The 57671-nt window shown below is 38.6% G+C and carries 55 protein-coding genes, 3 pseudogenes and 1 riboswitch (2 of these 59 running past the window's edge); of the genes and pseudogenes, 7 read left to right on the top strand and 51 right to left on the bottom strand.

Features of this window, described 5'->3' with window-relative positions; translation table 11 throughout:
- From meaB to AC6BKE_RS21720, 8 genes are all read right to left on the bottom strand, one after another.
- Positions 1-42, bottom strand: the start of a protein-coding gene (meaB, locus tag AC6BKE_RS21685) for a methylmalonyl Co-A mutase-associated GTPase MeaB (RefSeq protein WP_499858016.1). It extends 1056 nt beyond the left edge of the window; only the first 42 of its 1098 coding nucleotides appear in the window; the start codon lies at positions 40-42; its stop codon lies beyond the left edge, outside the window.
- On the bottom strand, positions 42-2195 hold the full coding sequence (gene scpA, locus AC6BKE_RS21690) for a methylmalonyl-CoA mutase (RefSeq protein WP_036122829.1): 2154 nt from the start codon (positions 2193-2195) through the stop codon (positions 42-44). Before scpA ends, meaB begins: the two co-directional genes overlap by 1 nt.
- A complete protein-coding gene (locus AC6BKE_RS21695) occupies positions 2192-3895 on the bottom strand; it encodes a methylmalonyl-CoA mutase family protein (protein WP_342503672.1) in 1704 nt (567 codons plus the stop codon). The genes scpA and AC6BKE_RS21695 overlap by 4 nt, the downstream gene beginning before the upstream one ends.
- A gap of 121 nt (positions 3896-4016) precedes the next feature.
- Positions 4017-5354 (bottom strand): dihydrolipoamide acetyltransferase family protein, encoded by a 1338-nt coding sequence (locus tag AC6BKE_RS21700; RefSeq protein ID WP_499858017.1) that lies wholly within the window; start codon positions 5352-5354, stop codon positions 4017-4019.
- Between the two features lie 170 nt (positions 5355-5524).
- Positions 5525-6508, bottom strand: coding sequence for an alpha-ketoacid dehydrogenase subunit beta (locus AC6BKE_RS21705; protein ID WP_008179931.1), 984 nt, complete (start codon positions 6506-6508; stop codon positions 5525-5527).
- On the bottom strand, positions 6508-7524 hold the full coding sequence (locus tag AC6BKE_RS21710) for a thiamine pyrophosphate-dependent dehydrogenase E1 component subunit alpha (RefSeq protein ID WP_036122822.1): 1017 nt from the start codon (positions 7522-7524) through the stop codon (positions 6508-6510). The genes AC6BKE_RS21705 and AC6BKE_RS21710 overlap by 1 nt, the downstream gene beginning before the upstream one ends.
- A gap of 86 nt (positions 7525-7610) precedes the next feature.
- A complete protein-coding gene (gene lpdA / locus AC6BKE_RS21715) occupies positions 7611-9038 on the bottom strand; it encodes a dihydrolipoyl dehydrogenase (RefSeq protein ID WP_036122819.1) in 1428 nt (475 codons plus the stop codon).
- 185 nt (positions 9039-9223) lie between these two features.
- Positions 9224-10318 (bottom strand): Leu/Phe/Val dehydrogenase, encoded by a 1095-nt coding sequence (locus AC6BKE_RS21720; protein WP_048392303.1) that lies wholly within the window; start codon positions 10316-10318, stop codon positions 9224-9226.
- A gap of 386 nt (positions 10319-10704) precedes the next feature.
- Here AC6BKE_RS21720 and AC6BKE_RS21725 point away from each other — a divergent pair, with 386 nt between their 5' ends.
- Complete coding sequence (locus AC6BKE_RS21725) at positions 10705-10941, top strand: DUF2627 domain-containing protein (protein WP_004231186.1); 237 nt, start codon at positions 10705-10707, stop codon at positions 10939-10941.
- A 46-nt stretch (positions 10942-10987) separates the two neighbouring features.
- Here the strand turns inward: AC6BKE_RS21725 and AC6BKE_RS21730 are convergent, their stop codons facing one another.
- The 15 genes from AC6BKE_RS21730 to nusB form a co-directional block, all read right to left on the bottom strand.
- A complete protein-coding gene (locus tag AC6BKE_RS21730; RefSeq protein ID WP_499858021.1) occupies positions 10988-11716 on the bottom strand; it encodes a glycerophosphodiester phosphodiesterase in 729 nt (242 codons plus the stop codon).
- Positions 11709-13280: a flagellar assembly protein A gene (locus AC6BKE_RS21735; RefSeq protein WP_036122803.1), complete on the bottom strand. Its 1572-nt coding sequence runs from the start codon at positions 13278-13280 to the stop codon at positions 11709-11711. The genes AC6BKE_RS21730 and AC6BKE_RS21735 overlap by 8 nt, the downstream gene beginning before the upstream one ends.
- A 314-nt stretch (positions 13281-13594) precedes the next feature.
- On the bottom strand, positions 13595-13795 hold the full coding sequence (locus AC6BKE_RS21740) for a hypothetical protein (protein WP_058844033.1): 201 nt from the start codon (positions 13793-13795) through the stop codon (positions 13595-13597).
- Between the two features lie 420 nt (positions 13796-14215).
- Positions 14216-15007, bottom strand: a complete 792-nt coding sequence (spo0A, locus tag AC6BKE_RS21745) for a sporulation transcription factor Spo0A (protein WP_036122798.1) — start codon at positions 15005-15007, stop codon at positions 14216-14218.
- Between the two features lie 370 nt (positions 15008-15377).
- The gene (locus AC6BKE_RS21750) at positions 15378-16325 is read right to left on the bottom strand and encodes a SpoIVB peptidase S55 domain-containing protein (protein ID WP_036122795.1); all 948 of its coding nucleotides are present in this window, start codon (positions 16323-16325) and stop codon (positions 15378-15380) included.
- A 123-nt stretch (positions 16326-16448) separates the two neighbouring features.
- Positions 16449-18140: a DNA repair protein RecN gene (recN, locus tag AC6BKE_RS21755; RefSeq protein WP_058844032.1), complete on the bottom strand. Its 1692-nt coding sequence runs from the start codon at positions 18138-18140 to the stop codon at positions 16449-16451.
- Between the two features lie 33 nt (positions 18141-18173).
- The gene (gene ahrC, locus AC6BKE_RS21760) at positions 18174-18623 is read right to left on the bottom strand and encodes a transcriptional regulator AhrC/ArgR (RefSeq protein WP_004231170.1); all 450 of its coding nucleotides are present in this window, start codon (positions 18621-18623) and stop codon (positions 18174-18176) included.
- Positions 18624-18723: 100 nt separating this feature from the next.
- On the bottom strand, positions 18724-19542 hold the full coding sequence (locus AC6BKE_RS21765; RefSeq protein WP_036122784.1) for a TlyA family RNA methyltransferase: 819 nt from the start codon (positions 19540-19542) through the stop codon (positions 18724-18726).
- Positions 19542-21443 carry a 1-deoxy-D-xylulose-5-phosphate synthase gene (gene dxs, locus AC6BKE_RS21770; protein ID WP_036122781.1) on the bottom strand — a complete coding sequence of 634 codons (1902 nt, stop codon included), beginning with the start codon at positions 21441-21443 and terminating at the stop codon, positions 19542-19544. The genes AC6BKE_RS21765 and dxs overlap by 1 nt, the downstream gene beginning before the upstream one ends.
- Positions 21444-21606: 163 nt before the next feature.
- Positions 21607-22488 carry a polyprenyl synthetase family protein gene (locus AC6BKE_RS21775; protein ID WP_499858023.1) on the bottom strand — a complete coding sequence of 294 codons (882 nt, stop codon included), beginning with the start codon at positions 22486-22488 and terminating at the stop codon, positions 21607-21609.
- A 3-nt stretch (positions 22489-22491) separates the two neighbouring features.
- Positions 22492-22725, bottom strand: a complete 234-nt coding sequence (gene xseB / locus AC6BKE_RS21780) for an exodeoxyribonuclease VII small subunit (protein ID WP_008179899.1) — start codon at positions 22723-22725, stop codon at positions 22492-22494.
- The gene (xseA, locus tag AC6BKE_RS21785; RefSeq protein ID WP_499858025.1) at positions 22722-24080 is read right to left on the bottom strand and encodes an exodeoxyribonuclease VII large subunit; all 1359 of its coding nucleotides are present in this window, start codon (positions 24078-24080) and stop codon (positions 22722-22724) included. Before xseA ends, xseB begins: the two co-directional genes overlap by 4 nt.
- A gap of 232 nt (positions 24081-24312) precedes the next feature.
- The gene (locus tag AC6BKE_RS21790) at positions 24313-25128 is read right to left on the bottom strand and encodes an undecaprenyl-diphosphate phosphatase (protein WP_058844030.1); all 816 of its coding nucleotides are present in this window, start codon (positions 25126-25128) and stop codon (positions 24313-24315) included.
- 133 nt (positions 25129-25261) lie between these two features.
- On the bottom strand, positions 25262-26116 hold the full coding sequence (gene folD / locus AC6BKE_RS21795; RefSeq protein WP_058844029.1) for a bifunctional methylenetetrahydrofolate dehydrogenase/methenyltetrahydrofolate cyclohydrolase FolD: 855 nt from the start codon (positions 26114-26116) through the stop codon (positions 25262-25264).
- A 31-nt stretch (positions 26117-26147) separates the two neighbouring features.
- Entirely contained in the window at positions 26148-26531 is a 384-nt protein-coding gene (gene nusB / locus AC6BKE_RS21800; RefSeq protein WP_036122758.1) for a transcription antitermination factor NusB, read from the bottom strand.
- A gap of 422 nt (positions 26532-26953) precedes the next feature.
- Here nusB and AC6BKE_RS21805 point away from each other — a divergent pair, with 422 nt between their 5' ends.
- Both AC6BKE_RS21805 and AC6BKE_RS21810 read left to right on the top strand, forming a co-directional pair.
- Positions 26954-27814 carry a MerR family transcriptional regulator gene (locus tag AC6BKE_RS21805; RefSeq protein WP_499858026.1) on the top strand — a complete coding sequence of 287 codons (861 nt, stop codon included), beginning with the start codon at positions 26954-26956 and terminating at the stop codon, positions 27812-27814.
- 167 nt (positions 27815-27981) lie between these two features.
- Positions 27982-29151: an MFS transporter gene (locus AC6BKE_RS21810; RefSeq protein WP_058844027.1), complete on the top strand. Its 1170-nt coding sequence runs from the start codon at positions 27982-27984 to the stop codon at positions 29149-29151.
- A 99-nt stretch (positions 29152-29250) separates the two neighbouring features.
- Here the strand turns inward: AC6BKE_RS21810 and AC6BKE_RS21815 are convergent, their stop codons facing one another.
- Together AC6BKE_RS21815 and AC6BKE_RS21820 are read right to left on the bottom strand one after the other, a co-directional pair.
- Positions 29251-29661: an Asp23/Gls24 family envelope stress response protein gene (locus AC6BKE_RS21815; RefSeq protein WP_036122753.1), complete on the bottom strand. Its 411-nt coding sequence runs from the start codon at positions 29659-29661 to the stop codon at positions 29251-29253.
- Positions 29662-29786: 125 nt separating this feature from the next.
- The gene (locus tag AC6BKE_RS21820) at positions 29787-30113 is read right to left on the bottom strand and encodes a nucleoside triphosphate pyrophosphohydrolase (RefSeq protein ID WP_036122750.1); all 327 of its coding nucleotides are present in this window, start codon (positions 30111-30113) and stop codon (positions 29787-29789) included.
- Positions 30114-30218: 105 nt separating this feature from the next.
- On the opposite strand from AC6BKE_RS21820, the gene AC6BKE_RS21825 reads away from it, so the two are divergent.
- Positions 30219-30626 carry a hypothetical protein gene (locus AC6BKE_RS21825; protein WP_338651440.1) on the top strand — a complete coding sequence of 136 codons (408 nt, stop codon included), beginning with the start codon at positions 30219-30221 and terminating at the stop codon, positions 30624-30626.
- Between the two features lie 133 nt (positions 30627-30759).
- On the opposite strand, the gene accC is transcribed toward AC6BKE_RS21825, so the two are convergent.
- The 12 genes from accC to AC6BKE_RS21885 all read right to left on the bottom strand — a co-directional run bounded on the left by accC (position 30760) and on the right by AC6BKE_RS21885 (position 39463).
- Positions 30760-32127 (bottom strand): acetyl-CoA carboxylase biotin carboxylase subunit, encoded by a 1368-nt coding sequence (gene accC / locus AC6BKE_RS21830; protein WP_089934541.1) that lies wholly within the window; start codon positions 32125-32127, stop codon positions 30760-30762.
- A 14-nt stretch (positions 32128-32141) separates the two neighbouring features.
- Complete coding sequence (accB, locus tag AC6BKE_RS21835) at positions 32142-32645, bottom strand: acetyl-CoA carboxylase biotin carboxyl carrier protein (RefSeq protein ID WP_036116828.1); 504 nt, start codon at positions 32643-32645, stop codon at positions 32142-32144.
- Positions 32646-32845: 200 nt separating this feature from the next.
- Positions 32846-33400, bottom strand: a complete 555-nt coding sequence (locus AC6BKE_RS21840) for a SpoIIIAH-like family protein (RefSeq protein ID WP_036116826.1) — start codon at positions 33398-33400, stop codon at positions 32846-32848.
- Positions 33401-33820, bottom strand: a complete 420-nt coding sequence (locus AC6BKE_RS21845) for a SpoIIIAG-related protein (RefSeq protein ID WP_036116824.1) — start codon at positions 33818-33820, stop codon at positions 33401-33403.
- A 207-nt stretch (positions 33821-34027) separates the two neighbouring features.
- A complete protein-coding gene (locus AC6BKE_RS21850) occupies positions 34028-34939 on the bottom strand; it encodes a stage III sporulation protein AE (protein WP_036116822.1) in 912 nt (303 codons plus the stop codon).
- 12 nt (positions 34940-34951) lie between these two features.
- On the bottom strand, positions 34952-35329 hold the full coding sequence (locus AC6BKE_RS21855; protein WP_036116820.1) for a hypothetical protein: 378 nt from the start codon (positions 35327-35329) through the stop codon (positions 34952-34954).
- Positions 35330-35334: 5 nt separating this feature from the next.
- A complete protein-coding gene (locus tag AC6BKE_RS21860; protein ID WP_012295089.1) occupies positions 35335-35544 on the bottom strand; it encodes a hypothetical protein in 210 nt (69 codons plus the stop codon).
- A gap of 89 nt (positions 35545-35633) precedes the next feature.
- A complete protein-coding gene (locus AC6BKE_RS21865; RefSeq protein ID WP_036116814.1) occupies positions 35634-36638 on the bottom strand; it encodes an NAD(P)H-dependent flavin oxidoreductase in 1005 nt (334 codons plus the stop codon).
- 203 nt (positions 36639-36841) lie between these two features.
- Positions 36842-37399: an elongation factor P gene (gene efp / locus AC6BKE_RS21870; RefSeq protein WP_036116812.1), complete on the bottom strand. Its 558-nt coding sequence runs from the start codon at positions 37397-37399 to the stop codon at positions 36842-36844.
- Positions 37400-37416: 17 nt separating this feature from the next.
- The gene (locus AC6BKE_RS21875; RefSeq protein WP_036116810.1) at positions 37417-38478 is read right to left on the bottom strand and encodes a M24 family metallopeptidase; all 1062 of its coding nucleotides are present in this window, start codon (positions 38476-38478) and stop codon (positions 37417-37419) included.
- A gap of 2 nt (positions 38479-38480) precedes the next feature.
- Positions 38481-38915 (bottom strand): type II 3-dehydroquinate dehydratase, encoded by a 435-nt coding sequence (gene aroQ / locus AC6BKE_RS21880; protein ID WP_036116808.1) that lies wholly within the window; start codon positions 38913-38915, stop codon positions 38481-38483.
- 122 nt (positions 38916-39037) lie between these two features.
- The gene (locus AC6BKE_RS21885) at positions 39038-39463 is read right to left on the bottom strand and encodes a hypothetical protein (RefSeq protein WP_036116806.1); all 426 of its coding nucleotides are present in this window, start codon (positions 39461-39463) and stop codon (positions 39038-39040) included.
- Positions 39464-39574: 111 nt separating this feature from the next.
- Between AC6BKE_RS21885 and AC6BKE_RS21890 the strand changes: the two genes are divergently transcribed.
- Positions 39575-40546, top strand: coding sequence for a DUF1385 domain-containing protein (locus AC6BKE_RS21890; protein WP_051891552.1), 972 nt, complete (start codon positions 39575-39577; stop codon positions 40544-40546).
- Positions 40547-40598: 52 nt separating this feature from the next.
- Here the strand turns inward: AC6BKE_RS21890 and AC6BKE_RS21895 are convergent, their stop codons facing one another.
- The 11 genes and pseudogenes from AC6BKE_RS21895 to AC6BKE_RS21945 form a co-directional block, all read right to left on the bottom strand.
- Positions 40599-41069 (bottom strand): hypothetical protein, encoded by a 471-nt coding sequence (locus AC6BKE_RS21895; protein WP_036116802.1) that lies wholly within the window; start codon positions 41067-41069, stop codon positions 40599-40601.
- The gene (locus AC6BKE_RS21900) at positions 41069-41275 is read right to left on the bottom strand and encodes a helix-turn-helix transcriptional regulator (RefSeq protein ID WP_036116800.1); all 207 of its coding nucleotides are present in this window, start codon (positions 41273-41275) and stop codon (positions 41069-41071) included. Before AC6BKE_RS21900 ends, AC6BKE_RS21895 begins: the two co-directional genes overlap by 1 nt.
- A gap of 361 nt (positions 41276-41636) precedes the next feature.
- Positions 41637-42575 (bottom strand): alpha/beta hydrolase fold domain-containing protein, encoded by a 939-nt coding sequence (locus tag AC6BKE_RS21905; protein WP_089934545.1) that lies wholly within the window; start codon positions 42573-42575, stop codon positions 41637-41639.
- 329 nt (positions 42576-42904) lie between these two features.
- On the bottom strand, positions 42905-44461 hold the full coding sequence (locus AC6BKE_RS21910) for an esterase/lipase family protein (RefSeq protein ID WP_244504885.1): 1557 nt from the start codon (positions 44459-44461) through the stop codon (positions 42905-42907).
- 664 nt (positions 44462-45125) lie between these two features.
- Positions 45126-46073, bottom strand: a complete 948-nt coding sequence (gene trhO / locus AC6BKE_RS21915; RefSeq protein WP_499858031.1) for an oxygen-dependent tRNA uridine(34) hydroxylase TrhO — start codon at positions 46071-46073, stop codon at positions 45126-45128.
- A gap of 303 nt (positions 46074-46376) precedes the next feature.
- Entirely contained in the window at positions 46377-46649 is a 273-nt protein-coding gene (locus AC6BKE_RS21920) for a hypothetical protein (RefSeq protein ID WP_089934549.1), read from the bottom strand.
- Between the two features lie 371 nt (positions 46650-47020).
- Positions 47021-48148 (bottom strand): annotated as a pseudogene (locus AC6BKE_RS21925) (ribonucleotide reductase barrel domain-containing protein); the annotation flags it as partial.
- A 359-nt stretch (positions 48149-48507) separates the two neighbouring features.
- Positions 48508-49182: pseudogene (locus tag AC6BKE_RS21930) on the bottom strand (ribonucleotide reductase barrel domain-containing protein); the annotation flags it as partial.
- Positions 49183-49389: 207 nt separating this feature from the next.
- Entirely contained in the window at positions 49390-50271 is an 882-nt protein-coding gene (locus AC6BKE_RS21935; RefSeq protein ID WP_058844019.1) for a DUF559 domain-containing protein, read from the bottom strand.
- 93 nt (positions 50272-50364) lie between these two features.
- A pseudogene (locus AC6BKE_RS21940) lies at positions 50365-51162 on the bottom strand (ribonucleotide reductase barrel domain-containing protein); the annotation flags it as partial.
- A gap of 198 nt (positions 51163-51360) precedes the next feature.
- Positions 51361-52191: a lipoate--protein ligase family protein gene (locus AC6BKE_RS21945; protein WP_271910270.1), complete on the bottom strand. Its 831-nt coding sequence runs from the start codon at positions 52189-52191 to the stop codon at positions 51361-51363.
- Between the two features lie 212 nt (positions 52192-52403).
- On the opposite strand from AC6BKE_RS21945, the gene AC6BKE_RS21950 reads away from it, so the two are divergent.
- Together AC6BKE_RS21950 and AC6BKE_RS21955 are read left to right on the top strand one after the other, a co-directional pair.
- Positions 52404-52790, top strand: coding sequence for a rhodanese-like domain-containing protein (locus AC6BKE_RS21950; RefSeq protein ID WP_036122960.1), 387 nt, complete (start codon positions 52404-52406; stop codon positions 52788-52790).
- A gap of 573 nt (positions 52791-53363) precedes the next feature.
- A riboswitch (glycine riboswitch) is annotated at positions 53364-53440 on the top strand.
- A 164-nt stretch (positions 53441-53604) separates the two neighbouring features.
- Positions 53605-54942: an amino acid permease gene (locus tag AC6BKE_RS21955; RefSeq protein WP_089934558.1), complete on the top strand. Its 1338-nt coding sequence runs from the start codon at positions 53605-53607 to the stop codon at positions 54940-54942.
- 33 nt (positions 54943-54975) lie between these two features.
- Here AC6BKE_RS21955 and AC6BKE_RS21960 read toward each other — a convergent pair whose 3' ends face one another.
- The 3 genes from AC6BKE_RS21960 to AC6BKE_RS21970 form a co-directional block, all read right to left on the bottom strand.
- Positions 54976-55941, bottom strand: a complete 966-nt coding sequence (locus tag AC6BKE_RS21960; RefSeq protein WP_058844017.1) for a glutaminase — start codon at positions 55939-55941, stop codon at positions 54976-54978.
- Positions 55942-56025: 84 nt separating this feature from the next.
- The gene (locus tag AC6BKE_RS21965; protein ID WP_249646102.1) at positions 56026-57441 is read right to left on the bottom strand and encodes a M20 family metallopeptidase; all 1416 of its coding nucleotides are present in this window, start codon (positions 57439-57441) and stop codon (positions 56026-56028) included.
- A 16-nt stretch (positions 57442-57457) separates the two neighbouring features.
- Positions 57458-57671: the final stretch of an MFS transporter gene (locus AC6BKE_RS21970; protein ID WP_089934563.1), read on the bottom strand. The gene runs 1007 nt beyond the window's last position; 214 of the gene's 1221 nt are visible here — the last part of the coding sequence; the start codon falls outside the window, past its right edge; the stop codon is at positions 57458-57460.

The raw sequence follows: 57671 nt of genomic DNA on the forward strand, positions 1-57671 counted from the left end.
GACAAATAGCGCACTGTCTTCCATTCCTTTGTTTTTGTCCATTATTCAGACACTTCCTCATAGCCTAAACGTTTGTAGATTTCTTCAATAATTTTTTGTGCAGATACAGGAATCACTGTACCTGGTCCAAAAATGGCTACTGCACCAGCATCGTAAAGGAAGTCATAATCTTGCGCTGGAATAACACCACCAACAATAATGATAATATCTTCACGACCTAGCTTTTCAAGCTCCGCAATTAATTCAGGCACTAATGTTTTATGACCTGCTGCTAGTGAAGATACACCAATGACATGGACATCATTTTCTACAGCCATCTGAGCAGCCTCAGCAGGTGTCATAAATAATGGTGAAATATCTACGTCAAAGCCTAAATCAGCATAACCTGTTGCAACCACCTTGGCACCGCGGTCATGTCCATCCTGTCCCATTTTTGCTACTAAAATACGTGGACGACGTCCTTCATTTTCAAGGAATTCTTCTGTCATTTGCTTCACTTCCGCAATTTGCTCCTCATCTGAGAAATTGGCAGAGTAAACACCTGAAATAGAACGAATCACAGCCTTATGACGACCAGAAATCGCCTCGATAGCATCAGAAATTTCACCTAAAGAGGCACGCGCACGTGCTGCATCCACCGCCACAGCTAGTAAGTTCTCCTCACCATCTTGAGCAGCTTTTGTTAAACGAGCTAAATGTTTTTGAACTTCTGCTTCATCACGTGCTGCCTTCATCGCTTCTAAACGTTCAATTTGTTTTTGACGAACAATTGTATTATCAATATCCAAAATGTCAATTGGCTCTTCTTTTGCTAAGCGATATTTATTCACTCCTACAATGGTTTCTGTTTTAGAGTCAATTTTTGCTTGGCGTTTGGCTGCGGCTTCTTCAACCTTCATTTTCGGAAGTCCTGTTTCAATCGCTTTGGCCATCCCTCCAAGTGCTTCAATTTCTTCGATCAATGCCCAAGCGGATTGCGTAATTTCTTCTGTTAGTTTCTCCACATAGTACGAACCGCCCCATGGATCAATCACTTTCGTCATCGCTGTTTCCTCTTGTAAAAATAACTGTGTATTACGCGCGATACGTGCCGAGAAATCTGTTGGAAGTGCAATCGCTTCATCCAGTGCGTTGGTATGGAGGGATTGTGTGTGTCCCATTGAAGATGCATTCGCTTCGAATAATGTACGAGCCACATTGTTAAATGGATCTTGCTCCGTTAAAGACCAGCCCGATGTTTGAGAATGGGTACGTAATGCTAATGTTTTCGGATTTTTCGGATTAAATGTTGACATCATTTGTGCCCAAATACGACGTGCTGCACGCATTTTAGCTACTTCCATGTAATAATTCATACCGATTGCCCAGAAGAACGATAGACGAGGTGCAAAGGCATCGATATCAATTCCTGCTTTCAATCCTGTACGTACATATTCCAAGCCATCTGCTAACGTATAGGCAAGCTCAATGTCATTTGTTGCGCCAGCTTCTTGAATATGGTAACCAGAAATTGAAATAGAGTTAAATTTTGGCATATATTTCGCTGTATATTCAAAAATATCTGCGATGATTTGCATTGACATAGCTGGTGGGTAAATATATGTATTACGCACCATATATTCTTTTAAAATATCATTTTGAATTGTACCTGCTAATTTGTCTGGTGTTACCCCTTGCTCTTCAGCTGCCACAATATAGAAGGCAAGAACTGGTAAAACTGCTCCATTCATTGTCATAGAAACGGACATTTGATCTAACGGTATTTGATCGAAAAGGATTTTCATATCCTCAACAGAGTCAATAGCAACACCAGCTTTCCCTACATCCCCTGTTACACGTGGATGATCTGAGTCATAGCCTCGATGCGTCGCTAAGTCAAACGCTACAGAAAGACCTTTTTGCCCCATTGCCAAATTTCGTTTATAGAAGGCATTGGATTCCTCAGCCGTTGAGAAACCTGCGTATTGGCGAACGGTCCAAGGACGTGCTACATACATAGTAGGGTATGGTCCACGTGTATTAGGTGCAATACCTGCTACATCGTTTAAATGTTTCGCATCTTTAATATCTTCCTTCGTGTAAATATCTTTAATTTCAATCCCTTCATTTGTCATAAACTTGTCGTCAGACGCTTGTGGGGCTTCAGCTGTTAACACTTTTTCTATTTCTACTACATTAAAATTAGGCTTGCTCATCGTTGGACCTCCTTCATGCTCGCAAACACGGACTGTAATTTTTCAATGATGTTCTGTCCTGCGAAAATAAAGCCGTTTAAACCATTTGCTAACCATGCTTCTTCTTCATCTTTAAATTTACCTGCAACATCTATAAGCACATTTGCTGGTTGTGCAGCTAAAATAGCCGGTACAAGTGCCTTTGTATCATCGTCACTGCCTGCAATTACAACATACTTAGCCTCTGTAGCCTGCAACCAAGCAATCGCCTCTTCAGCAGTTGCCACTGGCTCACTTTTTTCTGGAACAAGACCAACTGTATTTAAGAAACCAGCTACAAAATCTGCACGTGGCTTAGAGCTTTTTAATGACCCTAATGCTAAAATACCTGTTTTCACATCAGCTGCTGTCATTTCTGCACGCAACTTCTCAAATGGAACAGCAATACGTTTGATATCAGCAAATAATGGGTTTGTATCCTGCTCAAGTACATCTGCTGGATTTGCATAAATATTCGTTCCAATTAATGATTGCTTACGTGTTGATGCAGCTTTGATTCGAGTATGATAAGTGGTTGCCACTTCTTCCGCAAGCTTGCCAGACGCTATATATTCATCCATCCCGCCAGCAGCCTCGATATCTAAAAATAATGCCCACGCTTCTTTTACAAAGTCTGCTGTTAACGACTCAATAAAATAAGAGCCTCCTGCTGGATCTGTCACTTTCAAAACATTTGTTTCTTCTTTTAATATTAATGATACATTCCGAGCGATACGAATCGATTGTTCCGTAGGCTTCGTTAACACATCATGCGGATGAACAGTAAAGAGATCAGCTCCACCAATTAAACCAGAAAGCGCTTCATTGGAAGAACGTAATAAATTGACATACACATCTAATTTAGAAAAGCTTCTTAGTGATGTTTCAGCAACCGTTGGGATTTTTACACTGTCTGTCACACCATAAGCAGATGAGAACGCTTTCCAAAGTACTTTAAAAGCACGAAGTTTGGCAATTTCCGTAAAGAATTGTGTATCAATGGCAAAGATTACAAAAAACTTCTTCGAGAATGCTTCAAAGCTTTCTTCCTGTTCTGCAAACTTGGCTGCTAATGCAAGTGCATAGGCTAGCTCTTGTACTGCGTTGGCACCTTCATTGTGATAAACGGTCGTGTCAGCACTGACTGAGCGCACGTTCGGAAATGCGTTGAAAGAGATCGGGTCCTTAGAAACAATGAAACCTTTAACTGCTTCACGTTGATCCTCTGCAATATTGTCAAATACTGCTAATAATGGGTCTTTTGTATTTTTAATAGTAATTTTAAATGAATATTCTGAGAAATATGATGCTAATTTGACCAATACTTCTTCTGTCCAATCAAACTTCACACGACTATCCACTGTAATCACTTCATTGCCTCGCGCTAAACTATCTTCAAGCTGTGCAAAAAATGCTTCACTTGTATCAGCGTGAATTTGCTGTGCCACCTGAAACGCTTGACTATTTTGTAGGGAACGGATTGTGGCAACTTGTAAATCAAGCTCTTCTCCAAGCTTAGCTACTAAACTTTCTTGCGTGTAAAGCGGCTGTAATGTAACACCTTCATTTGTTTTGGAAAATAGTGACTCAAATGGTTTCCCTTTTAAAGCTTTGATTGCTGCATCTTGCCAGTCTGAATAGGCTGGTTTTTCAAATTCAATATTTTTCATGTTGTTTGACATGCGGACGCTTAATCAGCTTCCCCCCTTAGTAGTTTCTATTTGTTATTCTACATGACAAATTGCGACTCGAAAAGCATAAAAAAAATCGGAAACCCTTATACAGCAGGTTTCCGACGAGTCATCAGTAGACTGACGTTGAAGATTTATTTGTATTTTCGAGTATTTCTTTCACTCTATTTAGGAATTTACCACATACAAGTCCATCCAACACACGATGATCTAATGATAAACATAAATTCACAATATCACGTGCAGCAAACATTCCACCTGGTAAAACGACCGGTTTTTTTACAATGCTTTCCACTTGAAGAATCGCTGCTTGTGGGTAATTAATGATCCCCATCGATTGAACAGAGCCAAATGCTCCCGTATTATTAACAGTAAATGTACCACCAGTAATGTCACCCATTGCCAATTTACCTGTACGAACTTTATTGGCAAGTTCATGGATTTCTTTAGCAATTCCTTTAATGGATTTTTCATCTGCGTGTTTTATAACAGGCACAAATAGGGCATCATCTGTTGCTACTGCAATCGAAATATTGATGTCATGCTTTTGGATAATTTTATCTTCCGCCCACATTGAATTCAGCATTGGGAATTCCTTTAATGCTTGAGCAACTGCTTTTACAAAGAAGGCGAAATATGTAAGATTAAAGCCCTCTTTTTGCTTAAATTCATTCTTTAAGCTATCACGATAAGACACTAAATCTGTTACATCCACTTCCATCATCATCCAAGCATGTGGTGCTTCATGGACACTTTTTACCATATTATTTGCAATCGCACGACGCACTTTTGTCACTGGAATTTCAATATCTCCAGGATGAACAGGTACAGGTGCAACTGCTTTTTCCACTTGTTGCTGTGGTGCTGTCGGTGCTGGCTCAACTGTAGGTTGCACCGTTGATAAAGTTGGTGCGACATCATTTGCTGTAGGGATATTGCCAGTTTCAATTAGCTTTATCAGGTCTTTTCTTGTGATACGACCACCTTCACCTGTGCCCGTCACTTGATCGAGTGCAATATCGTGCTCCTGTGCAAGTCGAAGAACGGCTGGTGAGTAGCGTACTTTATCTTTACGCGTCTCTTTTGGTGCAGCTGCTGGAGCTGCCACCTGCTGTGGTGCCTCCTGTTTCTTTTGAACACCAGCATTTAAAATAGCTGTGCTTACTGCTGATTTTTTTTCAGCTGGTGGAGGTGGTAATTCGCCCTCTCCAGCTATTTCAATCGAGCATACGACTGCCCCAACTGGCAAGGTTTGACCTTCTTGCGCAAGAAGCTCCGTAATAACCCCTTCAAATGATGATGGGATTTCAGCATTTACTTTATCTGTAACAACCTCTGCTAATGAATCATATTTTTTAACTGTATCTCCAGGCTTAACAAGCCATTTTTCAATTGTACCTTCTGTTACACTTTCGCCGAGCTGTGGCATTGTAATATTTTGAACTGACATCCTTTATTCCTCCCATCAATTAAGCCTAGGCGTCCTTGTACCTGATGCAGCGCTAAAATCATTAAACGTAGATAGGCAATTAGACAAATTTTGACTTACCTACACGTAAGTCAAAATCTGTTCATCCGTCTGAGGCTTTTCGTTTTTTCATTCAGCCTTATTGTGATCTGTTAGAACGCAGCAAGTTCTCGCATTGCACGTTCAACTTTATCAGGATTAATCATAAAATATTTCTCCATTGTTGGTGCATATGGCATGGCTGGCACATCAGGTCCTGCTAGACGTTGAATTGGAGCATCAAGCTCAAATAAACAATGTTCTGCAATAATCGCGGCAACTTCACTCATGATACTGCCTTCTTTATTATCCTCTGTGACAAGTAATACTTTGCCTGTTTTACTTGCAGCCTCAATAATCGCTTCTTTATCAAGAGGATAAACCGTACGCAAATCAAGGATATGAGCGGAAATACCATCTGCAGCTAGACGTTCAGCCGCTTGGAGGGCAAAGTGCACTGCTAAACCATACGTAATTACTGTTACATCGTCCCCTTCACGTTTCACATCTGCTTTACCAATTGGTAATGTGTAATCATCTAGCGGTACTTCACCTTTTATTAAGCGATACGCGCGTTTATGTTCGAAAAATAATACCGGATCTTCATCACGAATCGCCGCTTTCAGTAAACCTTTTGCATCATATGGTGTTGATGGTATGACAATTTTCAAACCTGGTGTCCCAGCAAAAAGTGCTTCAACGGATTGTGAATGATAAAGTGCACCGTGGATGCCTCCACCAAAAGGAGCACGGATGACCATTGGACAAGTCCAATCGTTATTGGAACGGTAACGAATTTTCGCTGCCTCCGAAACGATTTGATTGACAGCTGGCATAATGAAATCAGCAAATTGCATTTCTGCAATTGGACGCATACCATACATTGCAGCACCAATTCCAACGCCTGCGATGGCACTTTCTGCAAGTGGTGTATCTAGCACGCGATATTCGCCGAATTGATCGTATAGTCCATTTGTGGCTTTAAATACCCCACCTTTACGACCAACGTCCTCTCCTAAAATGAAAACACGCTCATCACGTTCCATCTCTTCTTTCATTGCTAATGTAATCGCATCAATATAAGACATAACTGCCATTACATGTCACCTCCGTCCACTGGTGCATAAACATATTTAAGTGCATGCTCTGGTTGTGCATATGGAGCCGCTTCTGCATAATCTGTTGCTTCATTTACTTCAGCCATCACACGTTGTTCCATTTCAGTGCGAATTGTTTCTGTCATAACGCCAGCATCCATCAGATACTTTTCAAATAATAGAATCGGATCTTTTGCTTTACCTTCTGCAATATCTTCAGCCGTACGATATTGACGATCGTCATCATCTGAAGAATGGGCTGTTAAACGATATGTCACCGTTTCAATTAAGCTTGGACCTTCTCCATTACGTGCACGGTCTGCTGCTTCTTTTACCACTTTATACACTTGTAATGGACATTTACCATCTACCGTCACACCCGGCATACCGTAACCAATACCACGATCAGATACTTTGGCACAGCCTAATTGACGTTCAACTGGCACAGAGATAGCATATTGATTGTTTTCTACCATAATAATAACGGGTAGCTTATGAACACCCGCAAAGTTTGCTCCTTCATGGAAATCTCCTTGGTTAGATGAACCTTCCCCAAGCGTAACGAAAGAAACAAAATCTTCTTTTTGTAGACGTCCAGCAAGCGCAACACCAACTGCGTGCGGAACTTGCGTTGTGACAGGAGATGATCCTGTTAGAATACGATTTTTCTTTTGACCAAAGTGACCTGGCATTTGACGACCACCGGAGTTTGGATCTTCTGCTTTTGCAAATGCAGACAACATCAGTTCTCTTGGTGTCATACCAAAATGTAAAACCACACCCATATCACGATAATATGGTGCAATATAATCCTTATTATTATCAAGTGCAAAGGCTGCTCCAACTTGTGCTGCCTCCTGGCCTTGACAAGAAATAACAAACGGAATTTTACCAGAGCGATTTAATAACCACATACGCTCATCTAATCTTCTGGCCATTAACATTGTTTCGAACATAGCAAGTACATCTTCATTTGACAAACCTAAATCTTCATGTTTGATTTGTACATCTTGCATACGAACACCCCTTTCGTATTATAGAGAAATAACTATCTTATCCTATATCCCCACATTTGGATACGTTAGTTATGAAATTCAGAAAATTAAAAATGGATAGCACGATCATCAACCGCTAAAGCAGATTCCACTAAAACCTCATTTAACGATGGATGTGGATGAATAGCCTGACTAATTTCCCATGGCGTTGCATCTAATACTTTCGCTAATGATGCTTCCCCAATTAAATCGGTCACATGAGGCCCTACCATATGAATACCCAAAATATCATCTGTTTCTTCATCCGCAATAATTTTGACAAAGCCCTCTGCCTCACCATTAACTAATGCTTTCCCAATAGCCTTGAATGGGAATTTACCAATCTTTAATGAAAATCCACGTTCTTTTGCCGCACGCTCTGTCAAGCCAATGCTGGCAACCTCTGGATATGAGTAAACACATTTTGGTACTTTCAAATCATCCAATTTCTCTGTTTTACCTGTTGCAATATGTTCAATAGCTGCCATTCCTTCATGAGAAGCAACATGTGCTAATTGTAAGCCACCAATCACATCTCCTATAGCATACATATGGGATTCCTTCGTTTGATAGGAATCATTCACCTTAATAAAGCCATTTTCAACTTCGATTTCTGTATTTTCTAAGCCAATACCTTGCGTATTCGCCTCACGTCCTACACAAAGTAATAGTTTATCTGCTTCAAAAATTTCTTCTTTATCATCCACCGTCGCTGAAATGAAAACGTTATCATTTTCAATTTTGAATGTACTCGCATCTAGTCGAGCATTTGTCACAATGCGAACACCTCGTTTTTCAAGCTGTTTCGTCACTTCTTTGACGATATCTGCATCTTCTGCTGGTAAAATCGATGGACCGTATTCGACGATCGTTACATACACACCAAAATCGCATAGCATAGATGCCCACTCAATTCCGATGACACCGCCACCAACGATTAATAATGATTTTGGTAATTTTTCTAACGCTAAGGCATGATCTGAATTCAGCACATATTGCCCATCAACCGTTAAGCCTGCCATTCCACGAGGCTTTGAACCCGTTGCAATGACAACGTTTGTAGGAACAAGCATTTCATTTTCATCACCATTGGACATCTCTACAGAAATCGTGCCTGGCATAGGAGAGAAAATAGATGGCCCTAAAATTCGCCCTGTACCCTGATAAACATCTATTTTGCCTTTTTTCATCAGTGTATTCACACCTTGACTTAATTGCTCAACGATGGCTTGTTTTCTAGCCTGAACTTTGTCAAATTGCAATGTCACACCTTCAATATCGACACCATAGTCACTAGCTGTTTTATTAGCCATGCGATATACTTCCGCACTTCGAAGTAAGGCTTTACTTGGGATACAACCTTTATGCAAGCAAGTTCCGCCTAAGCGTTCACGTTCTACAATAGCTGTTTTCAAGCCCAACTGCGCAGCTCGAATGGCAGCAACATATCCGCCTGTACCTCCACCTAAGATGACAACATCATAATTTTGAGCCATGTTTATTCCCCCTTTTGAGAAAAATGCTAAAGTAATCTATCTATTAAACAACCAACTTACCAATTTTCCAACGGTTAGTTCTTGCTTTAGAAGAGCTTTAGCTTCACTTCATCGAGATCCTTATTTCTGGTTGAAAATAGAAGAAGTCGACAATGCGACTTCTCATAATGTATCAACCATGTCGATTAGCGACCGTGTAAAATATTTTTTTCATTTTTTAAGAATTGGCTGCGAGATTTCGCTACACGAGCGATACGTTCCTCAGCTAAGCGATTCGCTGCCACATATGTTGGAATGCCATCCCGTTTAGAAATAGCAAAGATTTTTTCAATACTATCATAAATACCATCAACGCGTTTCATTGCACGTTCACGATTATAACCATATAATTCATCTGCAACGTTTATCACGCCACCAGCATTAATCACATAGTCTGGTGCATAGACGATACCTAATTCATGCAAATAGTCACCATGGCGAGAATCTTTTAATTGATTGTTAGCAGATCCAGCAATCACTTTCGCTTTTAGTTGTGGAATTGTTTCATCGTTTAAAATAGCGCCTAATGCACATGGTGAGAAAATATCGACTTCCTGCGCATAAATTTCATCGGGTGCCACTGCAATAGCGTCGAAGTCATTAACAACTCGATCAATGGCTGCCTGATTGATATCTGTTACAACAAGTTTTGCCCCTTCATTATGTAAATACTCGCAAAGCTTGTAGGCTACATTTCCTAGACCCTGTACAGAAACTTTTAATCCTTCTAATGAATCGGAACCAAATGCTTCTTTTGCCGCCGCTTTCATACCACGGTAAACGCCATACGCTGTTACTGGAGATGGGTTACCTGAAGAACCAAATGCAGGAGAAATTCCTGTTACATAGTTTGTTTCTTCATGGATTAAATCCATATCAGATACCGTTGTACCTACATCTTCAGCTGTAATATAACGGCCATTCAATCCTTGGATGAAACGACCTAATGCACGAAACATTTCTTCATTTTTATCTTTAAATGGGTCACCTATAATGACCGTTTTTCCACCGCCAAGGTTTAAACCAGCTGCAGCATTTTTGTAAGTCATACCCCTTGCTAAACGTAACGCATCTTCAATAGCATTTTCTTCTGATGCATATGTCCACATACGTGCTCCACCTAGTGCTGGTCCAAGTGTTGTATCATGGATAGCGATAACCGCTTTTAACCCTGATGCTTCATCTTGGCAAAATACCAATTGTTCATAATCATACTTTTCCATATACTTGAAGATTTCCATGAAACTCGCCCCTTTGCTTTGGAAAGTGCATCCCCAAATGCCCATCCAATCAAGTTTTATCTAACAATCCTGTCTCCATCGCGTTGCCATCTCAGTAAAACTGAGCCCCTCTTATTCAGTAGGTGTTTAGACCCCAATGTATGAAGAAAAAATTGTTTAGTAATGGATAATATTGCTCCACTTATTTTTACAATACTGACAAATTCACAATTTCGCAACTATTATTACATATTCTTATTTAAGTAAGAATTTTCTAAACATTCTGTTACAACCGCTACTTTATGTCCTTCCTCGTTTTTATTTAAAAATATTATATTGATTTCTCCCTTCCTTGACATTCCATCATCCACAGGTACAATTAATCATAGGAATAAGGAGGGGTATGCATGGCCCGTTTAGCTGCATTTATTGTAATGCTTATTCCAGGTCTTATGGCTGCAGGTGGCATTAAATTTATGCGTGATACATTATTTGGTAAACTCATTTCACCATTCCCATTTTTATGGCTACAATTTGTAGTAGGTGTTATTTTCTTTGTAATAGGCTTTGGGTTTTTCGCAGGATTTTTACTACATCGCGACCGAAAAAATGGAAAAGTAGCACCACGCTTTCAGAAAAAATAAAAATAGCTATCCACATAAGTCTCACCGACTTACTGGATAGCTATTTTTATAGACGCTGCTGTGCTGCGATGACTCTATCAGGATAATCTGTAATCCAACCAATCACAGCATGGTGTGGATTTGTTAAGAAAGGCTCCGAGCCATCTATTGCATAAAAACGGCATGCTTTCTCACTTGTGACACAAGCCTCTAAGTATCTTGGTTTATAATATCTTTTATGCATATGGACACAGTCAGCCGCTTGATAATCAGCTAGCAAATCCCATTTTATTTTTTTCGTAGCAATAAAAGCTGTTTCATATTCAGGTCTATGCGCTTTCACAATCTCTAGAAGCTCGTAGTGAAAGGACGAAAAATGACTTCCCGTTGGCAGAACTAAGCCTCGAAGGAAGTTAATCAGACCACTCCTATTGTCCAGGATCGTTGATTTTAATTCAATATTCAATGGCAGCTGCTGTTGATTTGCCCATGCTAAAACTGCATCAAATGCTGGTATTTTATACGATGAAAATAGACGTCTCCAAGGCTTTCCTAGTTTAAAGCGCATAAGCTCCTCTATCGTACAATCACTCACCAGTTTATTGGTGCCGACGAGTCTTGATAACTGTGGATCATGATAGATTACAGGTAATCCCTCTTTTGAAAATTGAATATCTAATTCAATCCCGTCCGCCCCTAGCTCTAATGCTTTTTCAAAAGCCTGAAAGGTATTCTCCAATGCATAAGCAGATGCACCTCGATGTGCAAAGACAGGGATACATGATGAATTAGACATTTAGCTCACCAAATTCGAGCAGGAATTTACCATTCGTCATTTTGCTTAATAACGATGATTTTCTACCAATTTGAATATACGTACCAGGATGTGCCTCTTTTGTTACAATAATTTCTTCTTTTCCGACATGACGCATTTCATCCATTAATATTTTAACTTCACGATCTAATGTTAAGGCTTCAGCCTTTAATTTTGTTAAAGCTTGCTTTGTCTCTTCAAATGAAGCCGTTTGTTCTTTGGACATTTGATTGAGAAATGGCAATAAGCTTTTCATTTTCGTCTCATGGGCAGAAATTTCTGCTTGAATTTCTTTTAGCTGCGCTGCTTTTTCTTGCATGACAGAATTATTTTCTTGCTTATTGATGCTTTCAATTATCAAATCCGTTCGGCGCTCTAAGCGATTGCCTGAAATGGCCGTGACAATGGTATTTTTAGCTACCGCACGTCCCCCAATAATTTTACCTTTTCGTTCATCCACATAAATGGAATGGGCAGAAAGCTGTGAACCTAGCGCATAAAAACCAATATGAATACTATCACCTGCAAATAAATTCGCTTCATTCACATGCTTTACAAATATATTGCCCCCCGCTTCCACTATTGTTGAACCGAGTCCAAAAATGCCCCCACGAATATAAACGTCACCCTCAATGGATTTAATAAGCTTGGCACCGCTTACACCCTCTGCACCATCGATGGAAATATCACCAGTCGCAATCACTGTATAGCCACTTGTCACCGTTCCTTTAATACTAAGTGAACCATTAAATTCGAGATTGCCTGTTTCCACTCCAACATCACCGTTTATAGGAAGGTGTCGGTTTACACCAATCATCCCCTTAACATCATCTAAAACACCGGCAATTTTCGAGCGGATTACAACTTTTCCGTCCTCTTCCACTTCATAGGCAGATTTTGTATCGTATTTTATAGGAAAATCTCGCCCCGGTACAGCAGCAACTACTTCACCTAGCACATTTTTCCCTGCTTTACCTAATGTAGCAGGAATCTTTTCACCTAGCCATGAGCCTTCTGAAATTTCTGAAATGAAATTCATATCATAGTAATCTGCTTTACCGTCGTCACGAATGACCGGCTTTCTCTCTGGTTTAGGTAAGTATGTAATTTGTGCATCCATTCCTGCTACAGGTGGTTCTCCTTGAGCAATTAAAAATGCTTTTCCTGGCTCAGCCTTCGAAATATCAAAATCTAATATTCCATGTACAATGCCTTTTTCTTCAAGTGTTTCATGTACTTGTTGTGTCAATTTTTCGTGATTATTTTGAATATATTCGAGCGTTTCATATATAAAAATAGAGGCTGACATTTTATCACGTGCTATTTCAGCTTCCACATTCGGAAGCCAGCGACCAATTTCAACCAGGCTTGTATTTTGGGTTGACAACACGGTTTTTAAAATTGAAAAATTAGATAATTTAAGTCGTGGATGACTACGTAGAATGCTATCAAATTCTTTTAATGGGAAACCGGCATTAAAAGTAAGCATAAATACCTTGCCATTTTCTTCAGAAATTTCGAAGTTTTCATTTCGAACTAGAATCAAGCTACCTCCTCCTTCCCTCTACATGTAAGTATATACAATCACCTTCCATTTGTTTAGAGACCATTGTCACTACCTAGAAAGAAAATAGTACTACTAAACCATTAATGTATCCGACAATATTTTATTTTTTAAAAAATAAATTAGTTATTTAACACTATTTTTCTGCTTGTTTTTGTGTTTTTTTATTATAATTGCTGATATTTTCTAAGTTATTCCATTAGATTAGATTGAACAATCGTATTCCTAGAACAGGTAGTAAGGGGTTGCATCGCACTTAATCATAGTTCTTTTTAGTTCTTTTATACTACATTTTTTTAATTTTTCAATAGGTCATCAATACATATTTGGCTATTTTCAATATAGTAAGTGGAACCAATTTGTTTCAATTGCTCACGATTCATATAATTCATACTTATTTTACCATCTAATGCGACACGCACCTCAAATAAATTTTCCTCTATTTGTGTGATTTCTAGCGAATTCATTCCATCCAGTTGGAAATTTACAGTTTTCATTTTGAACACCTACTTTATAATTACTTCTCAATCAATGAATGCAATAAAAAAATACCCCAAACGGATGGGGTAGAAAAAATAAACTATTACCAAGCAGTATAACCAAAGTCATAAGTAAAATCTACTGTTGCCTTATTTGCCTATATTTTTATTTGATGTTTATGAAGAGGCGTAGCATTATCTTTTGCTTTTTTGCTGAAATTAAGGCTTAAGGTAACAAAGTTTAAGTACATGAGGGTACATTTTATAGAAAATAAACCAAGGCTTTTTTGCGGAACAATCCAACCCATTTCGATTATAAGAAACATAAAAATACGCCTTTCTAAACAGTGGTTAAACTGTCTAAAAAAGGCGTTATAAAAATATGCAGTATAATTGCTATAATCAGTTTTTCTGTCAATGTCCGCTAAGACTAGGCGTTTAGCTAGCCATCATATCAATGCGGATTTTGTCTGCGATCATGGCAATGAATTCACTATTTGTTGGTTTGGATTTTAAGTGATGCACAGTGTAGCCAAACATCGACGAAATGGATTCATAATTGCCACGATTCCACGCAACCTCAATGGCATGTCGGATGGCACGTTCCACGCGAGATGGTGTCGTATTGAATTTTTTCGCGATTTCCGGATATAAAATTTTTGTCACAGATCCTAGTAGCTCAATATCCTCAAAGACCATTTGAATGGCTTCACGTAAATAAGAATACCCTTTAATATGTGCAGGTACACCGATTTCTTTAATGATGGCCGTAATCGTGCTGTCTAATTGATGCTGATTTAATTTTTGAGGTACTGTCGGTTGTAACACGCTTGTCTTTTTCGGAAGTGTCGCCTTCTGTCCAGCACAATGTAGAATTTTTTGTACCAATTGATCGAATTCAAATGGTTTTAGCATGAAATAGGAAGCCCCTAAATCGACCGCTTGTTTCATGACATCTTCCTGGCCAAAAGCTGTTAGCATAATGACTTGGATGGATGCCATTTTCTCATTTTGATACATGGACTCTAATACAGCTAAACCGTCAAGATGAGGCATTATTATATCTAGAAGTAAAATATCTGGTGTGAATTCCTCAAGCATTTGTAGACAAACTTTCCCATTTGAAGCAGTTGCAATAATTTCTATTTCGGCATGTCCTTGAAAATACTGCTCCATTGTTTTTAATAACTCACGATTATCATCTGCAATCGCTACTTTTACCTTTGTCATTTCAATTCCTCCTTCTGGACTTGCTTTGAACACCTCAAAGCGTTAACCTAACCCCTAAATGCCGTTTTTGGCACACTGTGGAATTTTCGACATTTTTGTTTTAAAAACCTTTTCTATTTCCAAAAATGAGTATGTAGTCCGATACTTTCTTTTTATATCGACAAGTTACGCTAAATAGCTGCAACCTGTCGAATGCTCTTATTACTTATTTTAGATAAAAAATGTAGATAAAACTACAGTTTTTTTAAATATCATGACTCCTTCAGGAAGTTATCAGAAATACTTGTTGAAAAGGTAAAAATCCGCGTAGCTTCCTGCGGCTCTTGCTATGCTCACGGAAAAAAGCGGATTTTTACCATTCATCATTTTTTTAGGAAGATCTTCTTAACATTTCTGCTACAGTTAGTGCTGCTCCTTTTTTCGGCTCCTCAACAAACATATGTGTCACAGCACCGACAAAACGTCCGTCTTGAATGATAGGACTGCCACTCATTCCCTGCAAAATACCACCAGTTTTTTCGATGAGCTTTTTGTCAGATACTAAAAATTCAAGGCGTTCATTTTCAACTTTTGTAATTTCAATCGTAAAGGATTCCACCTTACTGCCTTCAATGGCTGTATAGATTTCAGCTTTCCCAGCTTTTATATCTTTTTCGTGCATAATTTCTATGGCTTTGGGCAATCTTTGTTGATAACCCTCTTCCCAACGGCCAAAAATACCATAAATAGTATTTTTATCTATACTGCCTAGTCGTTCTTGGTGCTTTTCAATGGAGGAAATTTTATAGCCTGGTTGACCCGGTGTGCTTTTACGAATTTGTTGGATGGAAGCTAAAAATATGGAGCCTGCTTTAAAAACAGGGGCTTCTTGTAGGGTTGAATCGACAATTTGATGACCTAGTGCACCGTAATTTTTTGTCTCTGGATCAATATAAGTCAGTGTTCCTACTCCATCTGTTTCATCTTTTAAAAAGGAAATGACATGCTCTGCTTCTTGGTCTTGTAACTCCAGTGTAATTTGTTGGCCACCACTATTGATCGTCCATTTCTGTTGGCCATCCTTTGCCACAGCTTGTTTGGCATCAGCAAGAGATTTTACTGGGACATCATTTATTTTTTCAATCACAGCACCTCCCTTCATCCACTGATTGGAAGCTAACAGTACATCATGTGCTACAAATACATGTGATAATTGAAGTTGAATTCCAATCGCTTCGCCCATTGGTATAAGCTTTTTGGCGGCAAAAGCTTGTATAGGCAACACTAACAAAAAGATGAGCATAGGCAAAATGACTAATTGACGCCAATGACGATTCATACGACACCTCCTTTTCATTTTTGTCTTTTTACTATGTGTTGTTGTGCCATTCTTATAAGCGGTAAATATTTGTGCAAAATGAAAAAAGCCAGAAACAGCAGACACTGTTCCTGGCATAAAAATTTAACGCATCTGTTTTTTTCGTTCATCCGCCATTTTTAAAAGTTCCGTTGCATGCTGTAATGTTAAGGCAGTAATTTCTGTTCCGGACATCATGCGACTTACTTCTTCAATTCGAGCATCTTGATCAATTTCTGATAAAGATGTAAATGTTCGATCATGCTCCACTTCTTTTTTTATAAAGTAATGATGATCAGCCATAGCAGCAACTTGCGGTAAATGTGAAATACATAAAACTTGAGAATTAACGGAAATCGCGGCTATTTTTTCTGCAATGGCTTGCGCCACACGGCCACTGACACCCGTATCAACCTCATCAAAAATAATGGATGTAATGCCATTAGAAGAGGAAAAAATGGTTTTTAATGCAAGCATCATGCGCGATAATTCTCCGCCTGATGCAATTTTTGGTAAAGACTTCGGCGGTTCTCCAACGTTTGTAGAGATATAGAAAATGATCTGATCTTTCCCGTTAGCATCAAAATATGGTAATTCATCGAAATTGACAATAAATTTTGCTTTTTCCATATGTAATTCACGTAACTCTGCCATAATTGCTTCACTTAATTGCTGGGCGGCAGCTTTACGTACAGTTGAAAGTTCACTCGCCAGATCACTGAGCACAGCTTCCATTTCTAACACACGTCGTTCTTTCACTTGCAATATTTCATCACGATTCAACAGCTCATTTAACTCTGTTTTAATTTTTTCGTAATACGCTAAAATTTCTTCCACTGTTGAACCATATTTGCGCTTTAAATTTTGCAATAACGCTAAACGTTGCTCAACTTCATTTAAACGAGCTGGATCAAATTCTAATTCATCTAATACATTTTTGACCTGATAGGCTGCATCCTGCAAGGCATAAAACGCAGTTGTCACCGCTTCAGAAGCTTCTTTAAATTGTTCGTCAACTGTTGCAGCATCTTCTAGCGCGCCCATAGCTGCACCAATCCAATCGAGTCCTTTCGATTCGCCTTGAATGGCCTCATAAGCTGCACTAGAGCGTTCAAAAATTTTATTGAAGTTCATAAGACGGCGACGTTCATCTAGGAGCTCGTCTTCCTCACCTAGCTTTAAATTAGCTTCCTCTAGCTCTTTTATTTGGAATTGATACAAATCAATCCGTTGTGCCATCAATTGTTCATCGATGGATATGGAGGCTAAGTCTTTTTTGAGTAAACGGTATTCCTCATAGTGAGTACTATACGTTTTTTGAATAGGTGACAGCTCTTCCTCTGCAAACTGGTCAAGCAAATTAATATGCTGTTTTTCATCCATCAACTCTTGATTTTCATGTTGACCATGAATATCAATGAGACTTGCCCCAATATCTCTTAAAACGGATAAGGGCACAAGCTTTCCATTTACACGGCAAATACTTTTACCAGAATCATTTAAATCACGGCGTAAAATAACGGTATCTTCTTCTATTTCAATGCCTGCTTCTTCTAATTTTTTCAGAACGGGATGAATGGAACTCGAAATTTGAAATAAGCCACCCAATTCTGCCTTTCTTGCGCCATGACGAATAAATTCAGTATTGCCTCGTCCCCCCGCAAGTAAATGCACAGCATCAATGATAATGGATTTTCCAGCACCCGTTTCCCCTGTGAGTACAGTTAAGCCTTCTGAAAAACTCACTGTCAAATCCTCAATGATAGCAAAGTTTCGAATACTAAGCTCTCTTAACACAAATTGTCACCTCTGAATCAAATTCCCCATTTTTTAAAGCATGTCTAATAAGCGATTTTTTGTATTTTCACGCTCATTTTCATTTCGACAAATAATTAAAATGGTATCATCTCCAGAAATTGTACCTAAAATTTCTGGCCAATCTAAATGATCAAGTAAGGATGCAATCGCATTCGCATTCCCTGGGAGAGCTTTCATCACTAAAAAGTGAGATGCGCCATCAATACTTACAAATGCATCTGCTAATGCACGATGTAATTTTTGGACTGGGTTGAAACGCTGATCTGCGGGCAGACTATATTTATAGCGACCATCCTGTAATGGTACTTTTACTAAATGTAGCTCTTTTATATCGCGTGATACCGTAGCTTGTGTCACATTATAGCCTGCTTCTTTTAAAAAATCGACTAAATCATCTTGTGTTTCAATTTCATGATTGGCGATAATATCCCGAATCCGTATATGTCGTTGTCCTTTATTCAACGAAATCACCTCTTATAAATAATAGTATATGTGTATAATCACCCTACCATTTTCAACAAAAAAGCACAAGAAAAAACACGGCTCAATAAGCGAGCACGTGTTATTTTAAAGAATTATGCGCTTCTTCAACGAGTGCATTAAAAGCTGTATATGCAGGGATGACTTCTTCTCCAATAGGATTCACTAAATGGAATAAAAATTCAATATTTCCTTCTCCACCTGTGATTGGAGAGAAAGAGGCATCCTTCACGACAAAGCCAAGCGTTGTCGCCATAGTGGCCGTCTTTTCTAATACTTCTAAATGTACTTTTTTATCACGAACAATCCCTTTTTTACCAACCTTATCTTTCCCCGCTTCAAACTGAGGTTTCACCAATGCCATAACATCACCACCTGGCAGCAATAATGTTTTTAAGACTGGTAAAATCAGTGACAACGAGATAAAGCTAACATCAATTGTGGCAAAAGCAGGTAAGCCTTCTGATAAATCAGCTGCCGTGGTATAGCGAAAATTCGTTTTTTCCATGACCGTGACACGTTCATCCGAGCGAATTTTCCAAGCCAATTGGTTCGAGCCAACATCCAGTGCATAGCAATGTCTTGCGCCATGTTGTAAGGCACAATCTGTAAAGCCGCCTGTAGAGGAGCCAATGTCAAGCATTAGCTTCCCTTCTACAGACATATCAAAAATTTGCAGGGCCTTTTCTAGCTTCAGACCACCACGACTTACATATTTTAAATCAGAGCCCTTTACTTGTAGCGGTGCATCGACGGCAATTTTCTCGCCTGCCTTATCAATACGTATTTCATTCGAAAAAACAAGTCCTGCCATAATGGAACGTTTTGCTTTTTCTCGTGTTTCACATAATCCACGCTCTACAAGTAAAATATCTACTCGTTCTTTTGGTTGTTTTGTCATTATTTATTCAAACCTACTTGCTGTTTTTGTTGAAGTAATACATGCATACGTGCAACCGTATCCTCTGCAGTCATATGAATTTCTGCAAGAAGCTGATCGACGTTACCATGCTCGATATATTGATCTGGAATTCCCATACGATCAATGAGCGCATTTAAATAACCATGGTCGTGAGCAAATTCTAATACACCACTACCGAACCCACCTTGTAGAACTGCTTCTTCAATCGTTAAAATCGGTTTATGATCGGCTAATATACGGTGCAGCATATTTTCATCCATCGGTTTGATAAAGCGAGCATTGACTACTTCAATGTCGATCCCTTGCTGTGCTAACATGTCAGCCGCTGCCATTGCCATTGGAATCGTTGTTCCAAATGTCAAAATCGATGCATCTTTCCCCTCACGCAATACTTCCCAACTACCAATCGGTAATGCGACAAGCTCATCATCTAGTGGCACACCTATACCGTTTCCTCGTGGGTAACGAAGAGCAATAGGACCACCATCATAATCAATCGCTGTTTTCACCATATGCTGCCCTTCATTTTCATCCTTTGGCATCATAATCGTCATGTTTGGAATATGACGAAGGAACGCAATATCAAATACACCTTGATGTGTTTCTCCATCTGCTCCCACTAAGCCAGCACGATCAATACCGATAAAGACATTTAAATTTGGGCGAGCAATATCATGCAATACTTGGTCATAGGCACGTTGCAGGAATGTAGAATAAATTGCTAAAAATGGCTTCATCTTCTGTGTGGCTAGACCTGCTGCCATTGTTGCTGCATGTTGTTCAGCAATTCCTACATCAAAGAAACGATTTGGGAAGTCTTTTTGAATGCCTTGTAGCTTGGAGCCAACAGGCATAGCGGGTGTAATGGTCACCACACGCTTATCCTCATGAGCAATTTTACGTACCGTCTCAGCAACTAAACTACTCCAAGCTGGTCCCTTGGCCTCAGACTTGACAAAGGCACCGTTTTCAATTTTATACGGACCTGTCCCATGCCAATTGCCAATAGTATCGTCCTCAGCAGGTTTATAGCCTTTCCCTTTTTTCGTAATCACATGAAGAAGTACTGGGCCTTTCACTTTTTTCGCATAGGATAAAGTCGTTTCAAGAGCCTCGAAATCATGTCCATCAATCGGACCAAGATATTTAAAACCTAGCTCCTCAAAAAACACTCCAGATACCACTAAATATTTTAAGCTGTCCTTCAAACGTTCAGCTGTCGAAGCAAGCTTACCACCTAATACAGGAATTTTATTAATGAGTGATTCTAGCTCTTCTTTCGCTTTGGAGTACTCCTTGGCTGTACGCAAACGACCTAAAACACTGTGTAAAGCACCAACATTTGGTGCAATCGACATTTCATTATCATTTAGTATGACAATCATATTCGTTTTCGCATGCCCAATATGATTTAAAGCCTCCAGTGCCATACCACCAGTTAAAGCGCCATCACCAATGATCGGGATAACATAGCTTTGTTCTTTTTTAATATCACGTGCTGCTGCCATACCCATGGCTGCTGATAAGGAAGTCGAGCTATGACCTGTTTCCCATTCATCATGTTCACTCTCCACGCGCTTTGGAAATCCACAAAGCCCTTTGAACTGACGCAGGGTGTCAAATTGACTCGCACGACCTGTTAAAATTTTATGCACGTAAGCTTGGTGGCCAACATCCCACAAAAACTTATCTTTTGGACTGTCAAACATTTTATGCAGCATTATCGTTAGTTCAACTACGCCTAAATTCGGCCCGATATGCCCGCCTGTGACAGAACATTTTTCGATTAAGAAGGTACGAATTTCTTGAGCAAGTTGCTCAAGCTCCTTCCTATTTAAGTTTTTTAAAAAGGATGGACTAGTTATTTTATTTAAATCCACCTTTCTCACACACCTTTTCAATAAAATATTCACCGCAATTGTGTTTCCACCATTATAACAGTGTTATCAATATGCTAAAAGTACGAACACTCCATTGTTTGCATATTGCAAACGTTCCCACCTATTCTAGCATATTCTTTTCCTTCAACGCCTTAATTTTCTCTTAGTTTTTACGATGAACAATATACGCAGCAAAGTCACGTAACAAGCTGACATCTATTGGTAATTGATCAAGTGCATTAATGGCATGTTGATAATGCTCAGCAAGCTTTTCTTTTGCTCTCTCTAACGTTAATAGTGCTGGATAGGTGCTTTTATCACTAGCTACATCTTTCCCAGCTGTTTTTCCTAGTTCTTCTGTCGTTCCTTCAATATCTAAAATATCGTCTTGAATTTGGAAAGCAAGACCGATATGATGCGCATATTCCTTCAAAGTAGCACGGTCCTGCGCTGATACATCTGCTAATACAGCTCCCGCTTCAATACTAAAGCGCAATAAAGCACCTGTTTTATTGACATGGACCTGTTCCAGTTCAGCTAAATTCAGTTGACGTTGCTCCCCTTCCATATCAAGCACTTGACCACCAACCATGCCTTCTGCGCCTGCTGCTACGCTAAGCAATTGGACAAGTTCAATGCGTTTTTCAGCAGACACTTCCATACGTGCTAAAATGCCAAATGCCAATGTATTTAGAGCATCTCCAGCTAATGTAGCCAGTGCTTCTCCAAACACCTTATGATTTGTTGGCTTGCCTCTTCTGAAATCATCATTATCCATGCTCGGTAAATCATCATGGATTAATGAATATGTGTGAATGATTTCAATCACAGAACCGACAATCAAACCGTCCTGTAGATTTTTACGGTAAAGCTCAAGCACAGCTAAGACAAAAAGTGGACGAATACGTTTACCGCCTGCCTTTAATGAATAAAGCATGGATTCCTTTAAATCTGCTGGTGCATCAATTTTTTCAACAAGTGCATACATGGTTTCTTCAATTTGTGGTATATTGCTTTCGATAAAGTACTTTAATGGCTCATTCATTTCCTAATTCTCTCCCTTTAGTGGATCAAATGCTGTTGTTTCACCAGTTTCTTGGACAATCGATACAAGCTGCTCTTCTGCATGTTGCAGCTTACTATGGCAAAACTTTGATAGCTCCATTCCTTGCTTGTATAAATCAATCGCATTTTCCAATGGCACATCGCCTTGCTCTAGCTGGCGAACGATTTCTTCTAATGCCGTCATGGCTTCTGCAAATGTTTGTTGTTTTTCTGTCACAACGATTCCCCCTCATTCTTTGGCAAGATATTCGTCACTTCAGCCACTACCTTCCCATCATGGAAAGTGAGCGTAAGCTGATCCTGCTTTTGCACCTCAGTGGATGATTTAATCATTTGCTGATCTTTATATGCTACTGTAAAGCCTCTAGTTAGAATGGATAGTGGATTTAAAGCTTCTAATGTTCTAACAGTTGCCTCGAATTGTTGTTGCTGCTTCGCCACATAATACGTCGTAGCACGAGATAATTGTTGGATGCGTGCTTCAAGCTCCCGTTGATGGAAGGCTAGTGCTTTTTTTGGTGAATGTTGCTCCACCGTACTATGTAATTGTTGAAGCTGGGCGCCTTTCTTCATCAAATCCACTTGCATCGCTGTCTGCAATCCGGACTCAAGCTGTGCTAATCTTTCCGTAAAAGGTCGATAAAGTCTTTCGGGCATGGACAATGGATAAGACTGTTGGAGTTTATTTAGACGTTGACGTTCAGCCATAAGTTGCGACCTAACCATCTGATGAAGTTGTGATTTTTGCGAAAGCACACGTTGAAATAATTCCGCCTGATCTGGTACAGCCATTTCGGCGGCTGCTGTTGGTGTAGGTGCACGTAAATCAGCAACATAATCAGCAATTGTCGTATCTGTTTCGTGACCAACTGCGCTAATAATAGGGATTCGACTGTCGAAAATAGCCCGTGCGACTATTTCTTCGTTAAATGCCCAAAGATCCTCGATTGAGCCTCCCCCTCGTCCGACTATCAACACGTCACAGCTTGCCTCCTGATTAGCACGTTGAATATTTTGCACAATATTCGGGGCTGCTTGTGCTCCTTGAACGAGTGTTGGATAAATTAAAATCTCAGCCAGTGGGTATCGTCTCTTTAACGTCGTACAAATATCTCGAATGGCAGCACCGGTTGTCGATGTTAACACACCAATTTTTTCAGGAAACTTTGGAATCGGCTGCTTCCACTCCGGTTTAAAAAGCCCTTCTTTTTGCAATTGCTCTTTTAATTGATTAAAGGCTACAAATAAGCTTCCAATGCCATCAGGTTGCATTTCCTGCACATAGAGCTGATAGGTTCCATAGCCTTCGTAAACGTTTACATCACCGCGAATAAATACTTGCATACCTTCCTTTGGCTCAAATGCTAACTTCGCGGCCGCTATTTTAAACATGGTAGCCGCAATTCGGGCACCATCGTCCTTTAATGTAAAGTAAATATGACCTGATTGATGAATTTTAACATTCGATAATTCACCCTTTACATATACTTCGCGTAAATGTGGATCGGCATCAAATTTTCGTTTAATATATTTTGTTAACGCTTTTACAGTTAAATAAGAAGCAGAGGACATGTTTTCGGCTCCTTTACTAAAATCAAGTTTTTCACAAAACTACACCTATCATAACATTTTTTACGGTCGTTGACGTGACTAAAATGCAGTTTCGCTAGAAAAAACGACGATGTTTCCTCTATCGAAAAATAACTATAACACATTCCTACACGTTCTCACTATTAGAAACCGTATATTGTAATACATTACAAAACAAAGTCCCATAACATGAGTCGTTATGAGACTTTATATTTTAATAGAATAGTAATAAAAGGGTCCCTACAATAAAGCAATAGTACGTAAAATAGCTAAGTTTACCACTTTTCATAATGCCCATAAACCAACGCATCGCAAAATAAGTCATAATGAGTGTTGCTAGGAAAGTAGCTGCATAGGGCAACGCTAATGTACCTTTATTCGGTTCGTCTAAAAAATCTGTAATCCCTAGGACAACCCCACCCAAACTTACAGGAATATAAAGCATAAAGGAGAAACGTAAGGCAGTATCCTGCTTCATCCCTACGGCTATTGCTGAAATAATTGTTGCTCCTGAACGGCTAATACCTGGCGTTAAAGCAACCGCTTGCCCCAATCCTACAATAATGGCATCTTTTGCACGTAAATCTGCATCTTTTTTCTTGCCACGCATATTACGTATTAACCATAATGCGGCCCCTGTGACAAATAACATGAGCGCAATCGTTGTCATACTGACGTTATCAGCTATGACATCACTTAATAACACCCCTAAAACGCCAGCAGGGATCGAACCAATCACGATATACAAAGCAAAGCGAAAATCTGCATGATACCGTTTTTCACGTGTCTTCAGATAAAGAAAAAAATGGGTAATAAGCCGAACAATATCCTCACGATAAATATACATAATAGCAAGTAGCGAAGCTGTATTTGTTAAAATGGCAAACGTAAATCCTTGCTCCCCAAGTCCAAGTATTTCACTGGCGATCATCACATGTCCACTCGACGATACAGGGATGGGTTCTGTGAAACCTTGGACAAGACCAATGATGATATGTTTGACAATTAACACAATATCGATATTTTCCATAAAAACCTCCTTCTAAGTATGTATGTCCCAAACGTTACATTAGACGTCAAAAACAGCATAAAAGTTCTGAATTTACGTCACATAAAAAAGGCATCTCAAAACAATGTTGAGATGCCTTTTTTCGTAAGGTTATTTATTGTGCAAGCTTATTTTCAGCTGCTTGCACAGTGTTGAATAGTAACATAGTGATGGTCATTGGGCCTACGCCGCCTGGTACAGGCGTAATATGAGACGCAATTCCATCCACTTCTACAAAGTTTACGTCACCGCATAATTTATTGTTGTCATCGCGATTAATCCCTACATCAATGACAACAGCCCCTTCTTTCACATGCTCTTTCGTAATAAAGTTCGCACGTCCAACAGCGGCAATTAAAATATCTGCTTGTTTTGTAAATGAAGGCAAATCTGGCGTTTTAGAATGCGTATAGGTCACCGTTGCATCCTTTTGCAATAATAGTTGTCCCATTGGTTTACCAACGATATGACTACGTCCTACGATGACTGCATGTTTTCCAGCGATTTCAATTCCTGAATACTCAAGAAGCTTCATCACGCCAAACGGTGTACAAGGTAAAAATGTTTCTTGGCCAAGCATCATTTTCCCAACACTGACAGGTGAGAAACCGTCGACATCTTTCTCGACAGCTATCGTTGCAATGACTGTATCCTCATCAATATGTTTTGGGAGTGGTAATTGTACTAAAATACCGTGAATATCCTCACGTTGATTTAAACGTTGAATTTGTGCTAATAATTCCTCTTGCGTTGTTTCTTCTGGTAATTTAATGAGTTCTGAGAACATACCAATTGCTTCACAAGATTTTTGTTTATTTCTCACATATGTAGCTGAAGCTTGGTTGTCTCCAACTAATACAACCGCTAAACCAGGTGTTAACCCTCGTTCTTTTAAACGAATGACACGCTCCGCCACAGCATTACGAATTTCTTGACCAATCTCTTTACCATTAATAATTGCACTTGACATAAACCTTCGTTACTCCTTCCAATTCAACACATTATTCTTGTTCTGTAAATTTAGAAAGTACACCATTGACGAATTTAGATGAACTATCTTCGCCAAATGTTTTACATAACTCGATTGCTTCGTTTAGTACTACTCTTTTTGGTGTTTCAGGCATGTATAACAGTTCGTATACAGCTAGGCGTAATACCGTTCTTTCAATTTTGGGTAGACGGGCAAGTGACCACTTTTCAAGATGCTGTTCTAATGTAGCATCGATTTCCTCCAAATGTTCAGCTGTTCCATTCACAATCTTTTCATAGAAGGCATTGGTAGGTTGACCTTTAATATGGCCCATTGCTTCTTCAACTGTTAGATCCGTGTTGTCTAGCTGAAACAAAACTTGCAACGCTTTTTCGCGTGCTTCATGTCGTTTCATGTAAAGCTCTCCTTCTTAAGTGGCATTAAGGTTTATAATAGCATAAAATCGCCCGAGAAACACGATTTCAAGCAAGTTTTCAATAATCTGAAACCTTTTCCAAGGAACTTTTTGCTTCATTTAGCCTTTCATTCAATTGGAGCTCTCTTCTAATCAAATATGGTTATTCAAAAATGAAGGTTTCATTTCCATAATGGTATACTAAAGAAGAAAATAAAAAGAATCTTCAGAGGTGTTGACAATGCAATATGAGGCTGTATGCACGAGCTGTAAAAAACCATTTAAATTGATGGAAGGTGAGGAGCAATATAAACAAATGAAGGAACGAAAATCTCGCCTATTTTACTGCGAGGATTGCAAGCATAAAATTCGATTTGATGCCATTCGAAACTTCTTTAGCTATTACTAGTGGAGGCCATTTTATGAAGGAACATTATTATACCATTGGTGAGGTTGCCAAACTTTCAAATTTATCGATTCAGACGTTACGTTACTATGATCAAATTGATTTATTTAAGCCTGCTTATACTGATCCCTACACCCATTACCGTTATTATAAAGGCAATCAGCTTTTCTATTTAGACATTATCAAATCGCTTAAATATATCGGCGTTACGCTCGAAGATATAAAAAAAGCACTGACATTAACTTCAGAAGAATTGCTTGCTTTTTTAGCACAGCAAGAGCTACGTATAAACGAAAAGATTTCACGTTTAAACGAAGCCAAAAATACGTTACTGAAAACGAAAAAACAATTACAGGAGCAAATTGATATCCCGATTTTTGGTGAGGTCTATATGCAGATAGAAGAAGCTATGCCCGTTCTGCAAGTGACAACAACTGAATTAACACCAACATCGAGCACGAGTACATATTATGCAACATTAACTAAAATCATCGAAAAGGAAGGCAGTGTCTTAAATAGTCGATATGGTTGTACATATCCTCTTGTGCCCTATAAAGAGGTCAATGATATTATTTATGATGCTGTCTTCACTCCTCTTTTAACAGAGCGCACATTTTCGAAGCTTTCACCCAATGTACAGCAAACCATCATCCCTGCTGGTAAGTATGTATGCATTGCCTTTATTTATGACCCCGATACTTATTTTTCGTTCTATGAAAAATTGAGAAATTATGTGTTGGCACAGCAAGAAATTTTTGAATCACAAGTGTATGAGCTATATATGCCAGCAACTCTAACGATGGAGAAAGAAAAGAAATTTATTGTAGAATTAAAGATTAGGCAAAAACAAGAAACAATGATTTCTGCGAAAAAGTAGCTACGGATTCGTATAACTCCTCATGAAAACTTCCAAACTAATAAAAACTTTTAAAAATGAAAACAAATCTTTTGACCCTATAGTTACTATAGGGTTTATCGTATTACATGGAAATAATCTAGTAGATTTAATACAAATGTATCGTGAACAAATAGAAGGAGTACTTTATGAGCAAGAAACAAAATATAACTTTAGCCATTTTACTGTCTAATCTTTTCATTGCCTTTTTAGGGATTGGCTTAGTCATCCCTGTTTTACCAACGATTATGAATGAGCTTCATATTTCGGGCTCTGTCGTTGGTTATATGGTGGCAGCCTTTGCTATCACACAATTAATCGCATCACCAATTGCTGGTAAGCTTGTCGATAATATTGGCCGCAAAATTATGATTGTTGCAGGTCTTTTTATTTTTGGACTTTCAGAGTTTTTATTCGGCTTTGGTCGTTCAGTTGAAATCCTCTTTGTTTCCCGTATGCTAGGTGGCGTGAGTGCAGCTTTCATTATGCCAGCCGTAACTGCCTATATTGCCGATATTACAACATTGGCACAGCGTCCAAAAGCACTTGGTTATATGAGTGCAGCCATCAGCACAGGGTTTATTATCGGTCCTGGCATCGGTGGTTTTTTAGCTGAATATGGTACACGTGTACCATTTTATGCAGCTGGGGTACTTGGTCTGTTCGCGGCTATCCTGTCATTTATGTTTTTAAAAGAACCGACACGTGCTACAGACAATGAAGAATCGGCACCATCTATTGTTGGTAGTGTCAAGCGAGTTTTTAGCCCGCTCTACTTCATTCCATTCATTCTTATTTTCGTTCTGTCATTTGGCCTCGCTGCATTCGAATCGCTATTTAGCTTATTCGTCGATCACAAATTTGCGTTCACACCATCTGATATCGCCATTATCATTACAGGAAGTGGTATTGTAGGTGCCTTGGCTCAATTAATACTATTTGATTGGCTGACAAAGAAAATGGGCGAAATTAATGTTATTCGTTACTCACTAATCCTTTCAGCAGTTTTAACATTCGCCATGACGATAGTGAATCATTATTTTGCCATCTTATTTGTTACATTCTTTATTTTCGTAGGCTTCGATTTAATTCGTCCTGCAGTTACTTCCTATTTATCAAAAATCGCTGGAAATGAACAAGGATTTGTTGGTGGAATGAACTCTATGTTTACAAGTCTTGGTAATATTTTCGGCCCTATCTTAGGTGGTATATTGTTCGATGTGAACCTGAACTATCCATACTATTTTGCCACAATCGTCTTAGTGCTTGGCGTCATTCTTGCATTATTCTGGAGAAAGCCAAAGCATATCGAATTATAAAAATGAACGATACACATCTATACAAATGAATCCTAGAGAATCCTCCTAAAAAAGGATTGCCCTTGCGATGAACAAATCATCGTTGGGCAATCCTTCTTTTTATTCATGTACTACTGTTTCTTCTTTTTCGAAATGAATTCCTGTAATATGCACATTCACTTCTGCTGTTTCTAGTGCTGTCATATTCAAAATAGCTTGTCGTATTTGGGTTTGAACTTCCTTCGCTACCTTAGGAATGGCATATCCATATTTCACAGAGCAAAATACATCAATAGCAATTTCACCAGTTTCCGTTACACCTGATTTAATGCCTTTATTGTGTACTTTTTTACCGAAACGTTCAGCGACACCCGTCGCAATATTTCCACGAGTTGCAGCAATGCCTTCAACTTCATTGACAGCAATCCCAGCTACAACTTCGATCACCTCTGCTGCTACCTCAATTTTTCCAAGCTCTTCTTTTCCAGAAGGTGTTGGTTGTACGAAAGATTGTCCTACTTTCTCTGCCATACAAATATCATCCTTTCCCTTACACATCACAAACAAGTGCTGTACTTACGTTCATTATACTATAAAAAGGAAGGTTTGGCTGTCGAAAGCCGTTTTAATTTATCGATAGAATCGTTGAATTGGAATTATTGATCCTCGACATCTATTAGGTAAACCCCATTTTCAAATCCACCACGTATTATTTTCTTATACTCACGAGTCGCATCTAGCTCTTCATAGCTTACACCTAACACTCTTATGGCTGCATGAATAAGCTCAAGTATATCCGCTAGCTCCTCCATATTTGCTTGTCTATCTTTTGCGTCATGAAATTCTGATGCTTCTTCTATCATCTTAGCTTTTATTGCATTCAATAGCTCATTAGATTCTAGGGCTCGCGCATGATAAGATAAACCCTTCGCTTGAATAATGTCTAAAATCTTATCTCTTACAAGCTTATTGTATACAGGCATCTATTGATTAACTCCCATTCATCCAAAAGTTTTGTACTATCACCAACTTCTATTATATAGTATCATTTCTATAATATAGAAATAGTTTCAGAATAGAGGTGTAGGATGTTACGAAAATGGTTGTTGGGTATTGGGGCGGCTGTCATTATTTTTACAATGCTTATTTTATTATTAGGAAATAGAGCTACTGAAGATACCTTGCTCGCAAAAAATATAATGGAGCAAGCTAATGGTGGCTCAAAAATCGTTTCACTAAATCAATTGACTACTTTTGATTGGGAAAAAGCACAAGTTTATGGACCTTATACAACGAGAGATGCTATTGAAGTAACAATGGACATTCAGTTTAAAGGTAGCACCAGTGGAATAGATGTCCGAGAAGATATTTTTCTACTTGTATTTGCTAAAGAAGGTCATGCTATAAAGACAGCCGTGCTTTACAGAAAAGTTGGAGACTATACAACTAAGGGTGGTATGCTAACACCTGAGAACGACCTTCTATATATTGAATAGCAGTCATTCTAAATTAGTAGGAGCTGCTAAAAGGTTCTCTTGTTGTTAATGCTATTTGTTTTATTAAAATTTAATGGAAATATAAAAAACCTCCTAACTAATAAAAGTTAGAAGGTTTTAAAATTGCGAACGCTTACTTTGCTTTTTCTGCTACACCCAATACATCATTCTCTTCAAGGAACTTCGTATTGAATTGTGCTGATTTGAAGACGTCATTGTTCATTAGCGCTTGGTGGAATGGGATGGTTGTATTGATCCCAGGACCAGATACTTCGAATTCACTTAGCGCGCGGTTCATTTTCGCAATCGCTTCTTCACGTGTATCCGCATGAACAATAAGTTTTGCTACCATTGAATCATAATATGGTGGGATTGTATAGCCTGCATAGACAGCAGAATCAATACGTACACCATAGCCGCCTGGCGTTACATACGTATCTACCGTTCCTGCTGATGGCATGAAGTTTTTATAGGCATTTTCTGCGTTAATACGGCATTCAATAGCCCAACCATTTAATTGAATATCATCTTGTGTGAATGGAAGCTTCTCACCAGATGCGATTTTTAATTGTTGTTGTACAAGATCTACACCAGAAATCATTTCTGTAACTGGGTGCTCCACTTGAATACGAGTATTCATTTCCATGAAGTAGAACTTGTCTTCTTGATAATCATAAATGAATTCGATTGTACCGGCACCTTCGTAGTTACATGCTTGTGCCGCTTTTACTGCCGCAGCACCCATTTCAGCACGACGCTCAGAAGATAGTGCTGGAGATGGAGCTTCCTCGACTAGTTTCTGCATACGACGTTGAACGGTACAGTCACGTTCGCCTAAATGCACTACATTGCCATAGCCATCTGCTAAAACTTGGATTTCACAGTGACGGAAATACTCGATGAATTTCTCTAAATATACGCCAGGGTTGCCGAATGCAGCAGCTGCCTCTTTTTGCGTAATATCAATACCTTTTACAAGGTCTTCTTCTGTACGAGCTACACGGATTCCTTTACCACCACCACCAGCAGTTGCTTTAATGATGACAGGATAACCAATTTGAGCAGCCCATTCTTTACCTGTTTCGATATCTGGCACAATACCAGTGCCAGGAACAAGTGGAACGCCTGCTGCTTCCATTGTTGTACGTGCAACGTCCTTGATACCCATAATTTTAATTGAATCAGAGGATGGACCGATAAATTTAATGCCAGCGTTTTCACAAGCTTCAGCAAAATCAGCGTTTTCCGATACGAAGCCATATCCTGGGTGGATACCGTCTGCACCTGTTTTTTCGGCAACACTAAGCAGCGCTGGGAAGCTAAGATAAGAATCTTTTGATAGCTTTGGTCCGATGCAATAAGCTTCATCTGCTAATTTCACATGTAATGCGTCCGCATCTGCTTCAGAGTAGACAGCAACCGATTGAATGCCTAACTCTTTACAAGCACGAATAATACGCACAGCGATTTCGCCGCGGTTTGCAATTAAAACTTTTTTCATTTGTTTTGCACTCCTTACTCAGCTTTTACAAGGAATAGTGGTTGGCCGTATTCTACTAAGTCGCCATCTTTCACAAGAACTTCAACGATTTCCCCTTGCACTTCTGCTTCGATTTCGTTGAATAATTTCATTGCTTCTACGATACATACGATTGTTTCATTTCCTACTTTATCACCTGGTTTTACGTAAACTGGTGAATCTGGGTTTGGTGCTTGATAGAAAGTACCGACCATCGGAGATACAATTTTATGTAACGAAGGGTCGTTAGTTGCTGATGTAGCTGCAGCTGGAGCTTCTTCCACTTTAGCTGGTGCAGGTGTTACTGCTGGAGCTTCTGCTGGTGCAGATTGTTGTACAACAGGGGCTACTACTTCTTTTTTAGGTGCTACAGTTTCTGTAACAATAACATTATTCTTTTTTAGTTTTACTTTTGCGCCATCTACTTCGTACACAAACTCGTCAATTGAAGAAGAATCTACTAATTTAATAATTTCACGAATTTCTTGAATTTTGAACATTTCTAACTCTCCTTATGAAATAAAATCTACTACAATAACTATTCTATATTTTTTCGTATCAATTTGAAATAGTTAAATGAAAATTAAGTAAATATGAACAAAATAAAAGGCTTTCCTTTACTAAACGAAAGCCTTTTCATAACGCTGATATATAACAACTATTTTTAAATTAACTAAATATTTATTTTTTTCTATATTTTTTAATAATTATTTGCACTAAACTTTACTTGCACATCATTTGCGCCTTCCATCTCTGTTTTCACCAAGTAAATAATTTCGTTTGCTTGTGCTTTTGACAATTCTTCAGCCATCACTGTAACAGAAACTTTTTCTCCTTCAGCGCGAACAAACGCATCTGAATAACCTAATGATTTAACAAGCATTTCAAGCATTGCTTCTGCTGATTCACGTTTAATCAGACCATCCATTTCATTAAATGCCTCATTTTTTTCTTCAGCAGAGGATTCCTCTGCAGCAATTTTTTGCGTTAACTGTTCACGTAGCTGACTTCTCTCATCACTTACCTGCATACGCATTTCTTCAAATAAGTGACTCGGTGAAGATACTTCTTGTGTGATATCATTTGTCGCTTCTTTATCTGTAACGCCTGTGACAGCTGTCTGTTGTAGTGTATCATCTGTAAAAATAGTTAGACCATTGAACTGTTTTGCTGGATCAACCAAATAATACACTGAAATGACTGCTACTAAACTTAATAATGTCATAAACCAAACTGTTCTTCTACGTACGCGCATTTACTTTTCCTCCTTATTTTCCATCGGAACGATTATGATTCGATGAATCGGTAACTGCATCACTTGACTGACGACTGCACGAATTTCATTTTTCACAAAGATATCGGATGCACCTTCTGAAACAACTAGCATTCCTGTTACGTTTTTCGCGCTTTGCTCAGTCCCTCGAAAATATTGGCTGAATAGTTTATTGGCCTCTTGGTCATTTGTCATCTCTCCATAATAAAAATAGACTTTAACCTCCCCAACACCTTGCATTGACTTCAAAGTTTGTTCAAGTTTTTCTTCATTGGTGAGTGGTGAACCTTTGTCGCTTGTTGAATTCGTCTGATACATAGGTAAAATGATGAATATTCCCATGGAGGCAGCTATCAAAATTAAAACCATCAATGACGTTGTTTTTTTTCGTGTCTTTTCCACATCACTTGTACATTGCCTCCCTTCATCTTCTCTTTTTCAAGTGTATGTACGCTTGTTTCTTCCTATGAATTGATAAATGGAATCTTTAATAGCAATTGCAAAAATACTAACGTGATGACCAATTTTGTTAGTGAAATTATTTCCTTATCATCCGTTAGAAACACAAATATCTGACATACAAAGAGCAATGCCAATAAAAGAATCAATCTATCTCCCCCCTGCCATCACTTGTACGAATACAATGAGGAAAAAACAAGAAAACATAAATGAAAAAGCAATGAGAAATGATACAGCACATAATGTAAATAGCGATTTACTAATTTGTTCTAGTAGTCTACAAATATCATCAAAGGCGATTGGTTCTAAAATAGCCGCCAACAATTTTAATGAATAAGCACTGACAACGAGCTGTACGGTTGGGATAAAGGACACTGTAATGACGGCGATAAAGGCACTAATACTAGTAAGTGAAGATGTAAATTGTGTCATATGCTGAAACATTGAAAAGCTGTCTACAATAAAAGACCCAACAACTGGAATATTTTCCTCAATTAATTTTTTGACGGGTTCCGCTACAGCAGCATTGACACTAAATGCTGCCACACCGCCTGCAGTCATCAACAGAATATAGCAAATAACGGAGGCAGAAACGATACTCATAATCGTAAAACGAATCAACTCAGCGATTCGTGTAAAAGAAATTTCCTTGACTATGACACTGCACACATCAAAGACAATGGCTAAAAGCACACCTGGAATAAGCCACTTACTACTAATAATGGTCAGGACTTGTACAAAAAACAGTAAAAAAGGCTGCCAGGAAGCAATCGCTGTAATACTACTTGATAGAAGAAAGCTTGAAGTTAAAATGGGATAAAATGCTGTAAATAGATGGGCTAGTCCTTGTGCAATTTCATCAATTAATGTAAAAGACTTAACTACAACTGGACCAATCGTTGCTAAAACAATCAGAAAAAAGAGTATCCTTGTCCCTTTTTCAAATTCTGGTAATACCATGTTCACAATCAAAACAATGATGACGTAGCTGCAAAGCATGAGCGTCATCTTTAGCAAGAGAAAGAATGGGTCGATTAAAAACGATAGTATTTGCTCCTGCAATGGCTTCGCTCCTTAGTTTAGCCTTTTTAAAATGGCCGACACCTCCTGTAAAACAGCCAAAAATTCTTTGAACCAATACAACAAAATCACGATTTTTACTGCAGCAAAAACGATGTTCCCGAGCACCTTATAATTATGTTCTGCCAGCAGTAAAGACATCCACTGCCCGACATAGAACATACTTGCACTGATTAAAATAGCTTTCGCATAAGGTAAAAAGGCAAGTGTTTCTAACAGCTGTTTGACGAAAGGCATTAAAAGTGTCGAGAACAACATGCCAAAAAGCAAGAACGAAAACATCACACTTATTAGCGCATGGAGTGGCTGTATAACTTCTTTTATCAGCAATAATAAAAGCAGCATGACAACAGCAACAATCACAATTTCCATTTACATTACCCGGAAGATGTAAGCCATTGGAAGAATGTTAAAATCTCATTAAAAAATAGACGTAAAAATCGAAGTAATTCTGCTGTCATATATAAGTAGGCAATGAAAAAGAGGAAAAATGAAAACTCCTTCTTCCCTGTTTGATCAAAGAAAACATGAAGAAGCGCAACGACTAGTCCCACTCCAGCAACTCTTAATACGTCTTGTAATTCCATTCCTACGCCCCCTCGTGTACAGCAATATATGTCGCTCTACCAAAAAAAAGACCTCTATACATATGTATAGAGATCTTTATTGATAAAATTTATAGAAGCTTTTCTACAATGCTTCTGACAGTGCCAGTTTGCTGTACGAGATAACTCTTTTCGCCCATCCACATCGATAAATATTCCGCATTACCTTGCTCGGCACTTTCTTTACGAATGGTAGTCGTTAAATAGTTTTGTAATGGATAAGGAGCTACTATCGCATCTTTCATACGTTTTGTAAAATCATTCATTAAGCCTCTTGCTGGTTTACCCGTAAAGGCGAGCGTAATCGTTGTTTGCTGTTCTTTCGAAGCTAACACAGCATTTTTATAAAGTGGCGAAATTTCGCATTCATCTGCCACTAGTAACGCTGTACCAATTTGAACAGCCTGTGCCCCGCCCTTTAATGCCCTTTGAATATCCTCTTTCGTCACAAGTCCACCTGCTGCGATAATAGGAATCGCAATTTGTCCAGCTACTTGTTGTAGTAAATCATATAACGGTATTAATTGCAGTGGGGCCGAAAAGGAGCCTCGATGACCGCCAGCCTCTCCTCCTTGTAGTACAACTGCATCCATTCCTGCTTGTTCTACTAGTATAGCTTCCTCTACTGTCGTAGCGGTACCAACCGTATAAATACCATTGTCTTTTAATTGCTGTAGAACCTCTGGAGAGGGCAACCCAAATGTAAATGAACAAATTGCTACCTGTTCCTCGATCACCGCCTGAATTTGACCTGCAAACACTTCCTTCGAAACAACACTTTGTACAGGTGATAATCCTAGTTCATCGTAAAAAGGTTGTAGTGCCATACGGGCTTGTTGTAAAACCTCGATATCAATTTTTGGTTCTTCTTGAACAAACAGATTGACCGCAAAGGGCTTTGCTGTTAACTTCTTTACTTCCTGAATAAATTGCTTTGTTTGTGCACCATCTAAGTAGCCCGCTCCTATTGAGCCTAATAGCCCAGCCTCAGCGCAAGCCGCCACAAATTTCGGGGATGTCACGCCTGCCATTGGTGCTTGAATAATGGGATATGTCATATCAAATGTTTGTAGCATACCTTTCACTCCTTACGATTATTGTAAACAATTCTCCCAGCAATGACCATCTATCTGATGATAGAATCTTGATGGACTCTTAGTAAAAAAGAGTACGTGCTTCTATCTATTATCACATTAAATGAAATGTTTGGCAGGATATGTATAAGAAAAAAATAAAAACCTACCCTTTTTTTAAAGAGTAGGTTGGCTATTATTAATTATTAAGCACGAGAAACGTAAGAGCCTTCTTCTGTGTTAACGATTAAAACATCACCTTGGTTAACGAAGAAAGGTACTTGTACGATTAGACCTGTTTCAAGTGTAGCAGGTTTTGTACCGCCTGAAGCTGTATCTCCTTTGATCCCTGGTTCTGTTTCTGTAACTTCTAATTGAACAGTATTTGGTAATTCAATACCTAACATTTCACCTTGGTAAGATTGAATATGCACTTCCATATTTTCTTTTAGGAATTTTAATTCATATTCAATAGCAGCTGAAGCAAGTTCAGTTTGCTCGTAAGATTCTAAGTCCATGAATACATGCTCGTCGCCTTGTGCATATAGGTATTGCATTTTACGGTTATCAATTTGTGCTTTCTCTACTTTTTCACCAGCACGGAATGTTTTTTCATTCACTGAGCCGTTACGTAGGTTACGTAATTTAGAACGCACGAACGCAGCACCTTTACCTGGTTTAACGTGTTGGAAATCTAACACGCGGTATAATTGGCCATCAACAATAATTGTTAGACCTGTACGGAAATCGTTTACTGAAATCATTTGTGTTCCTCCAAAGTTTATAAAATAATGAGTTCTTTTGACGAATGTGTTAGTAGTTCATTACCCGTTTCAGTGATTAAAATATCATCCTCGATACGGACACCACCGATTCCTGGTAAGTAAACACCAGGTTCAATCGTCACGGCCATACCTGGCTCTAGCACTGTCTCTGAACGCATCGATAAGCCAGGGCCTTCATGTACTTCAAGACCAATACCATGTCCTAAAGAATGACCAAATGCGTCGCCATATCCTTTTTCTTTTAAGTAGTCACGTGCAATCGCATCCGCTTGAATACCTGTTAATCCAGGACCCACTTTTTCAAGTGCTAACAGTTGAGAAGCAAGGACTGCATTGTACATATCTACTAATTTTTCAGATGGTTCTCCAACAGCCACAGTACGTGTGATATCCGAAATATAGCCATTATATAGCGCACCAAAGTCTAAAGTAACAAAGTCGCCTTTTTCAATCACTTTATTCGTTGCAACGCCATGTGGTAATGCTGAACGAAGACCAGACGCAACAATTATGTCAAATGAAGACTGAGTTGCTCCTTGTTTACGCATGAAAAATTCTAATTCATTCGAAACCTCAAGCTCTGTTTTACCAGGCTTGATGAAGCCTAAAATATGTGTAAATGCGTGATCTGCAATTTCACACGCAGCCTTAATAATATTAATCTCTTGTTCCGTCTTAATCAAGCGAATTTTTTCAATTAGCCCAGAAATCGGCACTAAATCTGCTTGAATGTTTGATTTATACAGTTCATATGTGCCATAACTTACAGTATCTTTCTCAAAGCCCAATAATTTGATGCCCATATTGCTTACTTGTGTAGCAATTTCTTCAATGATTGTTGCTTCATGTTTGACAATGCGGAAGTCCTGAATTTGTGCAGCAGCCTGCTCTGTATAACGGAAATCTGTAATAAACACAGCATCATTTTGAGACACAATTGCTACGCCTGCTGTCCCTGTAAAACCAGTCATATAACGTCGGTTATACCCATTTGTGATTAAAATGCCATCGATGCTTTGTTCTTGAAGTGCTTTACGTAGCTTTTGTAATTTCAACATAATCAATTCTCCCTCTCAATAAATGTACGTAGTGCCAGTTCATAGCCTTTCGTACCTAGTCCACAAATTTGACCAAGGCAGGCCGGAGCAAGATAAGAATGATGACGGAAAGCCTCACGTTTGTGGATATTGGAAATATGTACTTCGATAACCGGCACAGAAATTCCTGCAATCGCATCATGTAACGCGATGCTCGTATGGGTATACGCACCGGGATTAAAGATAATACCATCATATTTTTCGTCCTCTGCTTCATGCACCCAATCTACTAGTACCCCTTCGTGATTGGATTGACGAAATTCAACCGTAGCACCTAAAGAAGCCGCAAGATTTCGAACATTTTCTCTAACATCATCCAATGTTTCATATCCATAAATATGTGGCTCTCGTTTGCCAAGTCGATTTAAGTTCGGTCCATTCAAACATAATAACTTCACGCTTCTATTCGCCTCTTTCTATGTACTTGCCATTTATTTTATCATACACCGTGCATTCAGCAACTAATTTCAATTGATGGTTTCATAAATATCCCCTCAAACAAAGGGGATATTTTGTATCATTAACTTCCTTTTTGTGCTGTATGCTCCTTCTGATGAAAATTGGCCGTTTCCAACAAGAAACGTAATAGACAGACAACAATCACTATAAATGGAATGGACAGTTTTTTAAAGGACGTCAGTTGTAATGGTAGATCTAAAGCAATCCACTCCAATGTAATAGTCACAAGAAGACCTAGCAGCAGTGACGAAAAGAAAGCTGGAATGATATAGACATAGCGCATGGTCATATATAAAAATAAGCCGATGATAAACAGCAGAAAGATAAAGAAGGTCCATTGAAATAATTTAGAGCTATCTTCAAACCAATTCCACTTTTTATAAAACCCAATCGGATGCCATTTAATAAGATGGAAATAATGTAAACCCTTTAAGCACAGCGCTAAAACAAGCGCATTTACAAGTGCGGTAATCGTCGCTACTTTCATCATCTAACCTCCTTTTTGCACACTAATGTTTTCCTGAAATGTACGATTAGTGTAGCCATATAGAAAATTTACTATGCGTAACTGTAGAGGTTTTTCACTAAATTTAGTACAATGGTACAGTTGAAATATATAAAGAGAGTGGTGTTAGCCTTGAGCAATTCACCTGTATACGGGGGACAAGCACAATTAGAAGGTGTGATGTTCGGAGGAAAGGAACATACTGTTACAGCCATTCGTCGTAACGATGATTCCATTGATTATTATCATTTTAAAAAAGTTCAAAAGCCTATTTTACAAAAGCTCAAAAAAATTCCATTTGTACGAGGCGTTGTAGCGCTCATTGAGTCGGCTGGCTTAGGCTCTCGTCACATGCAATTTGCAGGGGATCGTTATGATGTGACACCTGGCGAAGAAGAAGATCATAAAGAAGAAGGTTCTAAACTTCAGATGATACTTGGAGTTGCTGTAGTAGGTATTCTTTCCTTTTTATTCGGAAAATTTGCCTTTACATTAATTCCTGTTTTTATAGCAGATTTTTTCTCAAAATGGATTGAAGGGAAAACGGGACAAATTCTACTAGAGAGTGGTATTAAACTCCTTTTACTGCTAGCCTACTTATACTTTATCTCATTAACCCCTCTGATTAAGCGAGTATTTCAGTATCATGGTGCCGAGCATAAAGTCATTAACTGTTATGAGGCTGGCTTAGACATCACAGTAAAAAACGTTCAAGCTCAATCACGTCTGCACTATCGTTGTGGCAGTAGCTTCATTCTGTTCACAGTGTTTGTCGGCATGTTTTTATATTTCTTTGTACCAACTGACCCACTGTGGCTTCGTATTTTAGATCGGATTCTATTAATTCCTGTTGTACTCGGTATTTCATTTGAAGTATTACAAGCGACAAATGCTTGCCGCAATATCCCAGTGTTGCGTTTCCTTGGCTACCCTGGCTTATGGCTTCAATTACTGACAACTCGTGAACCAAAGGACGATCAAGTAGAAGTAGCAATTGCTTCCTTTAATATGCTACGTCAAGTAGAGCAGCAACCTGAAATTGCTGCAACATTGAACCATGAATAATAGAACAGGCAGTCCCAACAAGTGTTGAGGCTGCCTGTTTTATATTATTGCTCTATTTAGTATAAATAAGTGCAGTAAACAGCCCTATTAAATTTGGTAAGATACTGAAAACTAAAAACAGCCAATTATTCGTCATGATGGAGATGCTTGTAAAAATAAGAATGGACGCAGCAATAATACCTATGCCCAGCTTCACTCGAGAAAGCTGAAACGGGATGGGACTAAACATGTTGATGGTCAAAACTCCCCCAATTATCCCCCAACTCCCTAAGTGCACTAAAAGAATACTACCTAAAACCATTGCTGCATTCAATTCAATGCCAAATACAATGAGTGTAAAGAAAATATAAATCGCCGCTAATGTCACATACCACGAATAGGATTTCGCTTTTTGCCAAATATAGTCGTGTAGCTCATCTAAACCTCTGTTTTTCTTCGCCTTACTCCGTCCTAACCACCAGCCTAAAATTCCACAAGTCATTCCTCCATACAACCCGATGATTCCCCCGATAGAAATCTCCATCACTCCGTCCCCTCCTCTTCGAATATAAACACTTCTTCAATTGTGCAATTGAAAGCTTTTGAAATATTGTAGGCGAGTTCTAAAGATGGATTGAATTTCTCCGATTCAATTGCAATGATTGATTGTCGCGAGACGCCAACTACTTTAGACAACTCCTCCTGCGTAATCTTTTTCGATTTCCGCAATTCACGAATTCTATTTTTCATAAAGCCTCCTCGTTAAATGTAAAGTAAACTGTACATTTTTTTGATAAGTAAAGTTTACTTTACACCATTTCATATGTCAAGTTGACTTTACAATTTAGTTTTCGTTTAAACAATACAGGAATTCTTATGAAGAACGATCAGGAGACATAGTGAGGGCTATAATTAGAAAAGACACCACACGCTAATTTTGAAAAATGTAGTCAGTTTGTGAAGAAAAGCATCCACCTCCATCGTACCTATCTACACTGTAAAATAAAGTTAAATTCCAAAATAAGGAATATAAAAAGCGTGTTTTGAATGATAATCAAAACACGCTTTTTTATAGGATTTTTCCGCACCTTTTCCTTTAGCGTTAACCCGCCTATTTCAACACTCGACTATGAATTATATTCATAATTTTCTGTTGAGCATCTAGAGCTTCAGGGATAGGCATCACAGCAAATACATGATTCATTTGAGGATAAACAAAGGTAGTGATGTCAATGCCTTGTTCGGTTAGTTGTTCATCAAATTTTATGGCATCTGGATATAAACTTTCATGTGTTCCAATAAAATGAGTAATCTTCCCAAGTCCTTGAAAATCACCGTAAATAGGACTAATCAATGGGTCCTTTAGATCTTTATCAGCAGCCCATATCTTTGTAATGACTTCCATTCCTGCACTAGCTAACATTGGGTCCTTTTCTTCATATTCAAGTATCTGAGGATTTTCTAAACTCATATCAACACATGCTGATAGTAAAATAATATCTTGGGGTTGAGGTAGATGGTTCTGCTTCAAAAGTTGGACCAGACCAAGTGCTATATTTCCACCTGCCGAATCTCCGATAATGGTCAATTGATTAGAACTTTCAACCGTTTTTAAAATTTCTTTATAGAAATTGAGCATTTTTTGGAAGGTGTCATGATGGTTAAAATGAGGTACTTTCGGATAAATGGGCGCAATAACTTTTGCATTTAACGATTGTGCCATCTTATCCATGAATAACCAATGTAAACTTAAAGGCTGATTCGTCCAAGCACCACCATGTATATAGAGAATAACTTTTTGCTTCAAGGACTTTTGGTCATTTAAAGTGAAGACCTGCATAGCCTCAAAGGTTTGCTCCTCCATATCACTTATAAATTGAACATCTTCCCCTATAACATAAAGCTGACTATTTTCAGTTCCCCTCTGCTCAATAAACTGTTTAGCATTTTCAATACTAGAAAAACTCTTTTTATTACTTTGCGCAAATAGCCATTTTTCAAATTGAACACTTTCTTCAGAACGATCTCCGCTAAAAATTTCTACAGTCATTTTTTTCTCCCCTTTAAGTTTCATCACGCACATACATTGATAAGAGCCATGTATCAGAAGCTTTCACACGTACTATAATCTATACCGTATCATAGAGACAAACCTGCATCCGTTAAATAAAATATTTTTTTCGTACTCTATGTTAATTCCACAGTATGTCGTATACTCCTTCAACATCCATCGTATTTAAATGAAAATAAAAAATACCATGCTGATTGCCAACATGATATTTTCATCTTTATTTAAACAAGTAACTCATTAATAACTTTTTAACTGTCTGATTATCAATTTGGCATCCAGCCGTTGCTAAAGATATGTTTTCAAGTTTTTTATTTTATATACTTAGAACGAACAACGGTCCTTTTGTATGGCTCACCTTGTAACGTTTCACCTGAAATATTTAAAGTTATATTATATACACCTGACTTTTTATTTTCTGGAAAATTCACCATAAAGTTTTGCTGATTAACCTTTTGCGTCTGTAGAGAAGAAGCAATATCTTTCCCTGTTGGATCCAGTACTCGTACATCGAAGGTAAGTTTTTGTAATTGGTCATTAGCTTGCATTGTCACGATATTATTCGTTTCTAATGATACTGTTGGAATACTTACCTTAATCAAAGATGGGCCCCCATGTTGAACTGCCAGTAAAAACGCATTATCTTCTGCCTGCGTGCTTATATTTATCTTCCATTCCCCAATCTCAGAAATAACCCCAGTAAATGTATGAGGTACTACGCCATTAAAGAAGGAGGCTTCATCCAATGATTGGATTGTTTGGTTGGTATATTTTTTTTCTGAAGGAGATACTAACTCTATCTTATCACTAGTTAACCCTGTCCATAATTTCACATTATCGAGCGCAGTATCCACATAAAAAGAATGTGTCACATCATTTGACGATTGTAACTTCCCTCCGTAAAAATAATGAGAAACATCCAACTCTTGAAACATATCAGATTGAGAAAAGTATTCTTTGTTCATCATGATACGATCTGTAGAAGCAGACTGTAGATACTGTTCCAATCTTGAAAATACCGCAGATCCCATTCGAATATTGTCATGATCAAGTGAGGGATCGGTAAATAAATGTGTTCCGTAAGATAATTTAGTGCTTGCCTCTTTGACTAATCCATCATTTGGATCGGAAAGATATAGACCTCCCATCCAGAGTGCAGATAGAAATGGTCCTGTATTAGTACCAGCAATTGTATAATAGTTGTTCTTGCTAACATTGGGATGATTGTCTATTAGTGAGCGAAAATATTCCATTTCCCCAACTTGAAGTGAATAAGTTCCATCATCTTTTTCACCGAGTAATGTAGCTAGCCAACCTGCCCACCAGCTATATGCAAGATCAGCTAACTCTGATCCATAATGAGGGGATCCTAAAGTAAACACCCTCCCAACGTACGGATGAGCATTATGAAGAACTAATGCTGCTTGGGTATCAGGCCCACCCTTGCTATGGGCAATTATATTTAATTTTTTTCCGTGAAAATGTTGACTGATTTCTTTTAACATAGAGGCTAATAATTTTCCATTATCGTATTGACTATAAGAACCTTTACCTGCCGAATCGTATAATTGAACAAATACCGTTTGATATCCTGCTTCATAAGCTTTTGTATACATATCATTAAGACCGTGATATTCTGTATTGCCATACCAACTTGTAGAGTTACCGTTTTTCCCTTGAACGAAAACAAGAGGTGGCTTATTCAAATCAACATTAGGTGGAGTATTTCCTAGAAACCACTCTCCAGGTGTAAAGCTTTCACCTGGTGGCTTCAATCCATAAGGTTCAATCGTGTTTGAGGCAAAAACATCTGGAGTAGAAAAAAGCATAATTGTAACCATTACTAATAAAGAAAGTATTTTTTTCAAATTGTTTTCCTCCTAATCATTATAGATCAAGTGCGTAAAGCTGTAGAAAAGCAATTTATAATTCTAAAAAACTGGTGTTGAATAACAGCTATTAATGTTAATTTCCAAGCAGCAACCAATTAACCCCACCTTCCCTTTATACTAATATTCTATAAAAAGGAAAAGACTTCCTTCTAATTTAGACAAAAAAATATCATTATCTTACTTCGGTTAAGCCTCACTTAGAGAAGCAGCGAGATAGATTGTGTTAGCAAATAAAATGGTATAGAGCGAAATGGCCAATATTCAACACCATATGTTCATATAAACGAACCTAAGTCCTTAATTCTCATTTATGAACACCCTCTTCTCACGCAATATGATGGATGCTTTCTTGTCCATTTATATAACGTAGTACGGTTTTTATTTTCTTATTGATCATCAAAACACCCCGTAAAAGCTAGATTTTGTGTCTAGCTTTTACGGGGCAGAAGGTACTAGATTGTATTATTTCAACATATATGTACCAGTTAATAATAAACCTCCATCAAAGAATAAACACCCTATGTAAGCAAGCAAACTAGTCCAATTTTGAAATGGCTAGTTTGAACACTTACATAGAGTGCTTTAGGTCCCTCTAAATAGTTGGTTGAGGTTATGGAAGCTATTTAATTCAGAAAGCTTTTCATGCTAATTCTTGTAACGCCTCAATTGCTTGAGCTACTTGCTCTTCTGTTAAATTGTGACGCACGATGTAGCGGTTGCGCGCATGCTTTGTACATTCGATTGTACAGCCACCTAAATGCTTTGCTTCATTTTCTTCAGATGCAATGATTTGTTTGTTACATTCAGGGTTTGCACAGTTAATGTAACGTTCACAAGGTTCACCGTCATAGTGATCACGACCGATAATCACATGCTCTACTTGATTGATTGGCACCGTTAAACGCTCATCAAATACGTACATTTGACCGTCCCATAATTGGCCTTTCGCAACAGGGTCTTTTCCGTATGTTGCAACACCGCCATGTAATTGACCAACATCGCCAAAGCCTTCACGTTTCATCCAGCCCGAAAACTTCTCACAGCGAATCCCGCCCGTACAATAGGTTAAAACATTTTTCCCTTCGAACAGCTCGCGATTTGCACGTACCCATTCTGGTGTATCACGGAAGTTTTGTACATCTGGTCGAATCGCACCACGAAAATGGCCGACATCGTACTCATACGTGTTACGCACATCTAATACTACTGTATTGTCAGCTTGCATTTCAGCAAGAAATTGTTCTGGTGACAGGTAGCGACCTGTTAATTCATGTGGGTTCACGTCTTCTTCTAAGCCTAAGTTTACTAACTCAGGTCGTGGGCGTACGTGCATTTTTTTGAATGCATGCTCTTCTACTGCATCAATTTTGAAGACTATACCTTCAAATAATGAGTCAGCTTGCATGTTTGCCATGTATTGCTCTGTCTGCTCAATCGTACCTGAAACAGTACCGTTAATGCCCTCGTTGGCTACTAAAATACGACCTTTTAAACCGATTTCTTTACACATGGCTAAGTGCGTTGCTGAAAACGCAGCTGGATCTTCAATCTTCGTGTAATGGTAATATAATAAAACTTGATAATTCATTGTTTTCCACCTATCATTTAAATATTTGCAGGATATTCCTGATAGTGTCTTTTACGACCTATTAACCATAAAGGATAATCATTGAATATGCTATCGGTAATTAGACTGAAATGGGCATAAATATTATTTTTAAAGAATTTGTGAATTGGTCAGTGGACTTTTTTTTATAAAAAAGTGTTATTCCACAATCTGGTCCTTAAATGGAAAAAGACACACTCCTTATGAAAGAAATGCACCTGTTAACGGAGGATTGTTAGCCAACTTCAGTACTAAGTAAACTGAGAAATTGAGTAATGCGTGCTTTTATTCAGGGAATCCCCAAATAGAATACATTGCGTATATACTCAAAAATATACCAAGCAAAAAGAATCCCGATTTTATGATATTTTCCTTTTTGAAGGAAATTTCACTGTATTCGGCATAGCTTAATATCATATAGATAATGGCTGGTGTAAAGATGACTATTGCCACCCAATGTTGCTGAAAATTAACTCTTAACGCAGGGTTAAATACAGGCAAAAAGAATAATAAACCTAATAAAGCCCCTAAAGTATAGCCTTTTAAATATTTTTTCATCAAAGTTTGTCCTTTCTTATAGGAATTTTTTAATTGCCCCTTCAGAATCTAGATGCTTTGCTTCAAGCAATGTAGTAGAGCCTTTTTCTACTTAAACTAAACCACTCTTTCTATAGCAATTAAAATTCGGCAGCTATAATTTGATAATTACTTTTCAATTTTGGGGATGAAAATGCTAAAGAGAAAATATGCACAAGCATTTCTTGATACTAATGAAAGGCCCTTTAACGGAAGAACCTTTTCACGATGAAAACACCCCTTTAGATATATAAATATCCAAAGGGGCGTAGCTTCGTAACATTTTCATAAATGTCGCGACTTTATTTTAAACTTTGTATCTGTTTGATAAACATCGTGACTTTAATTCAAATCTACAGACCGCATTTTAACTGTGCACCACAGTTTGTACATGTATTACAGCCACCCATTTCTTCGACTGTTCCTTTACGACAAACAGGGCATGTATTCCCTACATCTGAGCCGATAACCGTTGTAGACTCTAATGCTTGAATTGTATCTACTAATACGACTGGACGTTTTGTATGCTCTTCTACTAATTCTTCTTCAAATGATAATTGATCCATATCATTTTCTTCCGCTTTTAGTGTAAGAACTTGTGAATCACGGCTACCATCCACATAGACCGTGCCACCTTTAGCGCCACCTTTATATAGTCGCTCGTATACTTTTTCTACTTGCTGTACTGTATAGCCTTTTGGTGCATTCACTGTTTTAGAAATGGATGAATCAATCCATTTTTGAATAATACATTGAACATCGGCATGTGCTTCTGGTTTTAGCTCCATTGCTGTGACAAACCATTCAGGAAGCTCTTGCTCATTTACTTCAGGATGACGATCTAAATACTCTTTTACAATTTCAGCCTTGACCTCAATAAATTTACCTAAACGACCAGAACGGTAGTACGTGAAGGAGAAGTATGGTTCAAGACCTGTCGCTACGCCTACCATCGTTCCTGTCGAACCCGTTGGCGCAACAGTTAGTAAATGCGAGTTACGAATACCAGTCGCTAGAATTTGTTCTTTGATGTGAGCAGGCATTTTTTGCATAAAGCCTGTCTCTGTAAAGGCTTTACGTAAACGAGCTGTTTCTTCGTCAGTAGCACCTACTAAGAATGGGAAGCTACCACGTTCCTTTGCAAGCTCTGTAGACGCCTCATAGGCTGTTTCCGCAATTGTTTTAAAGATTTCATCGACTAAAGCATTACCTGCTTCTGAACCGTATTCCTTTTCACAGTAAATAAGTAAGTCTGCTAAGCCCATAACCCCTAAACCAACACGACGCTCGCCAAGGGCTTGTACACGGTTCTCTTCTAGGAAGTAAGGAGTCGCATCAATAACGTTATCCTGCATGCGAACACCCACACGAACTGTTTCACGTAGTGCTTCGTAATCAACTGATTGATTTTCTTTATTCGCAAACTGTGCAAGGTTCACAGCTGCTAAGTTACACACAGAGTATGGTGCAAGTGGTTGTTCCAATAATTGTTATCCTAAAGGCTTTTTATCCTTTAGTTCTTACAGTTCAATTCCTGCAAGTTCAGCATACATTTTCATTACACATGGCGTATGCATACTCATAAGAGCTTCTTAAATAATGTAATTTATAAAAGCCTGCATAACCTCTATTCATTTCTATCACAGCCTTTCTTACATTAGGCAATTTTGAATTTTTATGAATGTGTAATGTTGCGGTCTCGTGCCCGGGTTATAGTCTACTAAGTAGGATCACCGGGTATGCGTTGCCCCTGACTAAAGCTTTACCATTAGCCTTCGGTTCGGATTAGCATCTCAGCCTTCCCGCTTTATCCCGCAATTTTTAACGTGAGGCGAAGTCCACCACACGGATTTGTCGCTACAACACTTTGACCATATGCCTTTGCATTTGTCATATCATTCGCGTTGTCGATGAAGAAAATACCTGGCTCTGCTGAGTATGTTGCACATACGTTTATTAAATTCCATAATTCTTTTGCTTTCATTGTACGGTATGTGCGGACTTTATAGCCCATTTTTTCCCATTCGCGAACATCGCCCACTTCATGCCATTTCGTATTGTACACGTTCATTTCTTCTTTTGTATATTCCTCCACAGCTGGGAAACGAAGCTCAAAGTCAGCGTCTTTTTCTACTGCTTCCATAAATTCCTTCGTTAATGTCACGGAAATGTTGGCACCTGTTAAAAACTCTGGGTTATGAACTGTGTATGTGCCACCATCACGTAATTTATTTTCAGCATCACGAATGATCGCTGTATCGAATCCACCTAAGCCTTCAATGTTTTTGTAGTTCACGATGCCTTGATACATCGCTTCTTCTTGCATAGAAAGTGGCTTGAAGTTTAATTTTTCTTTTGCTAGACGAATGATTGTTTCATCCGTTGTATTTTCGATCAGGTAACGCAGAATACGTGGATTTTGCATTTTAGAAATAATAAATTCCACAATATCTGGATGCCAATCTGCTAGCATAATCATTTGTGCCGATTTCTTACGCGGGTTCGCTACACCCACTCTCTATGTCACCATAGAAGTTGAGACCATATCTTACATCCAATTAGATGCCCTCGCACTTCGGAGTGGCTTCACTCCTACTCTACTCACTTCCGCTAACTTAGCGTGCTTTCGATGGTCGTTGAACCTTCCCCTTTAAAAGGAGCTTGGCTGCTGATTGTCTTTATCCCACTGCTATTTTCAAGCATTCACGTTTACCGTTTCCGATTACGTTGTAGCTAGCAGTGCATTTATAATGCGTTTTTTAACATTTTCAAAATCATTTTTTATCTCATCTTCCCAAAAACGGAGTAAAGTGTATCCATTAGCTGCTGCAATTTGATTTTTTTCGATAACCCTAGCTTTTATTCTCTTTTGTACCTCATAAAAAGAGGAATAAAATTTTGGATTCCCATGCCAAAAATCACCATCACATTCAATTAGAATATTTGTCCCAACTAGTAAGAAATCAAATTGTGCACCTTCAAATATAAAGGAATATTTGTAGGTGATTGATTGTTCAACTAAGAAATTCTCTAAAGCTGTTTCAATACTAGTTTTTCTAAACGTTTCCCTCTCTATTTGCTTTAATGCAGCTTGTCGAATCTTTTCAATGGTTTCTTTACTATAAACCCCTGTCTTACCGCTATTCCATGAAGGCGTTCCATTTATTTTTCTAGTTTCAGCTGTTTTTGAAATGATATTTTTAAAATGAAACTTTTTTTGTTCATTTGGCATGTCATTATGCCACTTACCTGTATTTTGTGATCGAAGTCTACTCGCACACTCTTTACTACAAGTTTTAGTCTGCCGATGTTTTTCATCGAATAGTTTTCCACAAATTACACAAGTTAAAGGCTCACCTTTTCCTCGACAGCTTCTACTACAAAATTGATTTGGAATACCTCGCCTCAGTTTAACCTTTTTATTACATAAAATATATTGGCAGATCACCATTTCTATTGGATAAAAATAAGATATTAAATAATTATCTAATGTTAAGTTATGCTCATTTTTCAAATGAGACGTAAACCATCCTTGTTTATTATGATTTATTGTAAAGCCACATATTAAACAAGTTTGTGGTTGTATCGCATCATAAACATCCATATTTCCCACCTCGATTAAAGTGGCAATATTTCCGTTAAAGAGTTCCCAGCAATTCACGAGGTTTGTTTACGCAGAAGCACCTAGATTATGCTTACCTCTGCGGCTACCACCTTGTTCGACAAGATGAGTCAGCTTCGCAATATCATCTAACCATGAGACAGAACCAGATGATTTACCATTTACACCACGTGCTAACGTGTTGCGTGGACGTAATGTTGAACCATTTGTTCCTACACCACCACCACGACTCATAATTTCCATTACTTGCTTACGGTGATCACTGATGCCTTCACGTGAATCTGCGACAAACGGCATTACGTAACAGTTAAAGAAGGTTACATCTGTTTCAGATCCAGCTCCATAAATGACACGTCCTGCTGGAATAAATTTCAATGAAACTAATTGCTTATAAAACTTCTCAAACCACTCTTGGCGTTTCTCTGGAGTTTTTTCAACAGCGGCAAGGCCTGTTGCATTTCGTTTTGCGATTTGTTCATAAAAAATTTCAAGAGGCTTTTCTAGCACGTCAATTGAACGCGTAATTACACCCGTTTCTTGCTCTTGCGGATCGTCTAATGCACTGCGGTAATCTTCCTCAATCAGAATATCTGCTGTTTTTGTAGACATGTCCAGCTTTTGAATTGTCCCTAAACCACGTGCAGGGAATTTTGGATCAGCTTTTACTGTTAAAACAACAAAGTCACCGGCTTTCAGTGTTTTCTTTTCTGTGTCTTTAAACGAGTAGCGATCGATCATAACAAGTCTAGATACGCCTTTATGCGTAATATGCATATCAGGCGTTACTGGGTGTACTTGTGGGAATTGTTCGATATCTTTGTTTAACTGTTCAAATTGATTGTTTACTTCGGGTTGATGATTTGTGATTACCATCGTTTTGCCTCCCTTGTTATCTTCATTACAAAATAAATACACAATATCATGTGCCGTTAAACACTACATATTGTGTACATGTCTTTAAAAAAGATACTATATATAGTTTTTTAATTCAACTCTTGCTTTTTTAAATAGAATCCGAACTACTTGTTATTACTAGGGTCGAACGTTAAAAAATTTTTTTCATACCATTTTTTACTTTTTAAAGTTCCATTCATCATTTGCATATTTTTTTTCTTCTAATGCACGAACATATTCTAACTGCTCCTCAGAAAGTGTAAATGGTTTTAATTCAATTTGCAACGATTTTGCAAACCCATCACGAAAAGCTGTTACACATTGTTCAACTGTTACTGGTTCTTTAACAAGACCGTTGATGGCAACCGCCTTTTCCGGTAACTTTCTGCGCATACGATTCTTCGCTTCTTCGCTTGAGAAATTAAATACGGATAATAGTTTCTCCTGGTCTAAATCTAATAAAATGGCGCCGTGCTGTAAAATAACACCCTTTTGACGTGTTTGAGCACTTCCCGCTATTTTTTTTCCTTCAACGACCAGCTCATACCAACTTGGCGCATCAAAGCAAACAGCACTTTTCGGACTCTTGAGGTCAGCTCTTTTCTCCTCTGTATCAGGTACACTAAAATAAGCATCCATCCCAAGATTATGGAAACCTTGCAAGATTCCCTCACTTAATACACGGTATGCCTCTGTCACAGACTCTGGCATATCCGGATAGCTTTCCGTAACGATGACACTATATGTGAGTTCATGCTCATGCAAGACAGCTCGTCCACCCGTTGGACGACGCACAAAGCCTAAGCCTTGCTCACGTACAGCATCTAAATTAATATCTCTTTTAGCCTGTTGAAAATAACCAATCGATAGTGTCGCAGGCTCCCACTCGTAAAAACGAATCACTGGTGGAATTAACCCCTCACTATGCCAGTCAAGTAATGCTTCATCTAGTGCCATATTAAAAGAAGGACTACATTTCCCTGAATTTAGAAAATACCAAGTTGTCATATGTTCATCTCCTACAAATATAAAATGATCCCTCAGGCCCCACCTGTGGTTCAAACCTCTCAAAAATTAGCTACAGTGTAAGTTGCTAACGATGTACTTTCGTAATGATATAGCCGAATTCGCCACAACCTAGTTAATTTTATCAAACTCATTGGACTATCGCTAGCGCATCTTTTATAATAATAGAGAAGATAGAAAGGGGTAAGAAAATCTTGGACATACTTATCACAATCGGTGTCGTTTTAGTAGTCATAATTGCATATATCGGTATTAATGCACTACGACTCAAAAAAGCCGTAACCAACTTAACACAAGAGCAATTCATAGAAGGCTATCGTAAAGCCCAGCTAATCGATGTACGTGAACAAAAAGAATTTGATGCTGGTCATATTCTTGGTGCACGAAATGTTCCTTCCACAACACTACGTCAACGTTATAAAGAAATCCGCCCAGATTTACCAGTATATCTATACTGTCAAAATACAGGCCGTAGCTCACGTGCTGCACTATTTCTTAAAAAACGTGGGTACAACCAAATTTACCAACTTCAAGGTGGATTCAAAACTTGGACAGGTAAAATAAAAGCAAAAAAATATTAATGTCTACATGACAAAAGCCGTCTCAAAGAACTATGAGACGGCTTCTTTTTTAAAAAATTCAGAGTTTCTACTATATTATATCTATTGCAAATGATTAAGTACTAGCTTTTTGTTCACCAAGTCTCTAATCATGCATTGGACAGAAAAAAGGATAGCGACGAGAGACAAAATATATAGCTCATTCTTACTAACAATTCCTGACTGTAAATGATCCGTTCTTTGAGCGAATTAATGTCACTTAGGAATCGGTTCTCCCATAGCCCCCCTTTACACGTTAGTAGTGAGCTCCCCTACAAAATCAATCACGCCAACACTATCTTTATGCAAATCCTCCACGACACTGATTCATTTTCACCTCATTTTAAATGGCACCCCATCAAATATTTTGTATGTTCAAAAATACTATTTTTCGTTAGAGATTTAGCATATTGCGTCCTATTCTGCTATTTTTCTGAAAATAGTCAGAATTTATTATTGAATAATGGGACGAGCACTGATAGGATGTATAATATCTTACAATAATAATTGATTATGAAGTTAATAAGCTATGAATGCTATGGATTAAACTATAGCAGGAGCAGTTCTGGAGAGAGCGCCATGTGCGTCGCCGAAGGGTTCACTATCTCAGGCAAAAGGACAGAGGAGTAATATCAGCTTTTATTAGCGATGTCACACGAATAGTACATCTATTTCGTGTAATATTCGTGACTAAATGGTATTTGTTATTCTGACGTTTTTCCGAGACTAGTGTCACAACTAGTCTCTTTTTGTTTTTCCAGTCATAGTTTTTTATGTATCTTTGAGGGGGATTAACGTGGAACAGCAACAATTAAAACGAGATTTAAAAAATCGCCATGTGCAGCTTATTGCCATTGGTGGAACAATTGGGACGGGTTTATTTTTAGGCTCTGGCAAAGCCATTGCCCTTGCAGGCCCTTCTATCATCCTTGCCTACTTAATTGTCGGTACCGCCTTATTTTTTGTGATGCGTGCATTAGGTGAGCTGCTATTATCCAATGCAGGCTATACATCATTTACGGATTTTGCATCCGAATACATAGGTCCTTGGGCAGGTTATGTGACAGGTTGGACATATTGGTTCTGTTGGATTATGACAGCTATGGCGGACATTATCGCGGTGGGGGTTTATACACAATATTGGTTTGATATCCCCCAATGGATGCCAGCCATTGGTTGCTTAATCTTGTTATTACTACTCAATTTATTAACTGTTAAACTTTTTGGTGAATTGGAATTTTGGTTTGCCATCATTAAAGTGATTACGATTGTGGTTCTTATCATCATCGGACTGATTATGATTGTAACAGGCTTTCAAACTAGCTCAGGAACGGTAGCAGTGGAAAATCTTTGGGCACACGGTGGTCTATTTCCAAATGGAATGTACGGCTTTTTAATGGCTTTCCAAATGGTTGTATTTGCTTTTGTTGGCGTGGAATTAGTGGGGGTTTCAGCAGCTGAGACAGCAGATCCTCAAAAAAATATTCCCTCCGCCATTAATAAAATTCCATTTCGTATTTTACTCTTTTATGTAGGTGCATTGTTTGTGATTTTATGTATCAATCCATGGTATGAAATGTCTGCCTCCAGCAGTCCTTTTGTACAAGTATTTACACTGGCTGGTATTCCGATTGCTGCGGGTATTATAAATTTTGTTGTACTCACTTCAGCCGCTTCAGCAGGTAACAGTGGTTTATTTTCAACAAGTCGGATGCTCTTTAATCTTGGAAAAAATAAACAAGCATCTCCTACATTTGCCAAGCTCAACAAAAACAGCGTGCCAAGTAATGCGCTCGTTATTTCAGCTATTGTTGTATCAATAGGTGCATTGTTAAGTAAGCTGATGCCAGAAAATGCCTTTAGTATTGTGACGACGATTAGTGCGATTTGTTTTATTTGGGTGTGGAGCATTATCGTTATTTCTCACATTATTTATCAACGAAAAAACCGTGCCTTACATGAAGCATCGAAATTTAAAGCACCACTGACACCTTTTATCAACTATGTAATTCTAGCATTCTTTGCCTTTCTCTTACTTATAATGTTTATTTCTGATGCTACACGTACAGCTCTACTATTAACACCAATTTGGTTTATCGCCTTATTCATTCTTTATAATATGAAAAAAAGATGACCTCAGCCTAAGTGCTGAAGTCATCTTCACGCATTAAAAAATAGTCATATCCCATTCTGTCGCTAAATGCTTTAGTAACTGCACACCAGCCACACTGTTTCCTATTGGATCGATTGCTGGCCCATAAATACCGATACCACAGCCAGTAGGAAATGGGGAATTCAAGCCTGCATGACCTGGAACAGCTGTAAGAATCGCACCGGAAACACCACTTTTAGCAGGCAGGCCAATAAAGGCTGCAAACTTTCCTGAAGCATTGTACATACCGCATGTCACCATCAAGGCCTTCGCTAATTTCGCCACTTGTTTAGGAAATAGCTGTTTCTTTAACAATGGATGGTAGCCATCATTGGCAATGACTAAGCCAATCATCGCTAAATCTGATACATTGACTTCAATTGCACATTGCTTCAAATACACCTCAAGTGCCGCCTCTACTGGACAATCTAGGAAGCCTGAATCCATTAAATAGTAGGCCAATGCTCGATTACGATTGGCGGTTTGCCATTCTGATTGAAATACCTCTTCATTAATACTTAATTGCTTGCCAATGATTTGTTCTAAAAATTGTAGAATTTTTATGACCTTCTCTTGCGGTGAATGACCAGCCAGCATCGAGGACACCGTAATGGCCCCAGCGTTTATCATTGGATTAAACGGTTTCCCTGGTTGATGGCTTTCTAAGCGAATAATAGAGTTGAACGTATCCCCTGTTGGTTCCACATCTACTCTTTCTAGTACATAAGGTAAACCTCGATCCATACAGGCTAATATAAATGTGATCACTTTAGAAACACTTTGAAGTGTAAATAGTTCTGTGGTATCTCCTGCTTTGATTTCGCTGCCATTTGAACCGATTATCGCAATCGCTAATTGGTTCGGATCTTTTTTGGCTAAAGCAGGGATATAGCTAGCACATTGACCTTCTTTGGCAGCAGTGCGAAACTGCGATACCCATTGTGTCATAAGGTGATCCTGCTGATGTGGTTGTATTGACATGTTTGTGTTCTCCTTTCAAAAATGAGGCAAAAACAGAGCCTTCATAGTTCTCCTATGAAGACTCCATCCAATGTCGCTAGCCTTTTATAGCTTAGGAGGCTGTGTTCCCTCTGGAATTAATGATACATATGTTTCTCCATCAAGACGTTCCTGCCATTCCTTTTTCGCTTCCTCGATATAGGCTGGATTATTAAGCACCGCAATAGCCGTACAAGCCATGATTTTAGCCGCCTGTAGCATCCCTTTATGCGCGATTGGCATAACTCCTTGAGAAACAACCTGCCATGTATGTAGTGGTGTTCCTAATGCCATACATACCGTTGTACATTGTACAGTTGGTACATTCCAACTGACATCTCCTACATCTGTTGAGCCACCCATAATAAATTCGGGTAGCATGCCTGGAACGTGATCAGCAATCACTTTTCCCTGTAATTGCTTGACATCTTCTTTACGCAAGCCTATTAATGAGGCGGCTTGTACTTCAGGAGTAAACGTATTGAAAATAGCCTGCGCATACTGCTCATCCTCTATTGTATAGTGTGGCATGCCAATTTCAAGTATTTGTTGATACATCACATCATAAAGCGTTTTATTAGTAATCAGATTTGAAGCAGCACCTTCAAAATCAACTTCCACTGATGTGCCTGTCATCAGTGTGGCACCCTTAGCAATATTTTCAACGCGCTGATAAATTTCCTGCACTTGCTGCTTTTTAGGTGCTCTAATCAGGTACGTTACCTCTGCATATGGTTGGACTACATTCGGTGAAGTTCCACCTGAATTCGTAATAGCATAATGGACACGAGCTTCTGGAATGATATGCTCTCGTAAATAATTTACCCCAACATTCATAAGCTCAACAGCATCTAAAGCGCTTCTTCCAAGGTGCGGTGCGGCTGCGGCATGTGCACTTTTGCCTGTAAACTTAAAAGTTGCGGCATAGTTTGCTAGAGAGCTACAAGTCATAACCGTTGAAAATGTACCTGGATGCCAAGAGATTGCAATATCCACATCGTCAAAAAGACCAGCTTTCGCCATATAAGCTTTACCAGATCCATTTTCCTCTGCAGGACAGCCATAAAAACGGATTGTTGCTGATTGATGATTTTGCTCTAAGTAATCCTTCACTGCAACAGCAGCTGCAAATGCACCTGTTCCTAATAAATTATGACCACAGCCATGTCCGCTTCCACCATTCTCAAGAGGTTCATGTTGTGTCGCCCCACCTTTTTGACTCAAACCGGGAAGTGCATCATATTCACCTAAAAAGGCAATGACAGGCTTTCCACAACCAAAAGTTCCAACAAGCGCCGTTTCAAGTCCAGCAACGCCAACCTCTGTTTGAAAGCCCTCTTTCTCTAACGCCTCTTTCATATATTGCATGGATTTTTTCTCTTGAAAATGAAGCTCAGACACAGCCCAAATAGCATCACTTAATGCTACACTTGCCTCTTGTTTTGCTTCAATTAACGCAGAAATTTTTTCATGAAAACTCATTTTTATCCCTCCAATTTTATGCTTTCAACAATATTCCTTTTTGGTCATTTAGGGTGACAAGCGACACAATACAGATAAGCGCAAAGCCAATTAACATCCAAAAGGCTGCATCAAAGGAGCCATTAAAGGCATCGACCATAAATCCAATCGCCATTGGCGTGACAAAGCCCGCTAATTGCCCCCCTGTATTCGCAATCCCCATTGCAGATCCTGTAATAGAAGAGGGTAAT

Source organism: Lysinibacillus sp. COL-1, assembly GCF_059814265.1.

Bases quoted from the DNA above. Each gene is read 5' to 3' on its own strand.
- AC6BKE_RS21775 (WP_499858023.1), bottom strand. From the start codon at position 22,488: ATGAATGAGCCATTAAAGTACTTTATCGAAAGCAATATACCACAAATT.
- AC6BKE_RS21725 (WP_004231186.1), top strand. From the start codon at position 10,705: ATGGCCCGTTTAGCTGCATTTATTGTAATGCTTATTCCAGGTCTTATG.
- AC6BKE_RS21855 (WP_036116820.1), bottom strand. From the start codon at position 35,329: ATGGAAATTGTGATTGTTGCTGTTGTCATGCTGCTTTTATTATTGCTG.
- AC6BKE_RS21945 (WP_271910270.1), bottom strand. From the start codon at position 52,191: ATGACAACTTGGTATTTTCTAAATTCAGGGAAATGTAGTCCTTCTTTT.
- AC6BKE_RS21705 (WP_008179931.1), bottom strand. From the start codon at position 6,508: ATGGCAGTTATGTCTTATATTGATGCGATTACATTAGCAATGAAAGAA.
- AC6BKE_RS21900 (WP_036116800.1), bottom strand. From the start codon at position 41,275: ATGAAAAATAGAATTCGTGAATTGCGGAAATCGAAAAAGATTACGCAG.
- AC6BKE_RS21710 (WP_036122822.1), bottom strand. From the start codon at position 7,524: ATGCAAGATGTACAAATCAAACATGAAGATTTAGGTTTGTCAAATGAA.
- AC6BKE_RS21885 (WP_036116806.1), bottom strand. From the start codon at position 39,463: ATGAAAGTAGCGACGATTACCGCACTTGTAAATGCGCTTGTTTTAGCG.
- AC6BKE_RS21920 (WP_089934549.1), bottom strand. From the start codon at position 46,649: ATGAAAAAATATTTAAAAGGCTATACTTTAGGGGCTTTATTAGGTTTA.
- AC6BKE_RS21875 (WP_036116810.1), bottom strand. From the start codon at position 38,478: ATGTTGAAATTACAAAAGCTACGTAAAGCACTTCAAGAACAAAGCATC.
- AC6BKE_RS21905 (WP_089934545.1), bottom strand. From the start codon at position 42,575: ATGACTGTAGAAATTTTTAGCGGAGATCGTTCTGAAGAAAGTGTTCAA.
- AC6BKE_RS21805 (WP_499858026.1), top strand. From the start codon at position 26,954: ATGAAGGAACATTATTATACCATTGGTGAGGTTGCCAAACTTTCAAAT.
- AC6BKE_RS21840 (WP_036116826.1), bottom strand. From the start codon at position 33,400: ATGCGCGTACGTAGAAGAACAGTTTGGTTTATGACATTATTAAGTTTA.
- efp (WP_036116812.1), bottom strand. From the start codon at position 37,399: ATGATTTCAGTAAACGATTTCCGTACAGGTCTAACAATTATTGTTGAT.
- accC (WP_089934541.1), bottom strand. From the start codon at position 32,127: ATGAAAAAAGTTTTAATTGCAAACCGCGGCGAAATCGCTGTGCGTATT.
- AC6BKE_RS21695 (WP_342503672.1), bottom strand. From the start codon at position 3,895: ATGTCAAACAACATGAAAAATATTGAATTTGAAAAACCAGCCTATTCA.
- AC6BKE_RS21765 (WP_036122784.1), bottom strand. From the start codon at position 19,542: ATGACAAAACAACCAAAAGAACGAGTAGATATTTTACTTGTAGAGCGT.
- AC6BKE_RS21825 (WP_338651440.1), top strand. From the start codon at position 30,219: ATGTTACGAAAATGGTTGTTGGGTATTGGGGCGGCTGTCATTATTTTT.
- AC6BKE_RS21960 (WP_058844017.1), bottom strand. From the start codon at position 55,941: ATGTCAATACAACCACATCAGCAGGATCACCTTATGACACAATGGGTA.
- AC6BKE_RS21965 (WP_249646102.1), bottom strand. From the start codon at position 57,441: ATGAGTTTTCATGAAAAAATTTCTGCGTTAATTGAAGCAAAACAAGAG.
- AC6BKE_RS21935 (WP_058844019.1), bottom strand. From the start codon at position 50,271: ATGGATGTTTATGATGCGATACAACCACAAACTTGTTTAATATGTGGC.
- AC6BKE_RS21750 (WP_036122795.1), bottom strand. From the start codon at position 16,325: ATGAATCGTCATTGGCGTCAATTAGTCATTTTGCCTATGCTCATCTTT.
- AC6BKE_RS21700 (WP_499858017.1), bottom strand. From the start codon at position 5,354: ATGTCAGTTCAAAATATTACAATGCCACAGCTCGGCGAAAGTGTAACA.
- AC6BKE_RS21810 (WP_058844027.1), top strand. From the start codon at position 27,982: ATGAGCAAGAAACAAAATATAACTTTAGCCATTTTACTGTCTAATCTT.
- AC6BKE_RS21890 (WP_051891552.1), top strand. From the start codon at position 39,575: ATGGTACAGTTGAAATATATAAAGAGAGTGGTGTTAGCCTTGAGCAAT.
- scpA (WP_036122829.1), bottom strand. From the start codon at position 2,195: ATGAGCAAGCCTAATTTTAATGTAGTAGAAATAGAAAAAGTGTTAACA.
- AC6BKE_RS21820 (WP_036122750.1), bottom strand. From the start codon at position 30,113: ATGCCTGTATACAATAAGCTTGTAAGAGATAAGATTTTAGACATTATT.
- nusB (WP_036122758.1), bottom strand. From the start codon at position 26,531: ATGAAACGACATGAAGCACGCGAAAAAGCGTTGCAAGTTTTGTTTCAG.
- AC6BKE_RS21740 (WP_058844033.1), bottom strand. From the start codon at position 13,795: ATGAAAACTGTAAATTTCCAACTGGATGGAATGAATTCGCTAGAAATC.
- accB (WP_036116828.1), bottom strand. From the start codon at position 32,645: ATGTTCAAAATTCAAGAAATTCGTGAAATTATTAAATTAGTAGATTCT.
- AC6BKE_RS21815 (WP_036122753.1), bottom strand. From the start codon at position 29,661: ATGGCAGAGAAAGTAGGACAATCTTTCGTACAACCAACACCTTCTGGA.
- AC6BKE_RS21730 (WP_499858021.1), bottom strand. From the start codon at position 11,716: ATGTCTAATTCATCATGTATCCCTGTCTTTGCACATCGAGGTGCATCT.
- spo0A (WP_036122798.1), bottom strand. From the start codon at position 15,007: ATGACAAAGGTAAAAGTAGCGATTGCAGATGATAATCGTGAGTTATTA.
- AC6BKE_RS21865 (WP_036116814.1), bottom strand. From the start codon at position 36,638: ATGCTACAAACATTTGATATGACATATCCCATTATTCAAGCACCAATG.
- xseA (WP_499858025.1), bottom strand. From the start codon at position 24,080: ATGTCCTCTGCTTCTTATTTAACTGTAAAAGCGTTAACAAAATATATT.
- AC6BKE_RS21720 (WP_048392303.1), bottom strand. From the start codon at position 10,318: ATGGAAATCTTCAAGTATATGGAAAAGTATGATTATGAACAATTGGTA.
- AC6BKE_RS21790 (WP_058844030.1), bottom strand. From the start codon at position 25,128: ATGGAAAATATCGATATTGTGTTAATTGTCAAACATATCATCATTGGT.
- AC6BKE_RS21860 (WP_012295089.1), bottom strand. From the start codon at position 35,544: ATGGAATTACAAGACGTATTAAGAGTTGCTGGAGTGGGACTAGTCGTT.
- folD (WP_058844029.1), bottom strand. From the start codon at position 26,116: ATGTCAAGTGCAATTATTAATGGTAAAGAGATTGGTCAAGAAATTCGT.
- AC6BKE_RS21895 (WP_036116802.1), bottom strand. From the start codon at position 41,069: ATGGAGATTTCTATCGGGGGAATCATCGGGTTGTATGGAGGAATGACT.
- trhO (WP_499858031.1), bottom strand. From the start codon at position 46,073: ATGAATTATCAAGTTTTATTATATTACCATTACACGAAGATTGAAGAT.
- lpdA (WP_036122819.1), bottom strand. From the start codon at position 9,038: ATGGCTCAAAATTATGATGTTGTCATCTTAGGTGGAGGTACAGGCGGA.